Below are 57,671 nucleotides of genomic sequence, written 5' to 3'. Positions count from 1 at the left end.
GTCACCTCGGCCGCGCTGTTCGCGCCGAAGGACGACATCATCGTCTCGATCCGCACCGATGGCAGCGCCAACAACGCCAACGTGGCGGCCAAGCTGACCTTCCAGAACGGCCAGGTCGCCGGTGAGCAGAACCAGGTGGTGAACGCCACCGGTGCCGAGACCACCAACATCGCCTTCAAGAATGCCAATGGCTGGCCGGCGGGCAAGTACCGCGCGGAAGTCATGGTAGATGGTAAGGCGGCTGGATCGCCGCAGGAGTTCGAGGTCAAGTAAGCCCAGGCGCCGACTCTCTCCCGGCAACAGGCTCACGATGGACGCAGCCGCGAGGCTGCGTCTTTTTTATGGGCGCCTGCCAGACCACAGCGTTCCAGTACGTTTGCGTATGGGACGGCTTTGCTCCGGGGGGCTGAAAACGCGACAATGCGGGGGTTTCCCGCCGTGCGCGCCGTCGGTTGGCGCGGTCCCCGGGGAAAGTGCGGGCCACGCTCTGCGAGGCCCTGCACGCGACACGGTTGCACGCGGCCCGGCATTGCCGTCGGCCATCATTCACGAGATCTGCAAGAGAGCCCTGATCCCCCATGTCGAACACGCCCAAGATTCTCTACACGCTCACCGATGAAGCCCCGTTCCTGGCCACGCAGTCGCTGCTGCCGATCGTCGAGGCCTACACCGCCACCGCCGGCATTGCCGTGGAAACCCGCGACATCTCGCTGTCCGGCCGCATCCTGGCCCTGTTCCCGGATTACCTGAAGGACGACCAGAAGGAAGCCGACCACCTGGCCGAACTGGGCCAGCTGGCGACCACCCCGGACGCGAACATCATCAAGCTGCCCAACATCAGCGCCTCGGTGCCGCAGCTGAAGGCCGCGATCAAGGAACTGCAGGACCAGGGCTTCGCGCTGCCGAACTACCCGGACGTGCCGACCGACGACGTCTCGCGCGACATCAAGGCGCGCTACGACAAGGTCAAGGGCAGCGCGGTGAACCCGGTGCTGCGCGAAGGCAACTCCGACCGCCGCGCGCCGCTGTCGGTCAAGAACTACGCTCGCAAGCATCCGCATCGCATGGGCAAGTGGTCCAAGGACTGCAAGTCGCATGTCTCGCACATGGACGGCGGTGATTTCTACGGCAGCGAAAAGTCGGCCACGCTGGCCAACGCCGGCAGCCTGAAGATCGAGCTGTTCAAGGCCGATGGCAGCAGCGTCGTGCTCAAGGAAAAGACCGCGGTCAAGGCCGGTGAGATCGTCGACGCCGCGGTGATGAGCCGCACTGCGCTGGCCTCGTTCGTGCAGGCGCAGATCGCCGATGCCAAGGCGAAGGGCGTGCTGTTCTCGCTGCACCTGAAGGCCACCATGATGAAGGTCTCGGACCCGATCATGTTCGGCGTGGTCGTTGAAGAGTTCTACAAGGATGTGCTGGCCAAGCACGCCGACGTGCTCAAGCAGGCCGGTTTCGATCCGAACAACGGCATCGGCGATCTGTTCGCGCGCCTGCCGCAGCTGCCCGAAGCCACCCAGGAAGCGATCAAGGCCGACCTGGCTGCCGAGTACGGCAAGCGCCCGGGCCTGGCCATGGTCAATTCGGACAAGGGCATCACCAATCTGCACGTGCCCAGCGACGTGATTGTCGATGCGTCGATGCCGGCGATGATCCGCGACTCCGGTGGCATGTGGAATGCCGACGGCAAACTGCAGGACACCAAGGCCGTCATTCCGGACCGTTGCTACGCCGGTGTGTACCAGGCCGTGATCGACGACTGCCGCACCCACGGTGCCTTCGACCCGGCGACCATGGGCTCGGTGCCTAACGTCGGCCTGATGGCCCAGAAAGCCGAGGAATACGGTTCGCACGACAAGACCTTCCAGATTCCGGCCGACGGCACCGTGCGCGTCACCGACGACGCCGGCAAGGTGATCTTCGAGCATGCCGTGCAGACCGGCGACATCTGGCGCATGTGCCAGACCAAGGACGCCCCGATCCAGGACTGGGTGAAGCTGGCCGTCAACCGTGCCCGCCTGAGCGGCACCCCGGCGGTGTTCTGGCTGGACGCTGCCCGCGCGCACGATGCGCAGGTGATCGCCAAGGTCGAGACCTACCTGAAGGACCACGACACCAGCGGCCTGGACATCCGCATCCTGGCGCCGGTGGAGGCGACCGCGTTCTCGCTGGACCGCATCCGCAAGGGTGAGGACACCATCTCGGTCACCGGCAACGTGCTGCGCGATTACCTGACCGACCTGTTCCCGATCATGGAGCTGGGCACCAGCGCCAAGATGCTGTCGATCGTGCCGCTGATGGCCGGCGGTGGCCTGTTCGAGACCGGTGCCGGTGGTTCGGCGCCCAAGCACGTGCAGCAGTTCGTGGAAGAGGATTACCTGCGTTGGGATTCGCTGGGTGAGTTCCTGGCCCTGGCCGCGTCGCTGGAGCACCTGGGCAACCGCTACGACAACGCCGGTGCCACCGTGCTGGCCAAGACCCTGGACCAGGCCAACGGCCAGTTCCTGGACAACGACAAGTCGCCGTCGCGCAAGCTGGGCGGCATCGACAACCGTGGCAGCCACTTCTACATCGCGCTGTACTGGGCCCAGGCCCTGGCCGCGCAGGATGACGATGCCGCGCTGAAGGCCCGTTTTGCCCCGCTGGCCAAGGCACTGGCCGACAACGAGCAGGCCATCGTCGGTGAGCTGGCGGCGGTGCAGGGCAAGGCGGTCGACATCGGCGGCTACTACCGTCCGGACGTGGCCAAGGCCAGCGCCGCGATGCGTCCGAGCAGCACCTTCAACAGCGCGCTGTCTGCGCTGTAAGGCAGCGGTACCGCACCTGCGGTGATCGATGAAGAACCCGCGCTCCGGCGCGGGTTTTTTTATGGGTGCCCGCTGGGCAAGCGCCCAGTCGCTGCCGTATGGTGGCGGCAGGTCCTCTGGAAGTGGCTGCATGCGCGCCTGCTGTTCCTGCCGGTTCCATCATTGCCCCGTCCGGGGCGTCGCATGAACGCGACGCCGGACGCGCTCGCGCGGCTGATCCGCGATGGCTTCGAGGACTACCATGCGCGCTTCGCGGCGATCAGCCGGCGTGCGCGGCAGCGCTTCGAACAGCGCGACTGGGCGGGTGCGCGGCAGGACGCCGTGGAGCGCATCGCGCTGTATGACCAGTGCATCGCCGAGACCGTCGATACCCTGCGCCGCGCAGTCGGTGAACGTGTGGGCGAGCGCGCGCTGTGGCTGCAGGTTCGCGCCGCGTATGCCGCACTGCTGGCCGGATTGATCGACGCCGAACTGTACAAGACCTTCTACAACACGCTGGCACGCCGGCTGTTCGCCACCCGCGGCGTGGACGGGGCGATCGAGTTCATGGCGATGGATGTGGAGCCGTCCGACGCCATCACCCATCCCGTCGCGCGGCACAGTTATACCCTCTCACCGACGCGCCCGGCCGACGCGTTCATGCGCGTCCTCGGTGACTATCGCTTCCATGTGCCCTATGCGCACCAGCTGCGCTGCGCTGCCGCGATCGCGGTGCGGCTGCAGGATGATCTGGCGCACTGGGGCGACTACCCGGTGCGCAGCATCGAACTGCTCGACACCGTGTTCTACCGTGAGCGCCGCGCCTATCTGGTCGGGCGCGTGTTCGGCGAGCATCGCTTCTCGCCCTGCGTGATCGCGCTGGTGCATGACGAACGCGGCGTTCGCGTGGATGCGGTGCTGACCCGGCGCCGCGATGTCGCCCATCTGTTCGGCGTCTCGCGCAGCTATTTCCAGGCGGATCTGGCGACCGTGGGCGATGCGGTGGTATTCCTGCGCAGCCTGCTGCCGGGCAAGCCGGTGGATGAGATCTACACGGTGCTCGGGCGCGCCAAGCAGGGCAAGACCGAGCGCTATCGCACCTTCTTTCGCCATTTCCAGGAGCAGCCGGGGGAACAGTTGGTGCATGCCGATGGCACGCCCGGCATGGTCATGGCGGTGTTCACCCTGCCCAGCTATCCGCTGGTGTTCAAGCTGATCCGGGACCGTTTCGCCTGGCCGAAAACCATGACCCGGCACCAGGTGGAAGAGAAGTATGCGTTGGTGTTCAACCTGGACCGTGTTGGCCGACTGCTTGACGCGCAGCCCTATCGGCACCTGCGCTTCCCGCGGGCGCGCTTCTCCGCGGCGCTGCGCGACGAGCTGCTGACCCAGTGCGCCAGCAGCGTGCATGAGGACGGCGACGAACTGGTGATCGCGCTGTGCTACGTGCAGCGGCGATTCCGCCCGCTCAATCTGTATCTGCGCGAGCAGACCGTGAAGTCGCGACGCGTGGCCGCACTGGACTATGCGCAGGCGATCACCGACATGGCGCGCAACAACATCTTTCCCGGCGATATGTTGCCGAAGAACTTCGGCGTCTCGCGGCATGGGCGTGCGGTCTTCTACGACTACGATGAGCTGTGTCTGGTCACCGAGTGCAACTTCCGTGCGTGGCCGGTGCCGCGCAACGAGGAGGAAGCGCTGGCTGATGAGCCGTGGTTCCAGATCGGTCCGCGCGATGTGTTTCCGGAGCGCTTCTGGATGTTCATGGGCCTGCCCGCGGCCGAGCTGGCGGCGGTGCGCGAGCATTTCGCCCACCTGTTCGATCCGGCGTGGTGGCAGCGGCTGCAGGCGGGGTTCGCCGCCGGCGATTTCCCGGACACACCGCCCTATGCCGCGGTGCTGCGACTGGCGTGATTGGCTGCAGGAGCGCAGATGCGCTACGTCGCCCGCCATTGACGCCTTGCACCTACTGCGAAGGCGCCTTTCGTAAGACCGGGATGCATCCATCGATTCGATTGGTAACGTGGTCAGTGCTCGCTATGCTGTCGATATCGACAACGATGGATGGCACAAGGAGGAACAACGGAATGGATATCATCAAGGGACTTGCCGTGGCAGTCGCGTTGGCGGCAGCACCGGCGCATGCCGCCAAGCTGGGGGCCGATGTGCCCCTGGAAATGGGCATGCGGATCGAGGGCGCCCTCACCATTGGCGACGACGGTCGTATCAGCGCGCTGAAGATCGACAAGCAGGACAAGCTTCCCGAGGCAGTGGCCACGCTGGTGCGTGACACCGTACAGAAATGGGAGTTCGAGCCGCAGCTGCGTGACGGCGTTGCAGTGGCCACCGAGACACAGATGACCGTGCGTGTGGTGGCGCGGCCAGGTGACAACGAGACGTTCAACGTGCATCTGGTCAGCGTGCACTTCGTGTCTGCAAAGAGTGATGCCGAACGGGCCGCCGACATCCGTGGGCGCATGCCGGCGCCGCGCTATCCCGCTGACGTATTCCGGGCCGGCGGCCAGGGAACGGTCTATCTGGCGTTGAAGGTCGACCGCGACGGCCGTGTGGTCGACCAGGTCGCTGAGCAGGTCAACCTGCGCAGTACCGGTACGCCCAAGCAGTTGGAGGCGTTCCGCAGTGGCCTGGCCAAGGCCTCGCTGGATGCCGCGCGCAGGTGGCGCTTCCCGCAGAGAACCGAGGATGTCGCGCTGGATCAGCCCCACCGCACCCTGCGTGTGCCGGTCACGTTCTCCATTGGCGGCACCCCAGCCGATGATCTGCGCCATTGGCGCGCCTACGTGCCGGGGCCGCGCAGCCGGATTCCGTGGACCACCCGTGCCGACAATGCCGGTTTCTCACCCGATCTGCTGAGCGAGGGCTCGGCAACCTTGGCCGGCGACCCGGACGTGCCGCGGCTGCGCACGCCATTGGGCGGTTGAGCCACAGGATCGCGGGCGTGCTGCGCCCGCGATCGCCGCCTCAACCGTTGCCCGGGCCTTCCGGCCGCGGATGCACCACGGTGCCTCGCTCGGCTACCTGATTGGCTGCGTGGTCGCGGCTGCGCTAGGCTGTGGGGCATCCACAAGGAGATAGTGCGATGGGGTATTCCCGGATTCTGGCAGTGGCGCTGGCGTTCAGCGGGGTCGGCATGGCCTTGCCATCCGATGCGAGCGCGCAGACCAAGCGCGAGGTGCGCGAGCATGCCGAGGCCAGCATGGTGCTCACCGGCGAGATCGACATCGGGACCGATGGCCGGGTGGAAACGTTCCGCCTCGACAAGCGGGGTCAGGTCGACGAGACCATCGTGCGATTCGTCGAGGGCGCGGTGCAGACATGGCGTTTCGCACCGGTGCTGGTGGACGGCCACGCGGTCAGGGCACGTACCCCGGTGAGCCTGCGGTTGGGCGCGAAGAACCGTCCCGATGGCAGCAGCCTGGTCACGCTGCTGGCGGCCAACTTCGAGCAGTACGACGAGACGGCGACGGACAGCGTCACCCGGTTGAAGATGTCGCTCCCGGCGTATCCCGAGGACGTTTACAACGCGGGTGGGCGCGGCGACGTGCTGCTGCTGGTGCAGGTCGGGCGCGATGGCAAAGTACTGGATGTGGCTGCCGAGCAGGTCAACCTGCGCGTGATCGCCAACGAGGCGAACATGCGCAGGATGCGCGACAAACTGGCACGGGTATCGATGGGCGCTGCACGCAAATGGACGTTCAAGGTACCGAGCAGTGGCGACAGCAAGGATGACGCGAGCTGGACCGTGCGTGTGCCGGTGCGCTTCTCCTTCGGTAACGAGGTGGAGCGCTACGGCCGTTGGGATGCCTACATTCCCGGCCCGCGCCAGCCGGCGCCGTGGCGCAGCGACAAGGCGATGAGCGCCGATGTCAATGCCGATCTGCTGCCTGCCGACGGGGTCTTCATGGCGGACGCCCCCAGGAAGGGGCCAACGCTGCTGACGCCGCTCGGCGGCTGAGCCGCACAGGATCGCGGGCGTGCTGCGCCCGCGACCCTTGCCTCAACCGTTGCCCGGGCCTTCCGGCTGCGGATACACCACCGTGCGGTTGCGGCCCTGTTCCTTGGCCATGTACAGCGCCTTGTCGGCCAGCCGCAGTGCCTGCTGCGGATCGGCGTGATAGGTCGGGTAGTGGGCCACGCCCAGCGACACGGTCACCGTGCCGACCTGCTCGAACACTTCGGCGGCGACCTGCACGCGCAGGCGCTCGGCCACCTGGGCGGCGTTGGTCGCGTCGACACCCGGCAGCAGAACCAGGAATTCTTCGCCCCCGTTGCGGCAGAGCAGGTCGGTATCGCGCGCGTCATCGCGCATCAGCTGCGCGATGCGCAGGATCACCGCATCGCCGACGGCGTGGCCGAAGCGGTCGTTGATGGTCTTGAAGCGGTCGATGTCCAGCGCGATGATCCCGAACGGTTGCCCGCGCGCCTGCCAGTCTTCCAGCCCCTGCTGCAGGCCACGCCGGTTCTGCAGGCCGGTGAGCGGGTCGGTCATGCTGGCGCGGTTGAGCTTGCCGATGCGGTCCTGCAGCAGGTTGAAGCTGTAGAGCAGGGCGGTCCTGAGCTGAGCCACCTCGTAGTACCAGGCGCGGATGCCGGTGACATGGCGGATGGCGATGCCGGTGTCGCGGTTCTGCACGTTGCGCGCCAGCTGCCACAGCGGCCGCGAGATGCGCCGTGCGAACCACCAGGTGATCAACAGCGACAGGATGCCCAGCGGGATCGCGTTCCAGATCACCGAGGACATCAGTTTGGACAGCGCGGCCAGCGTGGCGGTGGTCGGGCGCTGGGCGACCACGCCCCAGCCCACGCTCGGCACCGGTGCATAGCCGGCCAGCATCAATACGCCGTGGCTGTTGCGCACCTGCTGCGCGCCGGAATGCCCCTGGGTGACCGCCTGGACGGCCGGGTTCTCCAGCGCGAACTGGCCGACCCGGTCCTGTTCGATGTGGTACAGGATGCGACCGTGGCGATCGACCACGTACAGGTAGGAGCCATCGCGGTAATAGTGTTTTCCCAGCAGGGACTGCAGGATGCTGCGCTGGCGCAGGTAGATCGTCCCGCTGACGTAGCCCTGGTACTCGCCCTGTGCCGAGAAGATCGGGTGCGAGATCGCGACCAGCAGCCGGCCTGTCGCCGACTCGTACGGGTCGCTGATGAAGGGCACGCGGCGATCGAGGGCATCGCGGTTGCCGCTGCTCTTGAGCAGCACGCCCTGCAGCGCCAGGCTCTGCGGCGAGGTGGCCAGCACGGTGCCGCCCGCATCCACGATCAGCACCGAGTTGAAGCTGTTGGTCTGCAGCTGCAGGCGCGCGGCCTCGGCTTCCAGCGCCTCGCGATCGTGACGGCGCTGGCCGAGCAGGGTGGCGCTGTAGGCGACCTGCTGCTGGGCCGACAGCACGAAGTTCTGGGTCGACTCGGCAAGCTTGCTGGCGTACACGCGGTTGGCTTCCAGCGTGTTGCCGATCAACTGCTCACGCTGCACGCGGTAGCTGGCATGCAGGGTGTTGGCCAGGGCGATGATCGCGCTGAGCAGGGCCAGGGCAAGGATCAACGTGCCGAGAGTGAGACGGGCAGACAACGGGCGCATGCGGTTCACGGGCAGCAGGGTGCAGCGCCAACCGGACAGGCGGGTGGAACGGCAACGGCGAAGCAGTCAGGAGCGCACGACATCGCCTGGAACCGGTGCGCATTCCGCGCCCGTCCGCCGACGACCCCGCCCCCGGGCGGTCAACAACACTTTCGGCGGCGATTATTGCGGATTACGCTGCCGCGTGGGTGAAGCGGTGCGTCCGCGGAGCAGCACGCTGCATCCCGCGGCGCTGGCGGCAGCCGGTGCATGTCGTGCCCGGAGCGCTGCCGTGTGTGCTGCCGACAGTGCTGGACAATCGAGGCGCAAGCGGGTTCCATGTCTGGCTGCCAATTGACCGGCACTCCCTATCTGGAAGGACACGCGATGGATACCCCCGCTGCCGTCCGCGGACAACATGTGCAAAGCAATCGCGTTGCACTGGCCGTGGTCACCGCCATTTTCTTCATGTGGGGCTTCCTCACGTGCCTCAATGACATCCTGATTCCGCATCTCAAGGCGGCGTTCGCGCTGACCTGGGTACAGGCGATGCTGGTCCAGTTCACCTTCTTCGGTGCGTACTTCCTGATGTCGCTGCCCGCCGGGCGCCTGGTCGCGGCGGTGGGCTACAAGCGTGGCATCGTCGCCGGGCTGGCCATTGCCGGCGTCGGCGCGCTGCTGTTCTGGCCGGCTGCGCAGGCGCATGTGTACGGCCTGTTCCTCGGTGCGCTGTTCGTACTGGCCACCGGCATCACGGTGCTGCAGGTGGCCGCCAATCCCTACGTCGCGCTGCTCGGGCCGGAACAGACCAGTTCCAGTCGGCTGACGCTTGCGCAGTCGATGAATGCGCTGGGCACCACCATCGCGCCGCTGTTCGGCGGGCTGCTGATCCTCTCGGCTGCGCCGCGCACCGCTGATGAGCTGGCCTTGCTGCCGCAGGCCGAGGCGCTGGCCTATCGCGCCGCCGAAGCGCAGTCGGTGCAGCTGCCGTACTTCGGTCTGGCGCTTGCACTGTTCGTGCTGGCGGTAGCGATCTGGATGTTCCGCCTGCCGACGATCCCGGGCGTGGAGGACACGGCGGCCAGCGGTCGCGGCCGGCTGCGCGATGCGCTGCGCCACCGCCACCTGCGCTACGGCGTGCTGGCGATCTTCTTCTACGTGGGCGCCGAAGTTTCGATCGGCAGCGTGCTGGTCAACTTCCTCTCGATGCCGGGCATCGGCGAGGGCCTGACCGAACAGGAAGCCACGCGCTACGTGTCGCTGTACTGGGGCGGTGCGCTGGTCGGCCGACTGCTCGGTGCGGCGTTGCTGACCCGTCTCGACCCGCGCCGCATGCTGGGTGTGTTCGCGTTGATCGTGATGGCCCTGCTCACGGTGACGATGCTGGGCAGCGGCAACCTGGCCAAGTGGAGCGTGGTCAGCATCGGCCTGTTCAACTCGATCATGTTCCCGACCATCTTCGCTCTGGCGATCGCACGGCTGGGTACGCTGACCGGGCAGGCGTCGAGCCTGCTGGTGATGGCGATTGTCGGTGGGGCGGTCATTCCCCTTGCGATGGGCTGGCTGGCCGACCACCACGGGCTGCAGCTGTCCTTCCTGCTGCCCATGCTGTGCTACGTCTTCATTGCGTTCTACGCGTGGCGTGGTTCGCGCCACGGCGGCTGAGGCAACGCGACGGCGGCTGGGTAGTCCAGCGCGCCGTTCCGTCCGGAAGATGCCGAAGTCAGGATCTCGATACGAAAAAGGCCCCGCACTGCGGGGCCTTTTCCTGTCCGGATGATGCGCCGATCAGCGCTTCATCGAACCGAAGAACTCGTCGTTGGACTTGGTGTTCTTCATCTTGTCGAGCAGGAATTCCATCGCAGCCATTTCATCCATCGGATGCAGCAGCTTGCGCAGGATCCAGATCTTCTGCAGCAGTTCCGGTTCGATCAGCAGATCTTCGCGACGGGTACCCGAGCGGTTGATGTCGATCGCCGGGAACACGCGCTTTTCGGAGATGCGACGGCTCAGGTGCACTTCGCTGTTGCCGGTGCCCTTGAACTCTTCGTAGATCACCTCGTCCATCTTGCTGCCGGTATCGACCAGCGCGGTGGCGATGATGGTCAGGCTGCCGCCTTCCTCCACGTTGCGCGCGGCGCCGAAGAAGCGCTTCGGACGGTGCAGGGCGTTGGCGTCCACACCACCGGTGAGCACCTTGCCGGAGCTGGGCACCACGTTGTTGTAGGCACGCGCCAGGCGGGTGATCGAGTCGAGCAGGATCACCACGTCCTTCTTGTGCTCGACCAGGCGCTTGGCACGCTCGATCACCATTTCGGCGACCTGCACGTGACGGGCGGCCGGCTCGTCGAAGGTGGAGCTGATGACTTCGCCGCGCACGGTGCGCTGCATTTCCGTCACTTCTTCCGGGCGCTCATCGATCAGCAGGACGATCAGGTGCACGTCCGGATGATTGGTGGTGATCGCCGTCGCCACCTGCTGCATCATCATCGTCTTGCCGGCCTTGGGCTGGGAGACGATCAGCGAACGCTGACCCTTGCCCTGCGGTGCCATCAGATCGAGGATGCGGCCGGTGATGTCTTCGGACGAACCGTTGCCACGTTCCAGGGTGAAGCGCTTGCGCGGGAACAGCGGGGTCAGGTTCTCGAACAGCACCTTGTTCTTCGACGCTTCCAGCGGCTCACCATTGATGGTGTCCACGATCGACAGCGCGAAGTAACGCTCGCCGTCCTTCGGGAAGCGGATGCGGCCGGACAGATGATCGCCGGTCCGCAGGTTGAAGCGGCGGATCTGGCTGGGCGAAATGTAGGTATCGTCCGGGCCGGCCAGGTAGCTGGCTTCGGCCGCGCGCAGGAAGCCGAAGCCGTCCGGCAGGATTTCCAGCACGCCGTCGGCGGCAACGCCGTCGCCATGGCGGGTCAGCACCTTGAGCAGGGCGAAGATCACGTCCTGCTTGCGGGCGCGGGCGACGCCTTCGGAAATCTGCAGCTGCTCGGCGATTTCCAGCAGCTTCTGCGCCGGCATGCGCTTGAGGTCGCTCAGCGAGTAGACCGGGAAGCCTTCGGGCACGTTGGCCTGCTGGCTGCGCACGAACGGCTGCTGTTCACCGTTGTCCTGCGGCATGCCGTCGTCGTTGTAGCGATCGCCACCGCGGTTGCGGTCACGGCGATTGCGGAAACGATCGCGGCGGTTGCCCTGGCCTTGACCTTGACCCTGGCCTTGGCCCTGGTTCTGGCCCTGACCCTGCTGGTACGGGTTCTGCCCGCCCTGCGGGTTCTGGTTGCGGCCGTTCTGGTTGCGCTGGCCACCGTCGCCGGTGTCCTGCTGACCACCGCCCTGCGAGGGCGATGCGTCGCCACCGGCAGAAGCCGCCGGTGCCGATGCCTGCGGAGCTGCCGAAGGAGCGGCAGCCGGCGCCGGCGCGTCAGACGCGGCAGCCAGAGGCAGAGCGGGTTGTGAGGGGGGGGAACCTGCGTCGGCACCGGTGTTGGCGGCGGCCTTGGCGACGCGCGGCTTGCGCACGCGCTTCTCGGCGGGCGCGTCGGCGCTCCCGGGTTCGGAAGTAGTGATATCGGACAAGTGCTGGATTCCTCGCTAGAAGGTGCGAGCGCCCGGCAGGGCGGCGAACGTTGGGAAAGGATCTGGAAGGAAACTGCGTCCAGAAGATGCGGCGCGCGAATGCGGCCGGATATGCCGACACTAACACCGGCTCGCGGCGGCGCGCAAGCCGGGTGGGGCAGGGTCATTCATGCGGGCGACGGGCCCGCGTGGCAGCCGGACGGGCCGGCTGCCTGCTGCGATCAGGCCAGGGCCTTGTCGAGCATGCCGGCCAGCTGGGCCTTGCCGACGGCACCGATCTGCTGGGCCTGGACTTCGCCGTCCTTGAACACCAGCAGCATCGGGATCGAGCGCACGTGGTACTTGGCGGCCAGTTCGCGCTGTTCGTCGACGTTGACCTTGGCGATCTTGGCGCGGCCGTTATAGGCGTCGGCCAGTTCGTCCAGCGCCGGGGCGATCATCTTGCAGGGACCACACCATTCGGCCCAGAAATCGACCAGCACCGGTTCCTTGGAATCCAGTACTGCGCTTTGGAAGTCAGCGGTGCTGACGTGTACAACCTTGTCGCTCATCTTGGTTTCTCGTCTGGTAATGCACCCGGCAGGGCCGGAGGAAGTTGAAGTTGGGCAACGCCACCCGGGCGTCACCCGCGTCTGGTGCCTCGTGGCCGCGGGCGGCCAGCGGTGCGTTCGGCGGATGCCTGGACGCTCACGGGGCGCAGTGTACCGCTATCGCCGTGACCGGACAGACGCTGGTTGGAAAGAAGCATCCCGTGATCGCCCACCTGCGGTGTCGCGACGATCCCCTTCGATATGCGGGGGCCTGGACCCCGGTTCCACCCCCGCCAGCGGGGCCGTTCAACCGGCGGCAGGCCCGGTGAATGCGGGGTGCAGATCACTCCCGGGGCGCTGGACCGCCCTGCAACGGCGCGCCGGGCGGGCATTCTCATCAGGTTGTGCGACGAACTATCCCGGTTTGGCGCCGACATTGCGCTAAACTGGGGCATTGTGCGGCGCCCTGGACCTGGAGTCCGGCCCCGCCAATCCCGGCGCAGGGGCCGTTTGCGACGGTGCCCCCCAAGATTGCAAGCCACCCCGCACCTCTGCCGGGATGGCCTTACCAAGACGGACTCATGAGCGACAAACCGCTGACCGATTTGACCTTCTCCACTTTCGACCTGCATCCGGCGCTCCAATCCGGGCTTGAAAGTGCTGGTTTCACCCGCTGCACCCCGATCCAGGCGCTGACCCTGCCGGTGGCACTGCCCGGTGGCGACGTCGCCGGCCAGGCCCAGACCGGTACCGGCAAGACCCTGGCGTTCCTGGTCGCGGTCGTGAACCGCCTGCTGACCCGCCCGGCGCTGGCCGACCGCAAGCCGGAAGATCCGCGCGCGCTGATCCTGGCCCCGACCCGTGAGCTGGCCATCCAGATCCACAAGGACGCGGTGAAGTTCGGTTCCGACCTCGGCCTGCGCTTCGCGCTGGTCTACGGTGGCGTGGACTACGACAAGCAGCGCGAGATCCTGCAGCAGGGCGTGGACGTGATCATCGCCACCCCGGGCCGCCTGATCGACTACGTCAAGCAGCACAAGGTGGTTTCGCTGCACGCCTGCGAAATCTGCGTGCTCGACGAAGCCGACCGCATGTTCGACCTGGGCTTCATCAAGGACATCCGCTTCCTGCTGCGCCGCATGCCCGAGCGCTCCACGCGCCAGACGCTGCTGTTCAGCGCCACGCTCAGCCATCGCGTGCTGGAGCTGGCCTATGAGCACATGAACGAGCCGCAGAAGCTGGTGGTGGAGAGCGAATCGATCACCGCCGCCCGCGTCCGCCAGCGCATCTACTTCCCGGCCGACGAAGAGAAGATTCCGCTGCTGCTGGGCCTGCTCTCGCGCAGCGAAGGCGCCCGCACCATGGTGTTCGTCAATACCAAGGTGTTCGTCGAGCGCGTCGCGCGTTCGCTGGAAAAGGCCGGCTACCGCGTCGGCGTGCTGTCCGGCGACGTGCCGCAGAAGAAGCGTGAGAGCCTGCTCAACCGCTTCCAGAAGGGCCAGCTGGAAATCCTGGTGGCCACCGATGTCGCCGCCCGCGGCCTGCACATCGATGGCATCAAGTACGTCTACAACTACGACCTGCCGTTCGATGCGGAAGACTACGTGCACCGCATCGGCCGCACCGCTCGCCTGGGCGAAGAGGGCGATGCGATCAGCTTCGCCTGCGAGCGCTATGCGATGGGCCTGCCGGACATCGAGGCCTACATCGAACAGAAGATCCCGGTCGAACCGGTCACCAGCGAAATCCTGACCCCGATCCCGCGCGCGCCGCGCGCCCCGCTGCCGGAAGGCGAGGGCGATGCCGAGGGCGACGAGAATGAGAGCGTCGGCCAGATCTTCCGCGAAGCACGCGAAGCGCGTGCCGCCGAAGAGCAGCGCCGTGGCGGTGGCAGCAGCAGCCGTGGCGGCAAGCCGTCCGGTGGACGCGGCGAGCGCCGCGCCCCGGGTGAGCGCAGTGCCGATGGCAAGCCCCGCCGCGAGCGCAAGCCGCGCGTGGAAGGCGAGCAGCCGGTCGCCGCCGTCGATGCGGTCGATGCCGAGGCCAAGCCGCAGCTCGCGCCGACCGCTGCCCCGTCTGCCGAAGGCAGCCCGGCGGTGGAAGGTGAGCGCGCGCCGCGCAAGCGTCGTCGTCGTCGCCACGGCCGTCCGGTCGAGGGTGCCGAAGGCGCGGCAGCGACCGGCCCGGTGACCCCGGTGCAGGTGACCGCCAAGCCGATGCGCGGCACGCCGGCCGCCGACCCGGGCGCCTCGTTCCTGACCCGCCTGGGCCGCAAGATCCGACGGATGCTGTCCGGTTCGTAAGACCGGACGCGCCACCCGCGATGCCTGGGGGGTATAGCCCCCTTGGTAAGGGGGCGGTCGCGAAGCGACGGGGGATCGAGTGCTGATGAGAGGGGCCCACGGTTTGCGCAGCGAACCGTGGGGCGACAGCGCGAATGCGATGGCGCTTCCCCCGGCCAGCGGCCGGCACTACGGAGCAGACCCACCCGGTTGCCGTTACCTACACGCCACCCTCGTCCTGCATAATCAGGGGATGAGCGTCCTGCGTTTTGACAATGTCAGCAAACAATATGCCGGCGGCCACCAGGCACTGGTGGACGTCAGCTTCGATGTCGCCCCCGGGGAAATGCTGTTCGTCACCGGTCACTCCGGTGCGGGCAAGAGCACCCTGCTCAAGTTGATCCATCTCGACGAGCGGCCCAGCCGCGGCGCGGTGATCTTCGATGAGCGCAACCTGCTGAAGGTGCGCGGCGGCAGCATTCCGCGGCATCGGCGCGAGGTCGGTGCGGTCTACCAGGACCACCGCCTGCTGATGGACCGCAGCATCGCCGAGAACGTCGCCCTGCCGTTGATCCTGCGCGGCACCCGCCGCAACGAGATCGGCAAGCGCGTGCGCTCGGTGCTCGAGCGCATGGGCCTGGGGCACCGCGAGAAGGCGCTGCCCTCGCAGTTGTCGGCCGGTGAGCAGCAGCGCGTCGGCATCGCCCGTGCGATTGTCGGCGAGCCCAAGCTGCTGGTCGCCGACGAACCGACCGGCAATCTGGATCCCACACTGGCGGCGGAGATCATGGCCTTGTTCGCCGAGCTGCCCGACCGTGGCACCAGCGTGCTGGTGGTCAGCCACGATCTGGCCCTGCTGCGGCGCATGCGCAAGCGCGTGCTGATCCTGGACCACGGCCGCCTGGTCGATGACATCTCGCCGCAGGACCTGGCCGAATGAACGCACCGGTGACCAAAGAAACCGCCGCGCCCTCACGCCTGGGCGTGTGGCTGCACCATCACGGCCACAGCGTGGTCTTCAGCCTCGGCCGCGCGTGGCGCAAGCCGTGGGCGACGCTGCTCACGGTGATGGTCATGGCGCTGGCGCTCGCGCTGCCGCTGGGCCTGTCGATCGCGCTGGACAACCTCAAGCACTTCGCCGGCAGCGTGCAGCAGTCGCGCGACATCAATCTCTTCCTGAAGACCGACGCCGGTGACGATGCGGCGCGCCAGGTGGCCGAGACCCTGCGCGGTCGCGCCGACGTGGCCAACGTCACCGTGCAGACGCCGGAGCAGGGGCTGGCCGAGCTGCGCGAGAGCGCCGGGCTCGGCGAAGCCATCGATGCACTGCATGACAATCCGCTGCCGACCCTGCTGATCGTGACCCCGGGCGAGGGCACCGATGACGCGCGCCTGGCGCAGTCGCTGGAGGGCCTGCCGCAGGCCGACCTGGTCCAGCACGATGCGCTGTGGCGCAAGCGCCTGGATGGCTGGCTCGGCTTCGGCACGCGCCTGGTGCAGGTGCTGTCGGTCCTGCTCGGCCTTGGTGCCGCGCTGGTGGTGGGCAATACGGTGCGGCTGGACATCCAGGCCCGCCGCGATGAGATCGGCGTGCTGCAGCTGCTCGGCGCCAGCGATGGCTTCATCCGTCGGCCCTTCCTGTATCTGGGCGCGTGGTACGGCCTGGGCGCCGGCGCGGTCGCCCTCGCGTTGATCGGTGCGGCCGGGTTGGCCCTGCGCCCGCCGCTGGCCGCGCTCTCGCAGAGTTATGGCAGTCCGTTCGTGTTGCATGGTCTGGATCTGCTGCATTCCTCGTTCGTGCTGCTCGGCACCGTGGTGCTGGGCTGGCTGGGCGCCTGGCTGGTGACGGGGCATTTCCTGCGCCAGACCCGTCCGACCGAAACCTGAGGCCCGCATGCGTCCGCAAGCCCTCAAGCACCTCGCCGACGACGCACCGCGCGTGATGGTCGTCGACGGCTCCAGGCTGGTCCGCAAGTTGATTGCCGATGTGCTGCAACGCGAACTGCCGGCGGTGGAGGTGGTGGGCTGCGCGAGCATCGCCGAGGCGCGTGCGGCGCTGGACGCCGGGCCCGTCAGTCTGGTCACCACCTCGCTCACCCTGAGTGATGGCGACGGGCTGGACCTGGCGCGCATCGTGCGTGACGCGGCGGGCCAGGCCTACGTGCCGGTGATCGTGGTGTCCGGCGACGCGCAGCAGCATCTGGAGCAGCGCCGCTTCACCGAGTACGTCACCGATTATTTCGACAAGGCGCTCGGGCACGAAGCACTGGCCACCTTCATCCGTGGCTATGTGCAGCCGGAGACGATTCCCGGCGCGACCATCCTGTACGTCGAAGACAGCCGCGTCGTCGCCGAAGCGACCAAGCGCATGCTCGAACGGCAGGGTTTGAACGTGCTGCATGTGTTGACCGCCGAAGATGCCTTCGCGCTGCTCACGGCCGAATCGCTCGGCCGCAGCAGCCACCGCATCGACCTGGTGCTCACCGATGTCACGCTCAAGGGCGAGCTCAGTGGCCGCGATGTGGTGCAGCGCGTGCGCGTGGATTTCGGCTACGGCAAGCGCCGCCTGCCGGTGCTGGTGATGACCGGTGACGGCAACCCGCACAATCAATCCGGCCTGCTCCAGGCCGGTGCCAACGATCTGGTGCAGAAACCGATCGAAGAGCGGCTGCTCATCACCAAGGTGCTGTTCCAGCTGCGCCTGTCCCGCCTCAACGACAAGCCTGTAGTGCGATGAATGACGATGTAGTGCCCAGCATCCAGCTCGAACCGAGCTGGAAGACGCGTATCGGTGATTACCTGCTGCGTCCGGACATGCGCGAACTCTCCGCGTTCCTGCGCCAGCGCAAGGCGGCCGGGGCGCAGGTGTTCCCGCCCGGCCCGCAGATCTTCGCCGCGTTCGATGCCACGCCCTTCGACCAGGTCAAGGTGGTCATCCTCGGCCAGGACCCGTATCACGGGCAGGGCCAGGCGCACGGCCTGAGTTTCTCGGTGATGCCGGGCGTACCGGTGCCGCCATCGTTGCTGAACATCTACAAGGAGATCGAGGCCGATCTGGGCATTCCGCGCCCCGACCATGGTTGCCTGCTGCCGTGGGCGCATCGTGGTGTGCTGCTGCTCAACGCGGTGCTGACCGTGGAAGCGGGCAACGCCGGCTCGCATCAGCGTCGCGGCTGGGAAGGCTTCACCGATCACGTCGTGGACACCCTGAACCGCGAGCGCGAAGGCCTGGTGTTCCTGCTGTGGGGCAGCTATGCGCAGCAGAAAGGCAAGGTCATCGATACCGGTCGGCATCGCGTGCTCAAGGCGCCGCATCCTTCGCCGCTGTCGGCGCATCGCGGTTTCCTGGGCTGCCGCCATTTCTCGATGACCAACGAGTACCTGCAGCGCCGCGGCCACGACCGCATCGACTGGTCGCTGCCGCCGCGCGCCGCGCTGGAGTCCGCGGGCTGATCACCCGCGGCCGTCCGCTACACGGCCAGCATCTCGATGATCGATTGCGCGACCTGCCGCTTGCGCGGTGGCAGCCGCCGCAGCAGCGACAGAATGTTGCCTTCCAGGTCGTCGCGCACGTAGTCCTGTGCGGGCGCGGTCATCGTGAGTTCCTCTCCGCTGGCCTTGCACACCCCGCGGCCGGTGGCCAACCACTCGAAGCGCACCCGAGTACTGATGGCGATATGTGCCAGATGCGACACACTTGGATGGGTGCCCCCACGCCGTTCCCACTGCGCCACCGCGCTGCGCTTGACCCCGGTTTCCACCGCCAACTGCGTTTGTGACATCCCTGCGCTGGTGCGTGCTGCGCGAATTCGATCCGACATCGCCAACATGGGGTTCCCCTTTATCGTTCCTTGAACGGTGGATGGTTATCGATACTTACCGGGCAGTGATTCTTTTCCCACTCTGTACAGAATGACTTGCCGCCCCTGTCGCGCCGAGCGCTCCACCGTGAAACTTCTGGCCGACAGTGAAACTTCCCCCTGCACGCACCGTGGCCGGTTTGACGGTTTCCCTGCGTGCACGTAGTTAATCCCTCAAGCCGGCCATGACGCGCCGGGATATCCAAAACATCGGAAGCAGGCCGATGCCCTGTCGATCATGGTCGGTACCCACCGGCCCGTGAAAGACCGCTTCGGCCAGGACGCAGGGGATGGCCGATGGATAAAGTTTCTGTTGTGAGGTTGGCGTTACGGCGATTCAGCTTGAGGGCTGTTTCGCTGTTATTTGTGATGTCGATCGCATTAAGTGCGGGTATTTCCACCGCCAGCGCGCAATCGGCCTGCACGGCCGGCGCGTGCGTGAGCGCGGGGCCGCGCCTGGCCTCGATCGATTCCACCCAGAGCCCCGTGCTCAATCTCCTGTTCGGCGCGCTGCTGCCCGGCACCACGGTCAACCTCAGCGTGGCCGACTGGAACAACCTGGCGGGCGCCAACATCAATCTCAACGCGCTGCTGACCCAGCTCAACGGCGGCGTGGTGGTGAGTGATCCCAGCCAGGTGCTCAACGCCAACATCACGCTGGGGCAGCTGCGTGCGGCGATGGTGCAGGTGCTGCAGGCCGACGGGCAGACCGCGGCGGCCAACGTGCTCAACGCGCTCCCGCTCGGTGCGGCCGGGCTGAGCGGCAACATCCGCCTGGCCGACATCCTGCAGATCGCACTGCCCACCGGCTCGCTGGCGACGGTGCGGCTCAACGTGCTGGACCTGCTGACCGGTGGCATCCAGCTCTACAACTTCCGCAACGTCCTCACCACGCCGGCGCCGATCACCGTGGATACCGCCGCACTCGGCCTCAACGGCGTCGCCAACGTGCGCCTGTGGCTGCAGGTGGTCGAGCCGCCGGTCTATACCTGCGGCGCGGCGGGCGCGGCATTCCACAGCGCGGCGATCCGCATCAAGCTGGATCTGGATCTGGTGCAGGGGCTCAACACCGGCACGCTCTCGGCGGCGTTGAGCGGCCTGAATCTGCTGGGTGTCACGCTCTCCAACACCAGCATCACCGCCGATGTCCTGCATCTGCAGGTGTACGCCGATGTCGCGCGTGCCGAAGGCGCGATCTCGGCGATCAACCTGGTCGGCAATGCGGTCACCCTGCAGGCGCGGCCGGGCCTGGTGAATCTCTACGTCGGCCAGATCAGCGATGCCACGTTCTTCAACCGCAGCACCGTGCTGACCGACACCGCATTGAGCGCGGCCACGCTGACCTCGCTGAGCGTGCGCGTGCGGGTCTCGGCGAACGTGTTCGGCCTGCTCACGCCGGTGGCCGACATCACCATCCCGCTGACGGTCACCATCCGCAGTTTCGCCACTGCCACGCCCGGGCTGCAGAGCGCCAGTTTCACCGGCCCATACCCACAGACACGCACGCTGAGCGCCGGCACCGTCAGTGCGGCGACGATGGTTTCCACCCTGGTCAATTCGCTCAGCATCCAGGTCACCAGCGGCAATCCCACGGTCACCCTGCTGGGCGGCATCCCGTTGCCGCTGCCGGTGGCCGACCTGGTCAACGGCATCGTCAACACGCTGCTCACGCCGATCCGCACGCAGGTCAACGCGCTGGTCACGCCGGTGTTGACCGCGCTGCTCGGCGGCGTGGTCGACAACCTGCTGGCCCTGCTCGGCATCCGCATCGGCCAGGCGGTGTTCACCGTGGAAGGCATCACCCAGGCCTGTGCGGCGACGCTGCAGCTGGTCAAGGACCTGCAGCCGACCAGCGACACCGGGCGCTTCAATCTCTCCATCACCTACAACGGCAGTACCGTCGGCTCGGCCAGCAACGTCGGCAACAACGGCGCCACCGCCGCGGTGATCACCGTCCCCGGAGGCAGCTACGCACTGGCCGAAGCCGCGGCAGCCGGCACCACGCTCGCCCGCTACGCCAGCACCTGGCAGTGCACCGACCAGAACAACACCGTGGTGTCCTCTGGCAGCGGCGGCAGCTTCACCCTGCAGGCACCGGCCATGACCGCCACTGCGGTCACCCTGGTGTGCCGGATCACGAACCGGACGCGGCAGGCGGACCTGTCGATCACCAAGACCGATGGCAGCGGCAGCTACACGCCGGGCGGCACCGCGACCTACACGTTGCTGGTCCGCAACGACGGCCCGGATGCGGTGACCAACGCCGTGGTCGCCGACAGCCTGCCCAACGGCACCACGCTGCGCGGCGCCTGGACCTGCAGCGCCACCAGCGGAAGCACCTGCGCCGCGGCGAGCGGCGGTGCCGTCGGCGGAAACGCGGTGAGCGTGGGGGTGAACCTGATCAACGGCGGGCAGGCCACGATCAGCGTACCGGTCAGCTTCAGCAGCAACCCGGGCGCGTACTAGCGCCCGGTGCAGCACGGCGTGTGGCGCGGGGTGACCTGCGCAGGGGATGGACAGGACCACTGTTTTCGAGGATGAGCGCATGGCAGCAACCGGCACATACAGCAGGGCAGGGACGGCTTCGGCCTGCATCGCGCGCGCGGTGGCCCTGCTGGCGTTGCTGTTGCCGCCGCCGCTGCTGGCGCAGAGCTATCCCAACCCGCTCAACAACACCGCCACCGTGACGGCACCGGCCGATGTCGGCGATCCCGCGCCCGGCAACAACAGCGCCATCGACAGCAATGCACTGGCCCTGCAGGCGCAGCTGAGCGTCACCAAGGCGCTGCTCAGCGCCACACCGGTCGCGGCCGGTGGAGCGGTGCAGTACCGCATCCAGGTCAACAACGCGGGCCCGTCGGCCGCCTCGGGCGTGGGCGTGGTCGATACCGTGTCCGCGCTGCTCACCAATGTCAGCTGGACCTGCCAGGCCACCACCGCCGCCTCGTCGTGCGCGCAGGCCACCGGCAGCGGCAATGCGATCAACGTGCAGGTCACTGTCGGGGTCAACGACAGCGTGGTGCTGCTGGTCACGGGCACGGCACCGACCACCACGCCGGCCACGGTGCCGGCCAACAGCGTCTCGCTGGTGCTGCCGGTGGGCACCACCGACCCGACCCCGGGGGACAACACCGCGACCACGCCGGCGGTGCCGGTGCAGGCCAACGCGCTGGTGGCGAACAACGACACCTTTGCCACGGCGATCTCTTCGACCACGGGCGGCAGCACGCCCACCGTGCTCGGCAATGACACGCTCAACGGCGCGCCGGTGAACGGGCCCGACCTGATCATCGCGCTGCAGAGCGCACCGTCCGGCTTCACGATCAACAGCGCAGGCGTGATCACCGTGCCCGCGGGTGCGGCCGCCGGGGCAACCACGCTGACCTACCAGATCTGCGAGAACGCCTCGCCGACCAACTGCGCCACCGCGACGGTGAGCCTCATCATCGGCCCGACCGCGGTGAACGACAGCTTCAACGCGACCGGTGGCGCGCCCTCGCTGACCGCTACCGTGGCCGCCAACGACAATGCACCGGCAGGCGCGGTCTTCACCGCCGTCGGCGTGCCGCCGGCCGGTCTGACGCTCAACGGCGACGGCAGCTTCACCTACGCGCCCGCCGGTGGCATCGCCGCGGCGACGTCCTTCCAGTACCAGGTCTGCCTGCCGGCACCGAACGGCACCGTCTGCAGCACGGCGACCGCCTCGATCGTGGTCAATGCGAACGCGCTGGTCGCCGTCGATGACACCTTCGCCACGCCCCTTCCGCCCGGCACCGGCGGGCTGACCCCGAGCGTGCTCGGCAACGACACCTTCAACGGCGGCACCGTGCCGCAGGCGCAGGTCACGCTGAGCCTGGTCGGTGCACCGGCCGGCTTCGCGATCAATGCCAACGGCACGATCCAGGTGCCTGCCACCGCTGCGGCCGGCCCGTTGGCGCTGACCTACCGTTTCTGCGAGAACGCCCTGCAGGCCAACTGCGCCACGGCCACGGCGAATCTGATCGTCAGCCCGGACGCGGTCAACGATACGGTCACCACGCCGGGCGGTGGACAACCCGCGACCGGCACCCTGGCCGGCAACGACACCATCGCCAGCGGTTCCGCCTACACGCTGGGGATCGCGCCGACCCGGGGCATCGCGGTGGTCAACGCCGATGGCACCTTCACCTATACGCCGACCAACGCCAACACCGGACCGGACTCGTTCACGTACCAGGTGTGCCTGCCGACGCCCAATACGACGGTGTGCGACAGCGCGACCGTCAGCGTCAACGTGCAGGGCAACCAGATCGCCGCCGTGGACGATCTGTTCGTCACACCGCTGCAGCCGGGGAGCACCACGAGCGTCAGCCTGCTCGCCAACGACACGCTCAACGGCGCGGCGGTCGCGCCGGGCACGGTTGCCCTCACGCTCAGCAATGCGCCGGCCGGCTACGCCGTCGACGCCGGTGGGCAGGTGATTGTTCCCGCCACCGCCGCCGCCGGTGCGGTGAATTTCAGCTATCAGATCTGCGAACTGGCCAGCCCGGGCAATTGCGCCACCGCCAACGTCCAGCTGGTGATCGCGCCGGATGCGGTGGACGACATCGTCACGGCCACTGCGGGCATCGCCTTGGCCGGGACGGTTGCCGGCAACGACAACGTGCCGGCCGGTGCGCAGTTCAGCGTGCTGGCGGTGGCCGCGCACGGCAGCGTCACGCTCGCCGCGGACGGCAGCTTCAGCTATACCGCCCAGGCGGCCTACACCGGGCCGGACAGTTTCCGTTACCAGGTGTGCCTGCCGGCACCGAACGGCAACGTGTGCGACAGCGCCACGGTCACGATCAACGTCAGCCCCGGTGCGATCGTCGCTACCAACGATGATTTCAGCAGCGCGCCGCTGACCAGCGCCGGTGGGCTCACCGCCAGCGTGCTGGGCAACGACACCCTCAACGGTGTTGCGATCCTTCCCGCGCAGGCCGCGCTCTCGCTGATCAACGCCCCTCCGGCCGGCTACACCCTCGATGCCGCCGGCCAGCTGCAGGTGCCTGCCGGTACCGCCGCCGGCCCGGTCACCCTGACCTATCAGCTGTGCCAGGCCGGTACCAGCAACTGCGCCACCGCCACCATCGTCGTGGTGATCGCGCCGGATGCGGTGGCGGATGCGTACACCACCCAGGTCGCCACGGCACTCAGCGGCAATGTGTCGGTGAACGACAACACCGCGGCCGGCACCACCTTCGCGGTGACGGGCGCGACTCCGCCCGGCCTGGCGTTCAACGCCGATGGCAGCTTCACCTACACCCCGCCGGCGCAGTACACCGGCACCACCACGTTCAACTACCAGGCCTGCCTGGCCGCGCCGCGGGCGGGCGTCTGCGATACCGCCACGGTCACGCTCAACGTCAATGCCGGCACCCTGGTCGCCAATGACGATGATTTCCGCAGCGCGATCATCACGCCCACCACCGGCGGCACCACCAACAGCGTGTTGGCCAACGACACCATCAACGGTGCCATTCCGCCTGCGCCGGCCCAGGTGATCCTGAGCCTGGTCGGTGCGCCGGCCGGGTATGTACTCAACAGCAACGGCACGATTTCGGTGCCGGGCGGTGCAGCGTCCGGGGCGGTCGACTTCTCCTACCAGCTGTGCGAAGCGGCGCTGCCCGGCAACTGCGCCACGGCGGCGGTGCGCCTGCTGCTGGCGCCGGTGGCGGTCAACGATACCTTCAGCACACCGGTGGGCGTGGCAGTGACCGGCAACGTGGCCGGCAATGACAACGTGCCGGCGAACGCCACCTTCAGCCTGAGTGGCACCGCGCCGGCCGGGCTGGTGTTCAATCCGGATGGCGGCTTCACCTATACCCCGCCGGCCGGCACCCAGGGCGCGATCACCTTCGCCTACCAGGCCTGCCTGCCTGCGCCGGACAACGCGGTGTGTGCGGGCGCCACGGTCACCCTCAACGTCAATGCCGGCACCCTGATCGCCAATGACGATGATTTCCGCGGCGCACCGATCGACCCCGAGCTCGGCGGCAGCACCGCTTCGGTCCTGGTCAATGACAGCCTCAACGGCACCGTGCCGCCCGCCTCCGCGGACGTGCTGCTCAGTCTGGTCGGTGCGCCGGCCGGCTATACGCTGGCTTCCGATGGCAGCGTGACGGTCGGCAGCGGCGTCCCGGCCGGTGCGGTCACGCTGACCTACCAGCTGTGCGAAGCGGCGTTGCCGGGCAACTGCGACTCGGCGCAGATCCGGCTGCTGGTGGCACCGTCCGCGCAGGCCGACGTGTTCTCCACGCCGGCCGGTCAATTGCTGGCGGGCAACGTCGGCAGCAACGACAACGCGCCGGCCGGTGCGGTGTTCTCCCTGACCACCCCGGCGCCGGCGGGACTGCAGTTCGGCCCGGACGGCACGTTCCAGTACACGCCGCCGGCCGGCTTCACCGGGCCGGTGACGTTCACCTACCAGGTCTGCCTGCCGGCGCCGGACACCGCCCAGTGCCGCACCGCCACGGCGACCATCAACGTCAACGCCGGCACGCTGCTGGCGCGCGATGACGACTTCAGTGCCGCGCCGCTCGCGCCCGGCGGCACCACCACGGTCAGCGTGCTGGCCAACGACGCGCTGGATGGCGTCACACCGCCGGCCCCTGCGAGCGTGCTGCTCAGCCTGGTCGGCGCCCCGGCCGGCTACGCGCTGGATGCCAATGGTCTGCTGCAGGTGCCGCCCACCGCGGTGGGCGGTGCTGCGGTGCTGACGTACCAGGTCTGCGAAGCGGCGCTGCCGGGCAACTGCGCCAGCGCCACGATCCGTCTGGTGGTCTCACCGTCGGCGACCAACGATGTGTTCTCCACGCCGGCCGGGCAAGCGCTCAACGGCGCCGTGGGCGACAACGACAACGTGCCACCGGGCGCGCTGTTCACCGTCACCGGCACCGCGCCGGCCGGCCTGGTGTTCAGCGGCAGCGGCAGCTTCACTTATACCCCGCCGGTCGGCACCACCAGCCCGGTCACGTTCGACTACCAGGTCTGCCTGCCGGCGCCCAACGCCACGCTGTGCGCGAATGCCAGCGCCACCATCACCGTCAACGCAGGCACGCTCGCCGCCAATCCGGATGACTTCAGCACGACCCCGATCAACCCGGTCACCGGCGGCAGCACCCTCTCGGTGCTGGCCAACGATGCGCTCAATGGCAGCACTCCGCCGGCGGCAGCCGATGTGCTGCTGTCGTTGCAGGGCGCGCCGGCCGGGCTGGCCATCACCGCCGAAGGTGCGGTGACGGTGGCACCGGGCACGCCGGCAGGCGTGAAGAATCTGACCTACCAGCTCTGTGAAGCAGCGGCGCCATCCAACTGCGCCATCGCCACCGCACGCGTGGTGGTCGCGCCGTCCGCCGTGGACGATGCGTTGTCCACGCCCTCGGGCCAGGTGCTGAACGGCTCGGTGGCCAGCAACGACAATGTGCCGGTGGGCGCCCAGTTCACCGTGCTCAACATCCCGCCGGATGGTCTGGTGCTCGCGGCCGACGGCACCTTCAGCTATACGCCCCCGGTCGGCTTCAGTGGCGCAATCCCGTTCACCTACCAGGTCTGCCTGCCGGCACCGGACGCAGGCGTCTGCGCGACGGCCAGCGTCACCCTCAACGTCAACAGCGGCACGCTGGTGGCGGTCGACGACAGCTTCGCCACGCCGCTTGCCCCCGGTACCGCCTCGCCGTCCGTGCTGGTCAACGACACACTCAATGCGGCCACGCCGCTGCCTGCCGAGGTCGTGCTGTCGCTGATCGGCGCGCCGACCGGTTTCGCCATCGCTGCCGATGGCACGGTCACGGTCGCAGCCGGGACCGCCGCCGGCGCCACGACGCTCACGTACCAGATCTGCGAAGCCGCTGCGTCGTCCAACTGTGCCACCGCCAGTATCGCGCTGGTGGTGGCGCCTGCGCCGGTCAACGATGCGTTCGCCGTGCAGGCGGGCCAGACGATCAACGACACGGTGTCGGGCAACGACAACATGCCCATCGGGTCGCTCTACAGCGTGCCGGGCGCACTGCCGGCCGGTGTGACCTTCAATGCCGACGGCAGCTTCAGCTACACGCCGCCGGCCGGCACCACCAGCCCCACCAGCTTCACCTACCAGTCCTGCCTGCCGGCGCCGAACGCGGCCGTCTGCGGCACCGCCACGGTCACGCTCAACATCAACAACGGCGCCCTGGTCGCGACCGACGACAGCTTCGGTGCGATCGCGCCGGGCGCTGCCACGCCCAGCGTGTTGAACAACGATGCGCTCAACGGCGTCAGCCCGGTACCGGCCGCCAGCGTCTCGCTGAGCCTGGTCGGCGCGCCGGTCGGATTCACGATCAACCCCAACGGCACGGTCTCGGTGGCGGGCAATGCGCCTACCGGCGCGACCACGCTGAGCTACCAGATCTGCGAAACCGCCGCGGCGAACAACTGCGCCACCGCGAGCATCGCGCTGGTGGTGCGTCCGGCACCCGTCGATGACGCGATCGCCGTGCAGGCCGGCCAGCCCAACAGCGGCAACGTGTCGGGCAATGACAACATGCCGGCCGGCTCGACCTGGAGCGTGACCGCGCCGCCCCAGGGACTGGTGTTCAACAGCAACGGCAGCTTCACCTATACGCCGCCGGCCGGCACCGTCGGCCCGGTTACGTTCGCCTACCAGGCCTGCCTGCCCGCACCGGATGCCGCCCTGTGCGGCACCGCCACGGCCACCTTGACCATCGCCGTCAACGCCGTGGTCGCCAACGACGATACCTTCGCCGTGCCGCTCACCGGTGGCTCCGCCACGCCCAGCGTGCTGGCCAACGATTCGCTCAATGGCGTGAGCCCGCCGGCCGCGGCGACGGTGCAGCTGCTGCTGGTCGGTGCACCGGCCGGCTTCGTGATCAACAACGATGGCACCGTGCAGATTCCCGTCGGCGCCACCGCCGGTACCACGACGCTGACCTATCAGCTGTGCGAAGCCGCATCGCCGACCAACTGTGCCACCGCCGCGATCCGCATCGTAGTCACGCCGGCGCCGCAGAACGATGCCTTCTCCGTGCCGGCCGGTGGCACGCTCGTCAACGGCAGCGTCGCCGCCAACGACAGCATGCCGGCCGGGTCCACCTGGACCGTGCAGGGCACGCCCCCGAACGGGCTGGTGTTCAATGGCGACGGCACCTTCAGCTACACGCCGCCGGTGGGCACCACCGGTGCGGTGACCTTCACGTATCAGACCTGCCTGCCCGCACCCAATGCCGGTGTCTGCGGCACGGCGACGGTCACGCTCAACGTCAACCTGGGCACGTTGGCGGCCGCCGACGACAGCTTCACCGACATCGCGCCGGGTACCGCCACGCCCAGCGTGCTCGGCAACGATGCGCTCAACGGCGTCAGTCCGCCGGCGCCGGCCACCGTGCAGCTGAGCCTGGTCGGTGCACCGTCCGGTTACAGCGTCGCCCCGGATGGGACGATCAACGTGCCGACCGGTGTCGTCGCCGGCGCGACCACGCTGACCTATCAGATCTGCGAAACCGCCGCGCCGTCCAATTGCGATACCGCCACGGTTGCGCTGGTGATCCGTCCGGCACCGCAGAACGATGCCTACGCGGTGCAGGCCGGTGGCACGATCAGCAACGGCAACGTCGCGGCGAACGATGGCATGCCGGCCGGGTCCACCTGGACTGTGCAGGGCACGCCGCCGAACGGGCTGGTGTTCAATGCCGATGGCACGTTCACCTATACCCCGCCGCTCGGCACCACCGGTCCGGTCACCTTCACCTACCAGGCCTGTCTGCAGGCCCCGAACGCGGCACTGTGCGCGACCGCCACGGTGACGCTCAACGTCAACACCGGCACCCTGGCCGCCGCCGATGACACGCTCACTGGCGTGCTGCCGGGCGCGACCACGGCCGGCAGCGTGCTGGCCAACGACAGCCTCGACGGCACCTCGCCGCCGACCGCGACGGATGTGCTGCTGAGCCTGGTCGGTGCACCGGCCGGCTTCACGATCAATCCGGACGGCACGATCAGCGTCGGTGGCGGGGTGACCGCCGGCCCGACCACGCTCACCTATCAGATCTGCGAAGCCGCTGCATCGAACAACTGCGATACCGCCAGCGTCACCGTGGTGGTGACGCCGCTGCCGCAGAACGATGCCTTCAGCGTGCAGCTGGGGCAGACCCTGGGCAACAGCGTGGCCAGCAACGACAACCTGCCGCCCGGCGCCAGCTGGACGCTGCAGGGCACGCCGCCGGCCGGCCTGACCTTCAATGCCGATGGCTCGTTCACCTATACCCCGCCGGGTGGCACCACCGGGCCGGTGAACTTCACCTACCAGGCCTGCCTGCCGGCGCCGAACACGACCCTGTGCGGCACCGCCACGGTTACCCTCAACATCACCACCGGTGCGCTGCTGGCCGGCAATGACACCTTCAGTGGCATCGCCCCCGGCACCACGTCGGCCGCCAGCGTGCTGGCCAATGACAGCCTCAACGGCGTCTCGCCGCCGGCCGCGGCCAGCGTCGTGCTGAGCCTGGTGGGCGCGCCCGCCGGCTTCGCGATCACGCCCGGCGGCACCATCAGCGTCGCCACCGGCACGATGGCAGGCGCGACCACGCTCACCTACCAGATCTGCGAAGCCGCCGCGCCAGGCAACTGCGCCACGGCCACGGTGACGGTGATCGTCAGTCCCACGCCGCAGAACGATGCCTTCTCGGTACAGGCCGGGCAGAGTCTGGGTAACAGTGTGGCGACCAATGACAGCCTGCCGCCGGGGTCCACCTGGGCGATCCAGGGCACGCCGCCCGCCGGGCTTGCGTTCAACGCCGATGGCAGCTTCACCTATACACCGCCGATCGGCACGCCCAGCCCGGTGACCTTCGTTTACAGCGCGTGCCTGCCAGCACCGGACAGCAGCCTGTGCGGCACGGCCACGGTCACCCTCAACGTCAACAACGGCACGCTCACCGCCGGCGATGACACGCTCACCGGCGTGCTGCCCGGTGCGACCACGGGCGGCAGCGTGCTCGCCAACGACAGCCTCAACGGTGTCTCGCCGCCGGCGCCCGCCGATGTGGTGCTGAGCCTGGTCGGCGCGCCGGGTGGCTTCACCCTCTCGCCGGACGGCACGATCAGCGTGGGCACCGGTGTGGTGTCCGGTCCGACCACGATCACCTATCAGATCTGCGAAGCGGCGGCGCCGGCCAACTGCGATACCGCCAGCGTCACCGTGGTCGTCACCCCGGCACCGCAGAACGATGCCTTCGCAGTGCAGGCCGGACAGACGTTGGGCAACACGGTCGCCGCCAACGACAACACGCCGCCGGGTGCGGTGTTCACCCTGCAGGACACTGCGCCGGCGGGTCTGACCTTCAACCCCGATGGCACGTTCACCTATACCCCGGCTGCGGGCGTGACCGGCCCGGTCAGCGTCGCCTACCAGGTATGCCTGCCCGCGCCGAACGGCAGCCTGTGCGGCCGCGCGATCCTCACCATCAACATCAACAACGGCCTGCTGTTGGCCGTCGATGACACGCTCACCGGCGTCGCGCCGGGCACCACCTCCAGTGGCAGCGTGCTGGCCAACGACAGCCTCAATGGCGTCTCGCCGCCGGCAGCGGCGGATGTACTGCTGAGCCTGGTCGGCGCACCGGCCGGTTTCAGCATCACGCCGACCGGCACGATCACGGTGGCCAGTGGTACGACCTCCGGTGCCACGACGATCACCTACCAGATCTGCGAAGCCGCCGCGCCGGGCAACTGCGATACCGCCAGCGTCACCGTGGTGGTCAGCCCCGCCCCGCAGAACGACGCGTTCTCGGTGCAGGTCGGGCAGACCCTGAGCAACAGCGTGGCCAGCAACGACGCCATGCCCGCCGGTGCGCTCTACACCGTGCAGGGCACGCCGCCGCCCGGCCTGACCCTGGCCAGCAATGGTGGCTTCACCTATACGCCGCCGGCAGGCACGCCGAGTCCGGTCAGCTTCACCTACCAGACCTGCCTGCCTGCGCCGTACGCCGCGACCTGCGGCACCGCTGCGGTGACGATCAACATCAACACCGGCACGCTGGTGGCCGGTGACGACGTGCTTACCGGCCTCGTACCGGGCACCACGTCCTCGCTCAGCGTACTGGCCAACGATCAGCTCAACGGCGTCAGCCCGCCGCCGGCGGCAGCGGTGCAGCTCAGCCTGATCGGTGCACCGGCCGGTGTCAGCATCAACCCGGACGGCACGATCAGCATCGGCAGCGGCGTCACCGGCGGCGCGACCTTGGTGACCTACCAGATCTGCGAAGCCGCCGCGCTCGCCAACTGCACCACCGCCACGGTCACCGTGGTGGTCACCCCGGTCCCGCAGAACGACAGCTTCACCGTGCCTGCCGGGCTTCCGCTCACGGCCAACGTCGGCGCCAATGACAATGTCGTCGCCGGTGCGCTCTACACCCTCACCAGCGGCGCATTGCCGGGCCTGGTGTTCAATGCCGATGGCAGCTTCAGCTACACAGCGCCGTCGGGCACGCCGGGGCCGGTGAACTTCAGCTACCGGGTCTGCCTGCCCGCGCCGTACACCGCGCAATGTGGCGACGCGACCGTGACGCTCACCCTGTCCGGCTCGGCCAACGTGGTGCTCGCGGTCAACGACGACTTCACCGGCACCCCGGTCGATCCGGCCGTGGGCGGCACCATCGCCCGCTCGGTCGTGGAGAACGACAGCTTCAACAACGTTTCGCCGCCGCCGGTGGGCAGCGTCGTGGCCAGCCTGACCGGCAGCACGCCGGGTTACACGATGAACAACCAGGGCCAGATCATGGTCGCGGCGGGTGTGCAGCCCGGCCAGGTGCAACTGGCCTACCAGCTGTGCGAGAACGGCGTGCCGACCAACTGCACCACCGCGATCGCCACGGTGCGGGTGCAGGGCCCCGTCGGTGCGCTGCTGGCGGTGGACGACAGCGGCGGCCCGATCGGTCCGTCCGGCCGCACGCGCCTGTTCAATGTGTTCACCAACGATACGTTCAACGCCGCGCCGCTGGATCCGGCCCAGGTGAGCTTCGCACCGGTCGCCACCAACGCCCTGGCCTTCAGCGCCGATGGCTGGGTGGATGTGGCTGCCGGGCTGGCGCCGGGCAGCTATGGCACCACGTACACGATCTGCCTGCTCAACCAGCCGACCGTCTGCGATACCGCAAACGTCACCGTCACCGTCATCGTCGGCGATCCAGGCGTGGATGCTGAAGACGACCGGGTGGAAATCCCGCAGGACGGCGTGATCGAGATCGACGTGCTCGGCAACGACCGCGTCAACGGCACGCCGATCGATCCGGACACCGTCACCGTGACCATCACCGCGCCGCCGCCGTATGGCACGGCCACGGTGCTGCCGCGTGCCCGCATCCGCTTCGCCGCGCTGGCCAACTTCTCCGGCGAGCAGACCTTCGACTACCAGGTCTGCGAGGTGGCGAATCCGGCGATGTGTGCCGGTGCCACGGTCACGGTCATGGTCGAGCCGAACGTGCTCACCCTGGCTGACGATGCCGTCACCGCGGAGAGCAGTGCGCCGCTGGCGATCAACGTGCTGGCCAACGACAGTGCGCGTACCGCGCCACTGGATCCGGCGTCGCTGCAGGTCGCGGTGGCGCCCACGCACGGCAGCGTGCAGTGCGCCAACGGCGTCTGCACCTATACGCCGGCGGCCAACTTCGCCGGCACCGACAGCTTCCGTTACCGGGTCTGCGATGTGTCCCTCCCGACACCGCTGTGCGCCGAAGCGAACGTCGCGGTCACCGTGGCCGGCCAGCAGGCCGTACTGCGCCTGACCAAGGTGGCCGGCAAGCGCAGCGCGCAGATCGGCGACCTGGTGCGCTACACCGTCACCATCGACAACGTCGGCGAGGTGGATGCCAACGGTGCCACCCTGCTCGATACGCTGCCGCCGGGCTTCACCTTCGTGCGCGGCGGATTCGCGGTGCTCGATGCCGACAACGACGCGCGCACCAGCGGCGTGCAGCCGCTGCGCATCGACGGCATCGACGTGGCCGCGGGCGAGCGCGCCACGGTGGTGTACTACCTGCGCGTCGGCGCCGGGACCGGCACGGGGGTGCACACCAACCGCATCACCGCCATCGACGGCGAGAACCGCACGATCGGCAACGTGGCCTCGGCCGAGGTGGAGATCACCACCGATCCGCTGCTCGATGAGAGCCTGATCGTCGGCAGCGTGTTCGACGACCGCAACGGCAACGGCATCCAGGATGACGGTGAGCGCGGCATTCCCGGCGTGCGCATCGCAGCGGTGGAAGGCCTGCTGATGGAAACCGATGCCTTCGGCCGCTATCACCTGGTCGGGATTCCGGGCGGCGAGGCGCGCGGGCGCAACTTCATCCTGAAGGTGGATCCGTCCACGTTGCCGGCCGGTGCGCGCTTCACCACGCCCAACCCGCTGGTCCGTCGCATCACCCCCGGGCTGCCGGTGCGCTTCGACTTCGGTGTGCGCATGCCCGAGGGTGCGCTGAGTACCGCACCGCCGACAGCGCCCACCGCATCGCGACCCGCGCGCATCGAGCTGGGCGAGGCGCTGTTCCCCACGGGCAGCGCGCAGCTGGGGGCCGACCGCGCACCGGTGATCGCAACGGCCGCGCAGGCCCTGGTGGCGCGTGGCGGCGGACGGCTGCAGCTCACCGCGCCTGCCGGCCAGGCCGACCTTGCACGGCAACGTGCACAGGCGTTGCGGGTGGCCCTGCGGCCGCAGCTGCCGGCGCCGGTCGCCGCAGCGACCACGATCGAGGTGCTGGACGCCGATGGGCGCGTGCTGCAGCGCCTGCGCCTGGATGATCCCCCCGAGCCTGCCAGTCCCGGTCGCGCGACCGGGGAGGGGCGCTGACATGGACATGACCCTGATTCCGAGCCCGATCTCCCGCCGCCTTATCGTCGGCCTGGCCAGCGCCGTGCTGCTGGCAGCGCCTGCCGCCGCCCAGCAGTCTCTGCCGGCTCCTTCACCCGCGCAGATCCGCTGCGAAGCCGACCGCTGCCGCAGCGATGACGGGCTGCTGCTGCGCATCGGCGATGACGACGCGCCCGCGCTGCCGCTGCCGGGCCGCACCGATCTCCCCGTGGCCGGCACGGTACCGGCGTCACCGGCAGTCACCCCGGACGTGGCGGCGCGCGGCGGCCAGTTCATGGCCGAGCTGCCCAACGGCGGCGTGGTGTGGGCGACCGAAGATCCGACCATGGTGCCGCCCAGCCTGAGCGTGCAGGCCGCCGCCACCGTGCCGTTCGAGAATGGCCGGGTGATCCGTCCGCTGCGCTTCCACAGTTACAACAACTACGCCTCCTTCATCCAGAAACTGGAGGTGACGCTGTATCGCGGTACCGATACCGATCTGGTCACGCCGCTGGCCCGCATCGAGTTGCCGGCCGACTACGTTGGCGATGCCGAGTGGAGCGGTGAGCTGCCGCCGCAGATCAAGCTGCGCACCGGTGACGATCTCATCTACGTCGCACGTGCGTACGGCGCCGGTGGGGCGTTCGATGAAACCCGTCTCCAGCGCATCCAGCTGGTGACCCCGGCCGATTTCGACCGGGGCCTGCAGATCACCCGTGAGAACGTGCAGAAAACGCTGGGCCAGGCCCTGGATGGCGACAGCGCGCAGGACCTGCAGCTCAGCAACAGCATCTACGGGCAGAGCATGCTCCGCCTGCAGAACATTCCCATCCACGGCTCGCGCGTGCGTCTGTATGGCCGCAACCTGGAACCCAACAGCCGCGTGCGCATCAACGGCCAGGACTTCCCGGTCGACCTGGAGCAGAAGTTCGCGGCCGAGTTTCTCGAGCCGGTGGGCGAGCATCGCTACGACGTCAGTGTCGAATCCCGCGATGCGCCCTCCGCGCAGCGGCAGCTGGACGTGGATGTCACCGGCCGCTACCTGTTCCTGGTCGCCATCGCCGATGTCACCGTGTCCAAGAACAGCGCCAGTGGCAACCTGCAGCCCCTGGCGGCGGATGATCGCGACGACGACAGCTTCCTCAGCGAGGGCCGGCTGGCGTTCTACCTGAAGGGCAAGTTGCGCGGCAAATACCTGGTCACTGCACAGGCCGACACCCAGGACCGCGAGCTGAAGTACCTGTTCCGCGATTTCACCCAGGCCGACGCGCAGGACGTGTTCCGCCGCCTGGATCCAGACCTGTATTACCCGGTGTATGGCGATGACTCCACCACCTACCGCGACGTGGATACGCAGGGCAGGCTGTACCTGCGCGTGGACTGGGATCAGAGCCAGGCCGTGTGGGGCAACTACGCCACTGGCATCACCGGCACCGAATATGGCCAGTACGTGCGCTCGCTGTATGGCGGTGCGTTGAACTGGCGCTCGCTGGAGGCCACGCCGCTGGGCGAGGCGCGCTCGCAGGTGAAGGTGTTCGGTTCGGAAGCGCAGTCCGCCCCGGGCCACAGTGAATTCCTCGGCACCGGCGGCAGTCTGTACTACCTGCGTCACACCGACGTGCTGCCGGGCTCGGAGCAGGTGGTGCTGGAAGTACGTGACCGCACCACCGGCCGCACCGAAACGCGCGCCAGCCTGCAGGAGGGCGTGGACTACGAGATCGACAACCTGCAGGGCCGCCTGATCCTGACCCGTCCGCTGGCTCAGCTGACCCGCGAGAACGTGCGCAGCATCACCCGCGACATGCCCCTCGACGGCTACGACCAGTTGCTGCTGGTGGACTACGAATACGTGCCGCTGGGCTTCAGCAGCGATGACGTGACCTACGGCGCGCGCGGCCGGCAATGGATCGGTGACCACGTGGCGATCGGCGGCACCTGGATCGACGAGAACCGCAGCGGCGAGAACTACAGCCTCAAGGGCGCCGACCTCACCCTGCAGGCGGGACGTGGCACATATCTGAAGATGGAGCAGACCCGCACCGAAGCGACTGCCGCCCCGGTGTTCTATTCGGACAACGGCGGCTTGAGCTTCATCCGTCGCAATCCCTACGAAGGCCGGCGCTCGGGCACCGCCAGCGCGGTGGAAGCGCGTGCCAACCTGCGTGAGCTGGGCTGGACGACGCAGGACTGGAGCCTGGGGGCGTGGTGGCGCGACGTCGATGCCGGCTTCTCGGTCGCGCGCCAGGACACCGGGCTGCCGATCCAGGAATACGGTGCCGAATTCCTCGGCTACCTCACCGACGACGTCAGTCTGTACGGCCGGTACACCCGCACCGAGCAGGGCGAACTGGCGCTGGAGCAGAGCCAGCTGACCGCGGAGTGGCGACTGGGCAACGACGGCCAGCTGACCGGTGAGCTGCGCCGCGTGCGCGAGGAACAGGAGCTGCAGAGCGTGGACGCCCTGCTGGCGGCGATCGGTTACCGCCAGCGCTTCGGCGCGTCATGGGAGCTGTACGGCACCGGCCAGGTCACGCTGGATGATGACGGTGGCGCGTACGAGAAGAACGACCTGCTCACGCTGGGCGCGCGGTATCTGTTCGGCGACCGCAGCAGTGTCGGCGCGGAAGTCAGTGGCGGCAGCCGCGGCCACGGCGCCAAGGTCGATGGCGAATACCGCATGGCACCGGACCACAGCCTGTACGGCAGTTACAGCTACAGCACCGACCGCACCGGCACCGATCCGCTGTTCGATACCGGGCTGCAGAGTGGCTGGACGCTGGGCCAGCGCTGGCGGCTGAGCAATCAGGTCAACGTTTACAACGAGAGCCAGTATCTGAAGGACCGTCGCCAGGACAGCGCAGGCATCGTGCACACCTTCGGCATGGACTTCTATCCCGCGCAGGGCTGGAACCTGGGCTTCACGATCATGGACGGTGAGCTGGATTCCACCCTGGGGCGTGTCGATCGCCGCGCCTACAGCGTGAGCGGCGGACGTACCGATGCCGTAGCGCAGTGGAACAGCAAGCTGGAGTATCGGCGCGACAGTGGAGCCGAGCAGCGCGAGCAGTGGGTGACCACCAACCGCCTGCTGTACAAGCTCAACGAAGACTGGCGCTTCGCCTTGCGCGCGAACTATGCCGATACCGAAGACCGCATCGACCGCCTGGCCGACGCCAAGCTGGTGGAGACCAACATGGGCTTTGCCTGGCGCCCGCACGACAACACGCGCTGGGCCGGCTTCGGCAAGTTCACCTATCTCTACGATGTGGCATCGCTGGGGCAGGAGGGCGGCAACCTGTACGACCAGCGTTCGCAGATCCTCTCGCTCGAAGGGATCCGTCAGCTGGGCGCGCGCTGGGAAGTGGCCGGCAAGCTGGCCTCGCGCTGGGGCGACTACCGCACCGGCCGTGGCGAGGGCGCCTGGCTGGACAGCCGCGCCGACTTCGCCGCGCTGCAGCTGCGCTATCGCCTGTTCGCGCAATGGGAAGGGTTGGCCGAGCACCGCTGGTTGAAGGTGCGCGACGGTGGCGTGCGCAAGGGCTGGCTGGTGGGCGTGGACCGCCGGGTCGGGGAGAACTTCAAGGTCGGGGTGGGCTACAACTTCACCGAGTTCAGCGATGACATGACCGAGCTGAAGTACGACCAGAAGGGGTTCTTCCTGAACATGGCGGGGTATTACTAGGCTTCGGATGGTTCGGGCCTGCCACGCATGGCGTGGCACTACCGAGCATCGCGGTGTTGGGGGGCGGGTTTGGGGGGACGATCCGGTTCGGCGCCGTGGCGCGACTGCTCCGATGGGTGATTGGGGGTAGAGCCAGGCCGTGCCTGGCTGAACTGCCGACAACCTTTCCGGCATGAATGGGCGCTTCCCGGTGGCCCGTTCAGCCAGAAAACACGCCCTGGCGCCCAATTCATCATCCTATATCATTGATTTCCTTCGACTTGATGCGTGATTTCCAGCCCCTCGCCACTGTCATCATTTCGCGGTACGTTAGCCGGGTGATCGGTGCCAGCATCCCATGAACAGAACGCTGGAACTTCTTTCCCCTTTAGCAGTCCAATTCCGGGACTGCTAAGATGAGTGCTATGAGCCAGAACACCTCTACTGCCCTTGTGGCAAACAATCTCCCGATTCCCAGTGCGCTCGGTTCGCTGGACGCCTACATCGGTGCCGTGCACCAGATCCCGGTGCTGTCGGTCGATGACGAGCAGGACCTGGCCCGCCGCTTCCGCGACGAGCTGGATCTGGACGCCGCGCGCGAGCTGGTCCATTCCCACCTGCGCTTCGTGGTGCACGTCGCCCGTGGCTACAACGGCTACGGCCTGGCGCTGGGCGACCTGATCCAGGAAGGCAACATCGGCCTGATGAAGGCGGTGAAGCGCTTCGACCCGGACATGGGCGTTCGCCTGGTGTCGTTCGCGGTGCACTGGATCCGTGCGGAAATGCACGAGTTCATCCTCAAGAACTGGCGCATCGTCAAGGTCGCCACGACCAAGGCGCAGCGCAAGCTGTTCTTCAACCTGCGCAAGTCCAAGACCCGTCTGGGCTGGATGAACGCGGCGGAAGTCAGTGCGGTGGCCAAGGACCTGAACGTGTCCGAGCGCGAAGTGCTCGAGATGGAGTCGCGCCTGTCGGGCCGCGATATCGGTTTCGATCTCTCCAGCGATGACGATGACGATCATGCGCCGCCGTCGCCGGCTGCCTACCTGCGCGCCAATGAAGAAGATCCTTCGATGGCGTATGAGCGGATGGACAGCGAAGACAATCAGCTGCAGCTGCTGCGCGAAGGAATGGCCGAGCTGGATGCGCGTTCGCGCGACATCATCCGCCGTCGCTGGCTGGACGCGGACAGCAAGGTGACGCTGCAGGAGCTGGCCGATGAGTACGGCGTGTCGGCCGAACGCATCCGCCAGGTCGAGGCGAACGCGCTGAAGAAGATGAAGGCGCTGTTTACTGCGTGATGCAGTAAGCCGCTGGAGTAAATGATAAGGCCCGGCACTGCCGGGCCTTTTCTTTTGCGGCAGCGCTATACCGGTGTCTGTCCGGTGATCTTTCCGACAGCCGGGCACGCCACTTGCTGATGTTCACGCCGTACCATTCAAGGGCGCGGTATCGACGCCGTCCTCTAGAACAAAGGCCCGGCAATGCCGGGCCTTTGCGCTGCACGGCAGCCGTGCTGCCCTTGACCTGCCTCAGCCCTGCTCGCGCGCAATCGCCCGCCAGCCGATATCGCGGCGGTGGAACTCATGGGCCCAGTGGATCGCACCGACGCCGGCGTAAGCGTTGCGCTGTGCCTCGCCTACCGTGCCACCCAATGCCGCCACGCACAGCACGCGGCCGCCGGCGCTGAGCACCTGGCCCTGCGCATCCAGCGTGGTGCCGGCATGGAACACCTTGGCCGTCGCGGCGACCGCGTCCAGGCCATGGATCACGTCGCCGGTGATCGGCGTTTCCGGATACGGCGAGGCGGCCATCACCACGCCGAGTGACGGGCGCGGATCCCACTGCGCTTCCACGGTGTCCAGACGCTCGTCGATCGCCGCTTCGACCAGGTCCACCAGGTCCGACTGCAGGCGCAGCATCACCGGCTGCGTTTCCGGGTCGCCGAAGCGCACGTTGAACTCGATCACCTTCGGCGCGCCGCTGGCATCGATCATCAAGCCGGCATAGAGGAAACCGGTGAACGGAATGCCGTCGGCGATCATGCCCTGCACGGTCGGGTTGACCACCTCGCGCATCACGCGCGCATGCACCTCATCGGTCACCACCGGGGCCGGCGAGTACGCGCCCATGCCGCCGGTGTTCGGGCCGGTGTCGCCGTCGCCAACACGCTTGTGATCCTGCGAGGTCGCCATCGGCAGCGCAGTCCTGCCGTCCACCATCGAGATGAAGCTGGCTTCTTCGCCGTCCAGGAACTCTTCGATCACCACGCGTGCGCCGGCATCGCCGAAGGCATTGCCGGAGAGCATGTCGCGCACCGCGTCCTCGGCCTCGGCCAGGGTCATCGCCACGATCACACCCTTGCCGGCGGCCAGGCCATCGGCCTTGACCACGATCGGCGCGCCTTTCTCCCGCAGGTAGGCCAGCGCCGGCTCGACCTCGGTGTGCACGGCATAGAACGCGGTGGGAATGCCGTGGCGGGCCAGGAAGTCCTTCGCATACGCCTTGCTGCCTTCCAGCTGCGCAGCGGCGGCGGTTGGCCCGAAGATGCGGTGGCCGGCGGCGCGGAAGCGGTCGACCACACCGGCCACCAGCGGCACTTCCGGACCGACCACGGTCAGGCCGATGTCTTCGGTGCCGACCAGCGCCAGCAGGCCGTCCAGGTCGGTGACCTTGACGTCCACGTTGCGGCACTTGGGTTCGGTGGCGGTGCCTGCATTGCCGGGCGCGACGATGACCTCGCGGACCTTCGCGGACTGGGCCAGCTTCCAGGCCAGGGCGTGTTCGCGGCCGCCAGCGCCGATGACCAGGATCTTCAATGCAGTTCTCGCGTAAGAGGGCAGGAACGTGATTTTACGCGGTGCGGGCGGCGGGTGCATTCGGGCGGTCGGTTGCCGGGGCAACCCACGGCCTCAGCTGTCGGCGCAGCCGTCGCGCTGGAGGTCATCCGGCACCGGATACGCGCGCTGCCGGGCATCGAAGATGAGGTGGTAGTACCCGGTCGCAGGGCCCGTGCAGTCGTGGCCGCTGGCACGCACCGTCAGCGGCCAGTAGCCATCCACGGCAGTGCTGTCGCCCACCGTCGTGCTGAAGTCGACTGCGAAGACCGTGCTTCCGCAGGCGGACGGATCACCGTCGCAGTGATGCAGGGCGAGGTTGTCGAGATGATCGCGGTACTGGGCGACATCGCGCAGGCGATGGTTGTGCTCGGCGATGTAGCTGCGCCAGATGTACCGATGGCCGCGTCGGTGTTCCCCATGGGTGATCTGGAACGCACGGCGCTGCGGGCCGAGCCGCGCGATCTGGACGGTGCCGGGTGCGCCATGGCGGCCGTACGGGCCCTGCAGGCGCTGGGCCATCACCAGCAGCGGATCATCGGCGCGCAGTGGGGCGAACACGCCGCCTCGGTTGGCCTCTTCGTTGTCCTTGCCCACGCGCAGCACATACAGATCGACCCGGCCCGGCTCGACCGTGGCTGCGTCGTCCAGCGTCTGGCACACCGCCAGCAGGGTCTGCCCATGACCGTCGGCCGTGACCGTGTCACGCGCGCACACGCTGCGGGTGACCGGGCGCAGCGCCTCGACCTCGGTGTCCTCCCAGTCGTCCTTCCATGGCGCATCCAGAACGGCCTTGTCGCCATAGCGCTCGCGAAGGAAGGCCTGCAGGCGCTGGGTCTGATCGCCCCTGACCCGGACGGTGTCTTCCGGTTGCGCCGTGGTGTCGAGCACACGGTGCGCTTTGGCGGGTCCGGAAGGCGCAGGTGTACGGTCACAGCCGGCCAGCAGCACGAGCGCCACGACTGCCAATGCGTACAAACGCATCACTCGCACTCTTCGCGCCTCAGTGCCTCGGGGAACGCATAGCTCCAGGTCGTCGGGTCCAGGGTGAAGCGGTGTTCGCGCCGCACCGGCTGCCCGCCGCAGCCCAGGCCGGTCTCCTCGATCAGCAGCGGCCACTGCCGTGCCGCCGGATCGCGGTCGTCGAAGTGCAGGGTGAAATCGAGGTTGAACAACCGCGCCTGGCAGTCCGGTTCCGCATCGGCGTCGTCGCAGTCGTAGGCGGCGGTGTTGTCGATATGGCTGCGCACGCCACCGGCCTCCACGAGCCCGTTCGGGCCGGGCAACACCAGCGTCTGGGTGATCAGCGAATAGCCTTGGCCGAACCAGCCGTGCTCGATGCGGAAGCCGTAGAAGTCGCTGCCGGCGCGGAGGATCTGCACGGTGCCGGGCTCGCCCCGGCTGCCGAAGTTCTGCCCGGTCAGCTCGGCGGCCACGGCAAAGCGGTCCGCCTCGGGGCGCAGCACGAAGAAGTCGATCGCGCCCGGGTCCGGGTGGGCACCGTCCAGCGGTGAACCGCAGACGGCCAGCAGTTGTTGCCAGCTGTCGCCGGTGACCACCGGTTGCTCGGCGCAGACATGCCAATCAGTGAGGCGGGTGTCGCCGTCCTGGGTCCAGCTCCCACGCCATTTTCCCGAGAGCTTGGCGGCCTTGCCGTAGCGCTCGGTCAGGAAGGCCCGCAGGCGTTCCGTGCGGCTGAGGTGGGCGAGCGGGGCTGCCTTCGCCACGGCCGCGTCCTGTGCGGCCTGCGGCGGCGCCGGTGCGTTGGTGGGCGCGCAGCCGGCCAGCGCTGCTGCGCTGGCGATGGCGAGTGCAGCGAAGTGTTTCAAGTGCTGCGGGGACATCCGTGTCGCTCGGGAGTTAGTGATGGGACTGACGCGCGCAAATGAGTACTTTCACTGCGTAATCCTCTGGATGAGGGCCAATGCAGGGGGACCCAGCACAGGAATAGTGCTGGCTACCGTCATTAAGTCCGCAAGGATTGATAAACCTTCCTTCAGTGATTTAGATCCTGAGACATCTTGGCCAGCTTCTTTCAGTGCCCCAAGATCAAATGCGGTTGCCTTAAGGAGATCGAAAATCGCTTCCTGCCCAAAAATTGCGTAATTTTCTATGGCAGCAATCAGGCTACGGACTCTATCCAAGAGTACCAACTTCGCCTCAGGACTGAGGCTCGATGAAGCGATCTCATCGAGTGCCATTCGAAGTGCGTCATGTGAGCTCTTAAGACGACTGTCGTCTAAAAGGACGGTTCGCCGCTCACCGTTGACGAGTTTTGCTTGCATCTTTAGATAGCTTATTGAATGTGAATCAATATATTTGAAGAATTCGTTCCACGGCGAGTGAAGAGTAGAAACCGTCAGGGCCGCAGCAATGCGGGATCTCCAATAGTTCACTCCATCGGTGCAGTCGGGGTGAAGTTCGATTACCTGCCGTGCAGCATCGCCTGCGAGCACAAGCAATGCCCCAAGTTTTTCTGGAACTTCATGGTCATGGGTGACGTTAAACAGCGTCTTCCAATTCTGCATGCCCTGAGTTGAAGCAGACAATTCCTTGGCCCGGAGCAGAAGCACCAACAATCTCGATACAGCGTTGTCCATGAATGCCCTTCCCTTGAGTTTCAGTGACGGAAGTGACGCACGCCGGTGAACACCATGGCCAGGCCATGCTCGTCGGCGGCCGCGATCACTTCGCTGTCGCGCATCGAGCCACCCGGCTGGATGACCGCCTTGATGCCGGCGGCAGCAGCGGCATCGATGCCGTCGCGGAACGGGAAGAACGCATCGGAGGCCATCACCGAGCCTTCCACCACCAGGTTCGCATCGGCCGCCTTGATGCCGGCGATGCGCGCGGAGTACACGCGGCTCATCTGGCCGGCGCCGACACCGATGGTGCGGTTGTCCTTGGCGTAGACGATGGCGTTGGATTTGACGAACTTGGCGACTTTCCAGGCGAACAACAGATCGGCGAACTGCTTCTCGGTCGGCGCCAGCTTGCTTACCACCGTCAGTTCGTCGCGCGCCATGCCGCGGTTGTCGGCGCTCTGCATCAGCAGGCCGGAACCAATCCGCTTGGTGTCGTAGTTGTTGCGGCCGTCGCCGTGCGGAATGCGCAGTACGCGCACATTCGCCTTCTTCTGCGCGTATTCCAGCGCGGCCGGTTCGAAGTCCGGGGCGATCAGCACTTCGACGAACTGCCGGTCCAGGATCGCCTGCGCGGTGGCGGCGTCCAGCGGTCGGTTGAAGGCGATGATGCCGCCGAAGGCGCTGGTCGGGTCGGTCGCATAGGCCAGCTCATAGGCATCGCCGTTGCCGGCGCCCACGGCCACGCCGCACGGGTTGGCGTGCTTGACGATGACGCAGGCCGGCACGTCGAACTGACGCACGCATTCCCACGCGGCATCGGCATCGGCCAGGTTGTTGTAGCTCAGTTCCTTGCCCTGCAGCTGCTGGAACGTGGCCAGCGTGCCCGGCACCGGGTACAGGTCGCGGTAGAACGCGCCGCTCTGGTGCGGGTTCTCGCCGTAGCGCAGGTCCATCACCTTCACGAAGCTGGAATTCATCTGCGCCGGGAACTCGCTGCGCAGCGGCACGGCGGTGTCGGTGGTGGTCACGGCGGAGAGGTAATTGCTGATCGCCGCGTCGTACTGGGCCACGCGGTTGAACGCGGCCACCGAGAAGGCGAAGCGCTTGGGCGCCGACAGCCTGCCATCGTGGGCGTCCAGCTCGGCCAGCAGCTCGGCGTACTGCGACGGGTCGGTCGCCACCGCCACGCGGGCGAAGTTCTTCGCGGCCGAGCGCAGCATGGCCGGGCCACCGATGTCGATGTTTTCCACGGCGTCTTCGAGCGTGCAGTCCGCCTTGGCGGTGACCGACTCGAACGGATACAGGTTCAGTACCAGCAGGTCGATCGCGCCAATGCCGTGTTCGGCCATGACCGCGTCATCCAGCCCGGCGCGGCCGAGCAGGCCGCCGTGCACCATCGGGTGCAGGGTCTTGACCCGGCCGTCCATCATTTCCGGGAAACCGGTGACGTCGGCAACGTCCTTCACTGCCAGGCCGGCCTCGCGGATCGCCTTGGCGGTACCGCCGGTGGAGAGCAGCTCCACGTTGCGCGCGGCAAGGGCGCGGGCCAGGTCGATCAGACCGGTTTTGTCGGAAACGGACAGCAGGGCCCGGCGCACGGGCAGCAGATCGGAACTCATGGGGGCAGGAGATCGAAGCGGAGCGGGGGCATAGTGTAGGCCAGTGACGCGGGCCTGGCCTCTTCGACGGCCATCGCGGCGCCCGGCACCCCCGTAAAAACGACAAAGGCCGGCACCGAGGGCTGCTCGATCCGGCCTTCTCCCGCTGGGCACGATGTGTGCCCGTCGGCATCAGGTGGTGATGCCGTATTCCTTCAGCTTCTTGCGCAGGGTGGCGCGGTGGATGCCCAGCATCGAGGCGGCGCGGCTCTGGTTGCCTTCGCAGTGATTGAGCACTTCCACGAACAGCGGAATCTCCATCTCGCGCAGCACGATCTCGTAGACATCGTCCGCATCGCAGCCATCCAGGTCCCGCAGATAGCGCCTGACCGATTGGGCGACGTGTTCACGCAGGGGTGGCTTGGGCGCGCCACGACTGTTGTCAGGACGAGAAAGGACAGCGTTCAAGGAGTTTCCCGGTGCAAGAGCCGGGGCGGACAACAGCCCACGGCGGAAGGGTGATGGGGTCAGTCTAGCGCGTGCGTCGGCCGCCTGCCACGCTCCGGCGGCCCCGGCGGTGGCTCAGAGGAACTCAAAGGTGAATGCGACGGTAGACGCTGCAGGCTCCCGCACGCGGAAGCTGATCTGTGCGCTTTGTCCCGGTTCCAGCGTGGCGGCGGGGTCCATCGCGCGCTCCAGATAGTCGGCCGGCGCGAACACATTGGTGCCGATCACGCGGCCATCGGCATCGGACAGCGACAGCCGCAGCGACGGCCAGGCCTGGGCCCACCGCGCGTCGTTGCGGATGCTCGCCTGCACCTGCAGCGCACCCGCCTGGCCCGGCACCGGGCGTACATCACGGCTGAGCATGCTGAAGGCCGCCGGCTCGCGCCACGCCGGCAATGAACAGCGCAGCACGCTGCACAACCCGGCGATCCACGGGCGGGTACCGGCATCGGCGGCCAGCCGTGCGCGGTCGGCCACCGCGATCTGCACCAGCAGCACGGCGGCCAGCCCGGCCACCATGCCCCACTGCCAGCGTGGCGTGCGCAGGCGTGCACCGGGCAGGCGCAGGAAACTGGGTGTGGTGACCGCTTCGGCCGGCGGCAGGGCAGCGGTGGCCGGGCCGCGCGCGTCCTCATCGTGGGCGTGCACGTCATCCGGCAGCGGGTGCGACGGCGCCCCGGTCCCGGCGGCCGGTGCAGCTTCGCCGGCGTACGCAGGTTCGACATCGGCTGCGCGTTCGTCGGCGAATCCAAATCGGGTCTGCGACACGGACGGCTGCGGCGCATGCACCGGCTGGGCGTCGATCACCTGTTCCACCGCCAGCGGTGCGATGCGATCGTCCATGGACGTTGTCGACGCCGCAGGCGTCTCCTCGTGGGAGAGGGACACCGGCTCAGCGGGATCGGCCGGCGCCTCCGCGGACGGACGCAGGAACGTGGCGATCGGGCGTCGCGGCGGCATCGGAGGCTCGGACATGGGCACGGGACCGGGCAGGAGACAGGCTATTCAAGCACGGCGGACGCCGGTGATGCGCATCCAGTCGCCATCCTGCGCCACGGCCAGCTGTTCGAAGGCCGGGGCGTAGCGCTCCAGCAGTTCCCCTTCCTGCCCGTGCAGGATGCCCGACAGCGCGATGCGACCACCCGGGGCGACGCGCGCAGCCAGCACATCGGCCAGCGCATCCAGTGCCGAGGCAAGGATGTTCGCTACCACCACCGGGTACGTCGCCTGCGGTTCGTCTTGCGGCAGATAGACCTGCACGCGGTCCTGCAGGCCGTTGCGCTCGGCGTTGTCGCCGGTGGCGAGCACCGCCTGCGGATCATTGTCCACGCCGACCGCGCGGGCCGCGCCCAGCTTCAGCGCGGCCAGGGCGAGGATGCCCGAGCCGCAGCCGAAATCGAGCACGGTGGTGTCGGCCAGCGCGCCCTCGGCGGCCAGGCCGTCCAGCCAGCGCAGGCAGAGCGCGGTGGTCGGGTGGGTGCCCGAGCCGAACGCCAGGCCCGGATCCAGGCGGACCACGGCAGCATCGTCGGCCTGTGCGGCCTCCGGCAGCTCATGGTTCCACGGCACGATCCAGGTGCGATCACCGAAGGCCATCGGCTGGAACTGGTCGATCCAGGCGCGTTCCCAGTCTTCGTCGGCCACGGCGCGGAAGCTGGCGTTGGCCCAGTCCAGGCCCGGATCGAAGGCGTCCAGCGCGGCCAGCAGGGCCAGCGCATTGGTATCGCCGGGGAACAGCGCGGTCAGTACCAGGTCGTTCCACAGCGGGGTCTCGCCCACGCCCGGTTCCAGGATCGCGCGCTCGTTGCTGGTATCGGCATCGGCATCGAGCAGGGTCACCGCCAGCGCGCCCACGTCGTCCAGCGCATTCTCATAGCGCGGCTGGGTGGCTTCGGTGCAGTGCAGGGTGAGTTCCAGGAAGGGCATGGGGGCAGGGACCGGCGGAAAACCGTGCATGTTAGACCAGTGCGGGGCGATGGTCCCGGCCGTGCCGCCGGACGCTCGTCTCGCCGGCCGGTAAGATCGGCCCGACGGCTGGTTCAGACACCGCTGCAGCCGCTTGCTAAACTTGAACTCCTGCTGTCCATCACGGACAGCGTGTGACTTCTGCCCATGGCTCTCGTGCCGACCCTGAAAACCTGGTTGCTGGTCGTACCGGCCCTGGCGTTGCTGGGGGTGGTGGGCTATCGCGCGGGCGATCGGGTGTTGCACGCCGATCCGTCTTCCTCGCATATGGATGAGCCGCAGGCCGGCAGCGCCCCCAACGCGGTCCCGGCCGAAGCCCGGCAACTGGCCCGGCGCCTGCTCGGCAGCGAGCGCGGCACGGCGGTGGCCTCCGGCCTGCCGCTGGACCTGCGGGCCGATATCGAAGGCGACACCGACCTGTTCGCCTATGCGCAGCGCCTGCAGCTGCAGGCGGCCAACGGCAACGCCGAGGCCGGATGGATGGTCAGCCGCGTCTACGACTACTGCGCGATGTATGCGATGGACCCGGGCGGCTATCAGCTCGACAACACGCTGTTGACCGGTATGGGCATGAGCGCGTCGGCGCCGATGGTCGCTGCACGCGAGCGCGTCTCGCGGCGCTGCGCGGGCTTCGTCAGCAGCGACAACCTGGGTCGGCCCTTGATCCTGGCGCAGCGGTTGCAGTCGGCCAAGGCCGGCAACCTCGCCGCCGAGGCCTCGCTGTTCGCCGAGGGCCAGCCGCTGGAAACCGGGCCGGGCTATCGCCGCGGGCTGGTCGAGCGGGTGATGGAGTCGCGTGATCCGGAAGCCTACATGGCGCTGGCGCCGGGCATGGGCCAGCGTGCCAGCGGCGACAACGCGATGAGCGGCCTGGTGGCCGGTGATCAGTTCAGCGAACTGGCCTGGCGGCTGGCCGCCTGCGAGCTGGGCATGGCCTGCGGGCCGGACAGCGTGCTGATGAATAATTTCTGCGCGAACGGAGGGATCTGTTCGCAGGACGGTGGGCAGGACTTTGCCACTTTTGTGTATGACGCTGCGGTATCGCGGCAAGGTGCGGGGAAAATGAACGTGTTGGTCGAAGAGCTGGTCAAGCAGAGGAATGGGCGATGAATTACCGTCGAATTCTGCACGGTGCCAAATTCTGGTTCTGGGTGGCGTTGTTTGTCGCGTACTCGGCCGGAGCGGTGGGCCTGGTGATGATCGATACCTATGACGATCGTTACCGAAGCCTGTCCAAAGTGCAGTTGACCTCGGTGAAGGCCGATGCCGAAGTGCGTCGCGCCGGTGCCAGCCAGGTCGCTGCGGTGTATCGCGCGCAGAGTGGCATGCCGTTCGCTTCGCTGCCCACCGGCAGCACCTTCCAGGTGGTGTGGCCGGATGGCTCCACCGAAACGATGGTGATCATGGACCCGACCTCGTCGCTGGGCGTGGAACCGGTGAAGAACTCGCAGGTCACTGCGGCGGATACCGCCAAGCCGTAAGCACGCCGCGGTAGAGCTGCGCCCTGCGTGGCCGCAGCCTGCACGCGCCATGACGCACGTCAGCCAACCATGGGTTGGCTCTACCGGGTCTGTGCCCTCCGGCAGCCCGGTTCGCGCAACAGAAAGGCGGGGAAATCCCCGCCTTTCTGCTGTCCAGCGTCCCGCGCGAGCGCGTCGATCAGGTCAACGCGATCGACTTGTTCTTGCGTTCGGCCAGGCGCTTTTCCAGGTAGTGGATGTTCTGCCCACCGGCCTGGAAGCCCTTGTCGCGCATGATGCGCTGCTGCAGCGCGACGTTGGTCTTGATGCCGTCCACGACCAGTTCGCTCAGCGCCACGCGCATGCGCGCGATCGCGGTCTCGCGATCCGGGCCGTGCACGATCAGCTTGCCGATCATCGAGTCATAGTTCGGCGGCACGCGGTAACCACTGTAGATGTGGGTATCCACGCGCACGCCGGGGCCACCCGGCGGATGGAAGGCGGTGATCTGGCCCGGGCTCGGCACGAAGGTTTCCGCGTCTTCGGCGTTGATGCGGCACTCGATCGCGTGGCCGGTCAGCACCACGTCGCTCTGCTTGATGGTCAGCTTCTGGCCGGCGGCGATGCGCAGCTGCTCGCAGACCAGGTCGATGCCGGTCACCATCTCCGTCACCGGATGTTCCACCTGCACGCGGGTGTTCATTTCGATGAAGTAGAAACGGCCGTCCTCGAACAGGAACTCGAAGGTACCCGCGCCGCGGTAGCCGATGCGGATGCAGGCTTCCACGCAGACCTTGCCGATCTCATCGCGCAGCTCGGTGGTGATGCCCGGTGCCGGCGCTTCTTCCACCACCTTCTGATGTCGGCGCTGCATCGAGCAGTCGCGTTCACCGAGGTGGATGGCGTTGCCCTGGCCGTCGGCGAGCACCTGGATCTCCACGTGGCGCGGATTCTCCAGGAACTTCTCCATGTAGACCTGATCGTTGCTGAAAGCGGCCTTGGCTTCGGACTTGGTGGTCTCGATCGCCGCCTTCAACGAGGCTTCGGCATGCACCACGCGCATGCCGCGGCCGCCACCGCCACCGGAGGCCTTGATGATGACCGGGTAGCCGATCTCACGGGCGATCTTGGTGTTGGCCACGATGTCGTCGGTCAGCGGGCCGCCCGAGCCGGGCACGCACGGCACGCCGGCGGCCTTCATCGCGCGGATCGCTTCCACCTTGTCGCCCATCAGGCGGATGGTGTCGGCCTTGGGGCCGATGAAGATGAAGCCGGATTCTTCCACGCGCTCGGCGAAGTCGGCGTTCTCCGACAGGAAGCCGTAGCCCGGGTGGATGGCCTGGGCGTCGGTGACTTCCGCCGCGGCGATCAGGGCCGGGATGTTGAGGTAGCTCTCCGAGGACGGTGCCGGACCGATGCAGACCGACTCGTCGGCCATGGCCACGTGCTTGAGGTTGCGGTCGACCGTGGAATGCACAGCCACCGTGCGGATGCCCAGGGTATGGCACGCGCGCAGGATGCGCAGCGCGATCTCCCCTCGGTTGGCAATAACGACTTTGTCGAGCATGGACTAATCCTTAGCCGATCACGAACAGCGGCTGGTCGAATTCGACCGGCTGGCCGTTTTCGCCCAGGATGGCGACGATGGTGCCGGAGACATCGGCTTCGATCGGGTTGAACATCTTCATCGCTTCGATGATCGCCAGCGTTTCACCGGCCTTGACGGCCTGGCCGACCGACACGAAGGCCGGCTTGTCCGGCGAGGACGACGAATAGAAGGTGCCGACCATCGGCGCGCGCAGCACGTGGCCATCGGGCAGGGCGTTGCCGGCCTTGGCGGTGCCGCCGGTGGAGGCTTCGGTCGGCGACTGCATCGGCATCGCCGGTGCGGCGGCCTGGGCCGGCGCCGGGGCCATCATCATCTGCGGCTGGGCCTGCACCATGCCGTAGCCGGAGACGGGCGCGCGCGACAGGCGCACGGACTCTTCGCCTTCCTTGATTTCGATTTCGGCGAGGTTCGACTCTTCCAGCAGGTCGATCAGTTTCTTGATTTTGCGGAGATCCATAGGGGCCTCTTTAGCTCGTGGTGTCAGTGTGGTGGGAAGCGCGGTGCGCTCGGGTCAAAGCAATTCGTAGAAGTCGCGCAGCTGGCGGATGCGGTCACGCGTGAGGGTGGTCAGGCAGCGCATCTGCGCGCCATTGCGGGCCGAGCCGTCGGAATTCAACAGGTACACCGCGTCGCAGTCGTGGTCGCGCAGTTCGACCCAGGCGCGCTGGGCCAGCACCAGCTGCTGCTCGGCGTTGCCGCACCAGCTGCAGGCACCGCCGTCGGCCGGGGAGCGCAGCTGCCGGCGCGCCTGCGCGTACACGGCATTGAGTTCGACGTCGGCGGCGGCCGCCACGTCCGAGGCGCACAGGTCGCTCTCCATCGTGGTGACCGGGTGCGCGCAGTCGATGCCCTCATCCTCGCGGTCGCCTGCGATGGCGGCGCCACACAGGCAGCCCCACAGCACGACGCTGGCGAGGACACGCGGCAGTGTCATCACGCGGAGGCGGCCGCCAGCCGGGTCAGCGCCGCATCCATCGCATAGCGATAGCTGTCCGCACCGAACCCACAGATCACCCCGACCGCTTTGTCGCTGAAATAGCTGTGCTGGCGGAAGGGCTCGCGTGCATGCGGGTTGGACAGATGGATCTCGATGAAGGGCACGTCCACCGCGGCCAGCGCATCGCGCAGGGCCACCGAGGTATGGGTGAACGCCGCCGGATTGATCAGGATGAAGGCCGTGCCGTCGTCACGGGCCGCCTGGACCCGGTCCACCAGCACGTGCTCGGCGTTGGACTGCAGCGCCTCCACGGCGTGGCCGGTGGCCTGCGCCTGGGCCAGCAGGGCCTGGTCGATCTGCGCCAGCGTGGTGTGCCCATACACCCCCGGCTCGCGCGTACCGAGCAGGTTGAGGTTGGGGCCATGCAGGACCAGCAGTTTCGCCATGGGTGCCGAACAACAGGAAAGGGCGGAGTCTGGCGGAACTGGTGGATCGTGTCCAGTTCGACGAAGTTACGCGTGTTTCAAGCGTTCGTTTGAAATTCGGCGCGGAGCGTTGTGGCAGCGTGGCTTGGACCGCTTGGTCAGCGGCCGCGGCTCACCGACACGCTGGTGCCCGCTGGCCGCGGAGGTATCGCCGCCGCGGTGATCCGTTCCGCGCGCATGCGCCGGAGGCGGCGTGCGGACATCGTCAGCCCATCCACCGCGCCCGACGCCGCACGCGTGAAGGTCACCGTCCATGCGCCGCTGATGAAGCGATCACCGCCGACGGCCTCGAGCACAAGCTCGGACTGTCGCGGCCAACGCATCGTCAGCTTCCCTGCCGCCATCACGACCTCATAGGTCATGTCGACCTCGTCGATGCGGTATTCCCCCGTGAACGAGGTGAGCGTTGGCCCCGCAGGCATCGGCTCGGTGACGCGGGTGAAGGTTCTCGGTGCAGGCCAGGCATCCCAGATCTGCAGTTCGCGGGCGTCCTGCCTGTCCACCGCGGCACGGAAGTGCCACTGCGCGGCCTGGCCCATGCGGAATGTCCCGTTGCCGAGGGATTCCAGCGCCGACGATGCGCCCAGCGGACGCAATGCACCGTCCTTCACCTCCACCCGCACCACTTCATCGGTCAGTGCGCTCCAATAGATACCTGCCAGCGCCGACACGTCGGCTTCGGCGACGTCCACTGCCGGGGCCGTCGCCGTCATGCGATCGCCGAGATAGACCTCGGCGACCCGCTGCGTCAGCTCGGCGGGCAGGATCGTGGCGCCATTGCACAGCGTTACGATGGCCAGCCCCTGGTCGGGGAAGGCCATGGAATCGGTCCGATAGCCGGCGTGCACACCGTCGTGTCCCACCGTGCGCAGGCCGCGATACGTGCGGATGAAAAGGCCACCGCCGTAGCCGGTCGCCACGCCATCGCGGGTCTCCGCCGACGTCTGCATGGCTGTCACCAGCGCTTGTCCTCCAACGCGCGCATGGCTGAGATGGTCGTGCCATTTCAGCAGGTCGCCCACCGTGGTGAACAAGCCGGTCGGACCGTAGTAGTCGGACGCCGGGATGCTGATCCGCCACTCTCCCTCTGCGTGCGCCTGATAGCCGGCAGCACGACGCCGCACGATCCCGGTGTGGTCGTCCTGGAAGTGCGAGTCGTTCATGCCCAGCGGCCGGAAGATCCGCTCGTCGGTGAAGGCTGCCAGCGACTTGCCCGAGACACGCTCCACTATCACGGCCAGCAGGGTGTAGCCGAGATTGTTGTAGAGCGTCTCCGTTCCCGGCGCGAAGTTCAGCCCACGCTGCTGCGTCGCGACCGACAGCATGTCGGCCTGGGTCATCATGTCGTCGCTGCGCCAGCCGGCCAGGTACAGCAGCTGCCCCTGCTCGCGCAGGCCGCTACTGTGATGGATCAGGTGCGAGAGGGTGATCGTCTGGCCTACGTCGGGCATCTCCGGGAGGTAGGTGCGGATGTCATCGTCCAGCGACACGCGCCCGTCCTGCGCGAGCAGTGCGATCGCGAAAGCAGTGAACTGCTTGGAGATGGAGCCGACCAGGAAAACCGATTGGGGGGTGATGGGAACGTCGTACTCCAGGTTCGACATCCCGTACCCGCGCGTGTAATCCACCACGCCGTCGCGCGCGATTCCCACCGCACAGCCGGGCGTGGTGGCGCCGTTCCACGGGGCGAAGATCGCATCCACCTGCGCGTGGCGCTCGGCGGGCGTGGCGCTCACGGGGTGGGCCCGGACCCCGCTGGTCTGCACGGTCAGGACGGCGACAAGGGGCCACAGGACAATGGATCGATGAACGCGCACGGGAAGCCTCCGGGATAGGGCGCACGAGATGGGTCTGCACAACGCCAGCGCCAGCACCGTATCCAATCGCTTTCCAATCAACGTGTTGCGGTGTCTTCCCGGAGTGCGGGAATCGCTTCTAGGAGTGCGCTGCGGCCGTGCGGAACGCGGCGGGCGTGATCCCTTCGCACTTCTTGAATGCGCTGTAGAAGGTCGACATGGACTGGAAGCCCGCTTCCTGGGCGACGACGTCCAACGACTTGGCCGGACTCTGTTGCAGGAGCGCCTTCGCCTCGGTCACCCGCAGCTGGGTCAGGTACTGCTTGAACGAGGTCTGGTTGTTGTCATTGAGCAGCTGCGACAGCCGGGTCTGCGGGATACCCAGCCGTCGTGCGAGGCGCGGCAGGGTCAAGCCAGCGTCAAGATGCAAACGCTCGCCCGCCATAAGGTCAGCCAGCGCCTGCAATGCCACGTTCGCTTCGGCGGCGGGAATCCGACGGTCCTGATAGGGCTCGATCGGCGCCTGCCCCGAGCGCAGGCGGAGGCAGATCAGAATGCTCACGACCAGAACGAAGGTGAAGGACAGCGCACCGACGATGTAGGACGTGTACCCAGCGGTGTAGTACGCGATCCAGATGATCCAGATCCCTGCCAGGGCGCCCAGCAGCAGGGGGCCGGACCGGGAGGTCCGAAGCCGTGCGCGGTGGCGATGGACCAGGGCAGTGGTGAGGAGCAGATAGCCCAGCCAGGCGTAGTTGATGCCGGGCGCGATGGTATGCCGCCACAGCTCGACGTTGCGGCTGTAGGGAAGCAGGACAGTGACCGCCGCGACAAGGAGGAGCAACGCGCCGAGGTGCCAGCGATCGGCCTTCCCGGGCCGGGCAGGGTCTTCCTGGCTGGAGCGCACCAGAAAATAAAGGCAGGGCCCGATCATGAAACACGCGGTCAGCCCGAGCTGGAGAACGGCGAAGGGAACCTCCGGCCAGAAATGGAAGGTCACGGACTTCCCCGTTCGCACCCCGATCATCAGGATAAGCATCGCCAGCCAGCGCTGCGTTGTTTCGCCCTTGGCCCGCCACCACAGTACCGACGCTGCCACCACGCCATTGAAGGCGCCCAGCATGGCGAAGAAGAACAGGAAGTGTTGGCTGAGCATTGCCGCAGTATTGAGAAAATCCCCTTGCCGTCAAGCGCCGCTCAGCGCACCTCGGCGAGCACCGCCCGCACCCGCAACGCCAGTTCCTCCAGCGTGAACGGCTTGCCGATCAGGTGGACATCGGGGTCGAGCACGCCATCGTTCTCCAGCGCATTGCGGCTGTAGCCGGTGGTGAACAGCACTTTCAGTGCCGGTCGCCGCCTGAGCGCCTCATCGGCCAGCTGCCGCCCGTTGACCTCCGGCATGACCACATCGGTGAACAGCAGCGCGATGTCGGGATGGCGGTCGAGCAGGGTCAGCGCCGTGGCGGCTCCCTCGGCCGCGAGCACCGGGTAGCCCAGTTCGGTCAGCGCTTCGATGGAAAACTGCCGTACGCCGGGTTCGTCTTCGACGACCAGGACGAGTTCCCGGCCACCGCTCAGGGCGCGGTTGTCCTCTCTTCCGGCCGGGGACGATGGCGCGACATCCACCCTGCGGCGCGGAAGATACAGGGTCACCGTGGTTCCCTGTCCCGGGGTCGAATCGATGTTCACGTGGCCGGCCGACTGTTTGACGAAGCCGTACACCTGGGACAGGCCCAGGCCGGTGCCTTGCCCCACCTTCTTGGTGGTGAAGAACGGATCGAAGGCCTTGGCGATGACCTCGGGCGGCATGCCGCTGCCGTTGTCCGCCACGGTGATCCGGACGTACTCGCCCTCGGGGACCTCTGCCGCTGCGGCACCGTCATCGGCGGCGATCGTGAAGTTGGCGGTCTCCACCACCAGTCGCCCGCCACCGGGCAGTGCGTCGCGCGCGTTGACCGCCAGGTTGAGGATCACGTTCTCCAGCTGGTTGGCATCGGCGAACGTGCACCAGACCTGTGCAGCCAGCACGGTTTCCAGGCGGATGCTGCTGCCCAGCGAATGCACGAGCAGGTCCGACATCCCGGCCACCAACCGGTTCACATCCAACGGCACCGGTTGCAACGGCTGCTGCCGGGAAAACGCCAGCAGGCGCTGGGTGAGCTGCGCGGCGCGGGTCGCGCCGTCGATGGCCATGTCGATGTAGCGCTTGGCGCGCGGATCGCTGTCGCCCATCCGCATCGCCAGCAGGTCCAGCGGGCCGATCACGGTGGCAAGCATGTTGTTGAAGTCGTGCGCGATGCCGCCGGTCAGCTGGCCCACCGCCTCCATCTTCTGGCTCTGGCGCAGGGCATCTTCCACGCGCGTGCGCTGTGCCACTTCTTCCAGCACCCGGCTCTCCAGGTGCTCGTTCAATTCCTGCAGCCGGGCATCGGCCAATTTGCGCGCGGTGATCTCGATCGCCACGCCCACGACCCGGACGCAGCGGTCGCCCTCGAAATGCCCGCGACCTTTCGCCGCGACCCAGCGCACCACGCCGTCTTCCTTGCCGACGGTGCGGTATTCCACGTCGTAGAGCGCGCGCCGCGCCGGGTCGGCGGCCGCCGCAAACGCGGCGACAGTGGCGGCGCGGTCGTCGGGATGCAGCCCGTCATGGAAGTCGCTCATCGACACCACCACCTCGGGCGAGATGCCGAACATCGCCTTCGTCCGCGCCGGCCAGATCAGCGCGTCGCGCACGAGGTCCACATCCCAGAAGCCCATGTCACCGGCCTCCGTGGCAAAGCGCAGGCGTTCCTCGCTCTGGGCCAGCGCGGCTTCGGCCGCCTGGCGGACGGTCAGGTCCAGCATCGCGCCGATCATCCGCAGCGGCTCGCCCACGCCGCCGCGCAGCACGGTGCCGCGGTCGAGCACGGAGGCGAAACTGCCGTCGGCGCGACGGAACCGGTACTCGCTGTTCCACGCGGTTCCACCGCCCTCGATCACGGCATGGATGTCCCTGTCCACGCGCGCCCGGTCGTCCGGATGGATGTGATCCAGCCACCACTGCGCGCTGGTCTCGCTCAGCGCATGGCCGAACAGGGTGGTCAGTGCTTCGTTCCAGATGACCTGGCCATCGGAGATGCGCCAGTCCCAGATCGCATCATTGGTTGCGTGGGCGGCCAGCCGATAACGCTCCTCTGCTTCCAGATGACGGGCCTCGGCGGCCTTGCGGTCGGTGATGTCCAGTGACGTGCCGACCAGCCCCACCACCACGCCGTCGGCGTCGCGCAGGGGTGATTTGGTCGACAGCCATTGCGCACGCCGGCCATCGGGGAAACTCACTTCTTCTTCGAGCTGCTCGGTCTGCCCGCTGGCCATGACGCGCTCGTCGGTGGCCATCACGATGGCTGCCTGGGCAGGGTCGCCGAGCAGCTCGGCGTCGGTGCGGCCGACGTAGATCTCCGGCGGCCGGCCGATCAGCTCGGTGGTGCCGCGGTTACCGATCAGCATCCGGCCCTGCCGGTCCTTGGCGTACACCACGCCGGGCGCGGCTTCGACGAAGGAGCGCAGCAGGGTCTGCGCATGGTCGCGCTCCGCTTCGACCCGGCGGCGCTCATCGATATCGATCAGTACCCCGGGGAAGCCGACGGCCTGCCCGTGCGCGTCGAGGTCCACCCGGCCGATCGCCTCGATCCAGCGATAGGCGCCGTCGGCGCCGCGGGTTCGATACTGGTGGGCATAGCGGCCACCGCGGCGGACCGCTTCGGCAATCGCCTCGGCCAGGCCGGCGCGGTCGTCGGGGTGGACGGCGGACACGACCTGCTCCAGGCGCAGTTCGGTGCGGGCCAGCGCCGGGTCGAGGCCATGTGCCAGGGCCAGGGCATCGTCGACGGTCAGGCTGTCCTGGGCAACATCCCAGAACCAGGTACCGATGATCGCACCGGCGGCCAGTGCCATCCTGACGCGCTCGGCATCACGCTCGCCGTGGGAACCGGGGGAAGGTGAAGAGCTCAAGCTGTACTCGCGGTCGGCAGGGGGTCGGATGCACCGGCCTCGGGACGGCAGGCGGCGCGGGGCGGACACCATAGGGTATCGGCGCGAGGCGAGCTGTGAAGCCGTCAGGCGGGCAGCTTGCCTGGGGACGTCGGCGCGCTGCAGCGCAGCCCGCGCAGCAGCAGCTCCAGCGCAACCCCGCTCTGTGCAAGCCGCGCATCGCCATCGTCGCCATCGGCGATCCAGAACGCCGCCTCGGCAAGGCTGCCGTACACGAGGGAGGCGAGGGCCTGCGGATGGGCCTTGGCGACCACACCCAGATCGATCAGGTGCGCCAGCAGACGCTGCATGGAATCGATGCAGTGGCGCTGCGATTCCGGCGAGGCACCGCCCAGCACGGCGCGCGCATCGCGCAGCACGATGCGCTGGATGGTGGGTTCCCGGGCCATCTCCAGGTATCCGATGCAGCGCAGCCGGAATCCCTCCCACGGATCCACGGCGGCGTCGGAGATCGCCTTCAGGCGCGCGTCCATCTCCGCGTCGAGCTCATCGACGACCGCCGCGAGCAGCCCCTGCTTGTCGCCGAAGTGGTGGTAGAGCGCGCCGCGGGTGAGGCCGGCCTGCGCGGTGAGGTCGTCCATCGAGGTATCGGCGTAGCCGCGCTCGCTGAAGACTGCGCGGGCGGTCGCCAGCAGGGTGGCGCGGGTCTGCTCCATCTCGGCGCGGGTACGACGGGCCATCGGCCTCTCCTTGCGTGCGGGGGGGGGGGGGGGGGGGG

The 57,671-nt window shown here is 67.7% G+C and carries 37 protein-coding genes (1 of these 37 running past the window's edge); 17 read left to right on the top strand and 20 right to left on the bottom strand.

The window, feature by feature from the left end:
• The 5 genes from AB9O74_RS06175 to AB9O74_RS06155 all read left to right on the top strand — a co-directional run.
• Nucleotides 1-273, top strand: the 3' portion of a protein-coding gene (locus tag AB9O74_RS06175; protein ID WP_369348773.1) for a hypothetical protein. The gene continues 231 nt to the left of window position 1, outside the view; the window shows 273 of its 504 coding nt (coding positions 232-504); its start codon lies beyond the left edge, outside the window; its stop codon occupies nucleotides 271-273.
• A 305-nt stretch (nucleotides 274-578) separates the two neighbouring features.
• Nucleotides 579-2,804 (top strand): NADP-dependent isocitrate dehydrogenase, encoded by a 2,226-nt coding sequence (locus AB9O74_RS06170; RefSeq protein ID WP_369348772.1) that lies wholly within the window; start codon nucleotides 579-581, stop codon nucleotides 2,802-2,804.
• A gap of 183 nt (nucleotides 2,805-2,987) precedes the next feature.
• Nucleotides 2,988-4,700: a bifunctional isocitrate dehydrogenase kinase/phosphatase gene (aceK, locus tag AB9O74_RS06165; RefSeq protein WP_369348771.1), complete on the top strand. Its 1,713-nt coding sequence runs from the start codon at nucleotides 2,988-2,990 to the stop codon at nucleotides 4,698-4,700.
• Nucleotides 4,701-4,873: 173 nt separating this feature from the next.
• On the top strand, nucleotides 4,874-5,728 hold the full coding sequence (locus AB9O74_RS06160; protein WP_369348770.1) for a protein tonB: 855 nt from the start codon (nucleotides 4,874-4,876) through the stop codon (nucleotides 5,726-5,728).
• Between the two features lie 158 nt (nucleotides 5,729-5,886).
• Complete coding sequence (locus tag AB9O74_RS06155; protein WP_369348769.1) at nucleotides 5,887-6,762, top strand: energy transducer TonB; 876 nt, start codon at nucleotides 5,887-5,889, stop codon at nucleotides 6,760-6,762.
• A gap of 42 nt (nucleotides 6,763-6,804) precedes the next feature.
• On the opposite strand, the gene AB9O74_RS06150 is transcribed toward AB9O74_RS06155, so the two are convergent.
• Nucleotides 6,805-8,391: a sensor domain-containing diguanylate cyclase gene (locus AB9O74_RS06150; RefSeq protein WP_354274594.1), complete on the bottom strand. Its 1,587-nt coding sequence runs from the start codon at nucleotides 8,389-8,391 to the stop codon at nucleotides 6,805-6,807.
• Nucleotides 8,392-8,838: 447 nt separating this feature from the next.
• Between AB9O74_RS06150 and AB9O74_RS06145 the strand changes: the two genes are divergently transcribed.
• A complete protein-coding gene (locus AB9O74_RS06145) occupies nucleotides 8,839-10,035 on the top strand; it encodes a sugar MFS transporter (RefSeq protein WP_369348919.1) in 1,197 nt (398 codons plus the stop codon).
• A gap of 123 nt (nucleotides 10,036-10,158) precedes the next feature.
• On the opposite strand, the gene rho is transcribed toward AB9O74_RS06145, so the two are convergent.
• Nucleotides 10,159-11,949, bottom strand: a complete 1,791-nt coding sequence (gene rho, locus AB9O74_RS06140; protein WP_369348768.1) for a transcription termination factor Rho — start codon at nucleotides 11,947-11,949, stop codon at nucleotides 10,159-10,161.
• Nucleotides 11,950-12,170: 221 nt separating this feature from the next.
• A complete protein-coding gene (gene trxA / locus AB9O74_RS06135; protein ID WP_176987992.1) occupies nucleotides 12,171-12,500 on the bottom strand; it encodes a thioredoxin in 330 nt (109 codons plus the stop codon).
• A 560-nt stretch (nucleotides 12,501-13,060) separates the two neighbouring features.
• Here trxA and rhlB point away from each other — a divergent pair.
• The 5 genes from rhlB to ung all read left to right on the top strand — a co-directional run bounded on the left by rhlB (nucleotide 13,061) and on the right by ung (nucleotide 18,214).
• Nucleotides 13,061-14,782, top strand: a complete 1,722-nt coding sequence (gene rhlB / locus AB9O74_RS06130) for an ATP-dependent RNA helicase RhlB (RefSeq protein WP_176987993.1) — start codon at nucleotides 13,061-13,063, stop codon at nucleotides 14,780-14,782.
• A 232-nt stretch (nucleotides 14,783-15,014) separates the two neighbouring features.
• Complete coding sequence (ftsE, locus tag AB9O74_RS06125; RefSeq protein WP_019183511.1) at nucleotides 15,015-15,701, top strand: cell division ATP-binding protein FtsE; 687 nt, start codon at nucleotides 15,015-15,017, stop codon at nucleotides 15,699-15,701.
• On the top strand, nucleotides 15,698-16,648 hold the full coding sequence (gene ftsX, locus AB9O74_RS06120) for a permease-like cell division protein FtsX (protein ID WP_369348767.1): 951 nt from the start codon (nucleotides 15,698-15,700) through the stop codon (nucleotides 16,646-16,648). Before ftsE ends, ftsX begins: the two co-directional genes overlap by 4 nt.
• Before the next feature lie 7 nt (nucleotides 16,649-16,655).
• Nucleotides 16,656-17,498, top strand: a complete 843-nt coding sequence (locus AB9O74_RS06115) for a response regulator (RefSeq protein ID WP_176987995.1) — start codon at nucleotides 16,656-16,658, stop codon at nucleotides 17,496-17,498.
• Nucleotides 17,495-18,214 carry a uracil-DNA glycosylase gene (ung, locus tag AB9O74_RS06110; protein WP_176987996.1) on the top strand — a complete coding sequence of 240 codons (720 nt, stop codon included), beginning with the start codon at nucleotides 17,495-17,497 and terminating at the stop codon, nucleotides 18,212-18,214. The genes AB9O74_RS06115 and ung overlap by 4 nt, the downstream gene beginning before the upstream one ends.
• Nucleotides 18,215-18,231: 17 nt before the next feature.
• Here ung and AB9O74_RS06105 read toward each other — a convergent pair whose 3' ends face one another.
• Complete coding sequence (locus tag AB9O74_RS06105) at nucleotides 18,232-18,582, bottom strand: helix-turn-helix transcriptional regulator (protein ID WP_346477845.1); 351 nt, start codon at nucleotides 18,580-18,582, stop codon at nucleotides 18,232-18,234.
• Between the two features lie 408 nt (nucleotides 18,583-18,990).
• Here AB9O74_RS06105 and AB9O74_RS06100 point away from each other — a divergent pair, with 408 nt between their 5' ends.
• The 4 genes from AB9O74_RS06100 (at nucleotide 18,991) to rpoH (ending at nucleotide 38,443) form a co-directional block, all read left to right on the top strand.
• Nucleotides 18,991-21,087, top strand: a complete 2,097-nt coding sequence (locus AB9O74_RS06100; RefSeq protein WP_369348766.1) for a hypothetical protein — start codon at nucleotides 18,991-18,993, stop codon at nucleotides 21,085-21,087.
• Nucleotides 21,088-21,166: 79 nt separating this feature from the next.
• Nucleotides 21,167-33,481 (top strand): Ig-like domain-containing protein, encoded by a 12,315-nt coding sequence (locus AB9O74_RS06095; RefSeq protein ID WP_369348765.1) that lies wholly within the window; start codon nucleotides 21,167-21,169, stop codon nucleotides 33,479-33,481.
• A 7-nt stretch (nucleotides 33,482-33,488) separates the two neighbouring features.
• The gene (locus AB9O74_RS06090; RefSeq protein ID WP_369348764.1) at nucleotides 33,489-37,163 is read left to right on the top strand and encodes a TonB-dependent receptor; all 3,675 of its coding nucleotides are present in this window, start codon (nucleotides 33,489-33,491) and stop codon (nucleotides 37,161-37,163) included.
• A gap of 404 nt (nucleotides 37,164-37,567) precedes the next feature.
• Nucleotides 37,568-38,443, top strand: a complete 876-nt coding sequence (rpoH, locus tag AB9O74_RS06085) for an RNA polymerase sigma factor RpoH (RefSeq protein ID WP_019183519.1) — start codon at nucleotides 37,568-37,570, stop codon at nucleotides 38,441-38,443.
• 231 nt (nucleotides 38,444-38,674) lie between these two features.
• On the opposite strand, the gene purD is transcribed toward rpoH, so the two are convergent.
• The 8 genes from purD to prmA form a co-directional block, all read right to left on the bottom strand.
• Nucleotides 38,675-39,961, bottom strand: coding sequence for a phosphoribosylamine--glycine ligase (gene purD / locus AB9O74_RS06080; RefSeq protein WP_369348763.1), 1,287 nt, complete (start codon nucleotides 39,959-39,961; stop codon nucleotides 38,675-38,677).
• A gap of 93 nt (nucleotides 39,962-40,054) precedes the next feature.
• A complete protein-coding gene (locus AB9O74_RS06075) occupies nucleotides 40,055-40,966 on the bottom strand; it encodes a hypothetical protein (protein WP_369348762.1) in 912 nt (303 codons plus the stop codon).
• Nucleotides 40,963-41,823, bottom strand: coding sequence for a hypothetical protein (locus AB9O74_RS06070; protein WP_369348761.1), 861 nt, complete (start codon nucleotides 41,821-41,823; stop codon nucleotides 40,963-40,965). The genes AB9O74_RS06075 and AB9O74_RS06070 overlap by 4 nt, the downstream gene beginning before the upstream one ends.
• 51 nt (nucleotides 41,824-41,874) lie before the next feature.
• Nucleotides 41,875-42,579: a hypothetical protein gene (locus tag AB9O74_RS06065; protein WP_369348760.1), complete on the bottom strand. Its 705-nt coding sequence runs from the start codon at nucleotides 42,577-42,579 to the stop codon at nucleotides 41,875-41,877.
• A gap of 20 nt (nucleotides 42,580-42,599) precedes the next feature.
• Nucleotides 42,600-44,183 carry a bifunctional phosphoribosylaminoimidazolecarboxamide formyltransferase/IMP cyclohydrolase gene (gene purH, locus AB9O74_RS06060; protein WP_369348759.1) on the bottom strand — a complete coding sequence of 528 codons (1,584 nt, stop codon included), beginning with the start codon at nucleotides 44,181-44,183 and terminating at the stop codon, nucleotides 42,600-42,602.
• A 171-nt stretch (nucleotides 44,184-44,354) separates the two neighbouring features.
• Nucleotides 44,355-44,630, bottom strand: coding sequence for a DNA-binding transcriptional regulator Fis (gene fis, locus AB9O74_RS06055; protein WP_026069829.1), 276 nt, complete (start codon nucleotides 44,628-44,630; stop codon nucleotides 44,355-44,357).
• Between the two features lie 114 nt (nucleotides 44,631-44,744).
• On the bottom strand, nucleotides 44,745-45,644 hold the full coding sequence (locus AB9O74_RS06050; RefSeq protein ID WP_369348758.1) for a DUF3426 domain-containing protein: 900 nt from the start codon (nucleotides 45,642-45,644) through the stop codon (nucleotides 44,745-44,747).
• Nucleotides 45,645-45,674: 30 nt separating this feature from the next.
• Nucleotides 45,675-46,595 (bottom strand): 50S ribosomal protein L11 methyltransferase, encoded by a 921-nt coding sequence (gene prmA / locus AB9O74_RS06045; RefSeq protein ID WP_369348757.1) that lies wholly within the window; start codon nucleotides 46,593-46,595, stop codon nucleotides 45,675-45,677.
• A gap of 186 nt (nucleotides 46,596-46,781) precedes the next feature.
• On the opposite strand from prmA, the gene AB9O74_RS06040 reads away from it, so the two are divergent.
• Together AB9O74_RS06040 and AB9O74_RS06035 are read left to right on the top strand one after the other, a co-directional pair.
• A complete protein-coding gene (locus AB9O74_RS06040; RefSeq protein WP_369348756.1) occupies nucleotides 46,782-47,744 on the top strand; it encodes a hypothetical protein in 963 nt (320 codons plus the stop codon).
• A complete protein-coding gene (locus tag AB9O74_RS06035; RefSeq protein ID WP_346490664.1) occupies nucleotides 47,741-48,115 on the top strand; it encodes a hypothetical protein in 375 nt (124 codons plus the stop codon). The genes AB9O74_RS06040 and AB9O74_RS06035 overlap by 4 nt, the downstream gene beginning before the upstream one ends.
• Nucleotides 48,116-48,293: 178 nt before the next feature.
• Here the strand turns inward: AB9O74_RS06035 and accC are convergent, their stop codons facing one another.
• From accC to AB9O74_RS05995, 8 genes are all read right to left on the bottom strand, one after another.
• Nucleotides 48,294-49,661: an acetyl-CoA carboxylase biotin carboxylase subunit gene (gene accC, locus AB9O74_RS06030; protein WP_176988012.1), complete on the bottom strand. Its 1,368-nt coding sequence runs from the start codon at nucleotides 49,659-49,661 to the stop codon at nucleotides 48,294-48,296.
• A gap of 10 nt (nucleotides 49,662-49,671) precedes the next feature.
• A complete protein-coding gene (gene accB, locus AB9O74_RS06025) occupies nucleotides 49,672-50,160 on the bottom strand; it encodes an acetyl-CoA carboxylase biotin carboxyl carrier protein (RefSeq protein WP_121040377.1) in 489 nt (162 codons plus the stop codon).
• Nucleotides 50,161-50,214: 54 nt separating this feature from the next.
• The gene (locus AB9O74_RS06020) at nucleotides 50,215-50,637 is read right to left on the bottom strand and encodes a lysozyme inhibitor LprI family protein (RefSeq protein ID WP_179459890.1); all 423 of its coding nucleotides are present in this window, start codon (nucleotides 50,635-50,637) and stop codon (nucleotides 50,215-50,217) included.
• Entirely contained in the window at nucleotides 50,637-51,086 is a 450-nt protein-coding gene (gene aroQ / locus AB9O74_RS06015) for a type II 3-dehydroquinate dehydratase (RefSeq protein WP_319210622.1), read from the bottom strand. Before aroQ ends, AB9O74_RS06020 begins: the two co-directional genes overlap by 1 nt.
• A 137-nt stretch (nucleotides 51,087-51,223) precedes the next feature.
• Nucleotides 51,224-52,861 carry a serine hydrolase domain-containing protein gene (locus AB9O74_RS06010; RefSeq protein ID WP_369348755.1) on the bottom strand — a complete coding sequence of 546 codons (1,638 nt, stop codon included), beginning with the start codon at nucleotides 52,859-52,861 and terminating at the stop codon, nucleotides 51,224-51,226.
• Between the two features lie 199 nt (nucleotides 52,862-53,060).
• On the bottom strand, nucleotides 53,061-54,077 hold the full coding sequence (locus tag AB9O74_RS06005; protein WP_369348754.1) for a helix-turn-helix domain-containing protein: 1,017 nt from the start codon (nucleotides 54,075-54,077) through the stop codon (nucleotides 53,061-53,063).
• Between the two features lie 41 nt (nucleotides 54,078-54,118).
• Nucleotides 54,119-56,914, bottom strand: coding sequence for a PAS domain-containing protein (locus tag AB9O74_RS06000; RefSeq protein WP_369348753.1), 2,796 nt, complete (start codon nucleotides 56,912-56,914; stop codon nucleotides 54,119-54,121).
• A 104-nt stretch (nucleotides 56,915-57,018) separates the two neighbouring features.
• Nucleotides 57,019-57,633 carry a TetR/AcrR family transcriptional regulator gene (locus AB9O74_RS05995; RefSeq protein ID WP_369348752.1) on the bottom strand — a complete coding sequence of 205 codons (615 nt, stop codon included), beginning with the start codon at nucleotides 57,631-57,633 and terminating at the stop codon, nucleotides 57,019-57,021.
• Nucleotides 57,634-57,671: the final 38 nt, after the last annotated feature.

The sequence above is a fragment of the Stenotrophomonas sp. JAG2 genome (assembly GCF_041080745.1).
In the GTDB taxonomy this organism is placed as follows: Bacteria; Pseudomonadota; Gammaproteobacteria; order Xanthomonadales; family Xanthomonadaceae; genus Stenotrophomonas; species Stenotrophomonas maltophilia_AA.
This window is presented reverse-complemented; position numbering and strand designations above follow the sequence as displayed.

Bases quoted from the DNA above. Each gene is read 5' to 3' on its own strand.
- AB9O74_RS06170 (WP_369348772.1), top strand. From the start codon at position 579: ATGTCGAACACGCCCAAGATTCTCTACACGCTCACCGATGAAGCCCCG.
- aceK (WP_369348771.1), top strand. From the start codon at position 2,988: ATGAACGCGACGCCGGACGCGCTCGCGCGGCTGATCCGCGATGGCTTC.
- AB9O74_RS06160 (WP_369348770.1), top strand. From the start codon at position 4,874: ATGGATATCATCAAGGGACTTGCCGTGGCAGTCGCGTTGGCGGCAGCA.
- AB9O74_RS06155 (WP_369348769.1), top strand. From the start codon at position 5,887: ATGGGGTATTCCCGGATTCTGGCAGTGGCGCTGGCGTTCAGCGGGGTC.
- AB9O74_RS06150 (WP_354274594.1), bottom strand. From the start codon at position 8,391: ATGCGCCCGTTGTCTGCCCGTCTCACTCTCGGCACGTTGATCCTTGCC.
- AB9O74_RS06145 (WP_369348919.1), top strand. From the start codon at position 8,839: ATGTGGGGCTTCCTCACGTGCCTCAATGACATCCTGATTCCGCATCTC.
- trxA (WP_176987992.1), bottom strand. From the start codon at position 12,500: ATGAGCGACAAGGTTGTACACGTCAGCACCGCTGACTTCCAAAGCGCA.
- rhlB (WP_176987993.1), top strand. From the start codon at position 13,061: ATGAGCGACAAACCGCTGACCGATTTGACCTTCTCCACTTTCGACCTG.
- ftsE (WP_019183511.1), top strand. From the start codon at position 15,015: ATGAGCGTCCTGCGTTTTGACAATGTCAGCAAACAATATGCCGGCGGC.
- ftsX (WP_369348767.1), top strand. From the start codon at position 15,698: ATGAACGCACCGGTGACCAAAGAAACCGCCGCGCCCTCACGCCTGGGC.
- AB9O74_RS06115 (WP_176987995.1), top strand. From the start codon at position 16,656: ATGCGTCCGCAAGCCCTCAAGCACCTCGCCGACGACGCACCGCGCGTG.
- ung (WP_176987996.1), top strand. From the start codon at position 17,495: ATGAATGACGATGTAGTGCCCAGCATCCAGCTCGAACCGAGCTGGAAG.
- AB9O74_RS06105 (WP_346477845.1), bottom strand. From the start codon at position 18,582: ATGTCGGATCGAATTCGCGCAGCACGCACCAGCGCAGGGATGTCACAA.
- AB9O74_RS06100 (WP_369348766.1), top strand. From the start codon at position 18,991: ATGTCGATCGCATTAAGTGCGGGTATTTCCACCGCCAGCGCGCAATCG.
- AB9O74_RS06095 (WP_369348765.1), top strand. From the start codon at position 21,167: ATGGCAGCAACCGGCACATACAGCAGGGCAGGGACGGCTTCGGCCTGC.
- AB9O74_RS06090 (WP_369348764.1), top strand. From the start codon at position 33,489: ATGACCCTGATTCCGAGCCCGATCTCCCGCCGCCTTATCGTCGGCCTG.
- rpoH (WP_019183519.1), top strand. From the start codon at position 37,568: ATGAGCCAGAACACCTCTACTGCCCTTGTGGCAAACAATCTCCCGATT.
- AB9O74_RS06070 (WP_369348761.1), bottom strand. From the start codon at position 41,823: ATGTCCCCGCAGCACTTGAAACACTTCGCTGCACTCGCCATCGCCAGC.
- AB9O74_RS06065 (WP_369348760.1), bottom strand. From the start codon at position 42,579: ATGGACAACGCTGTATCGAGATTGTTGGTGCTTCTGCTCCGGGCCAAG.
- purH (WP_369348759.1), bottom strand. From the start codon at position 44,183: ATGAGTTCCGATCTGCTGCCCGTGCGCCGGGCCCTGCTGTCCGTTTCC.
- AB9O74_RS06050 (WP_369348758.1), bottom strand. From the start codon at position 45,644: ATGTCCGAGCCTCCGATGCCGCCGCGACGCCCGATCGCCACGTTCCTG.
- prmA (WP_369348757.1), bottom strand. From the start codon at position 46,595: ATGCCCTTCCTGGAACTCACCCTGCACTGCACCGAAGCCACCCAGCCG.
- AB9O74_RS06040 (WP_369348756.1), top strand. From the start codon at position 46,782: ATGGCTCTCGTGCCGACCCTGAAAACCTGGTTGCTGGTCGTACCGGCC.
- AB9O74_RS06035 (WP_346490664.1), top strand. From the start codon at position 47,741: ATGAATTACCGTCGAATTCTGCACGGTGCCAAATTCTGGTTCTGGGTG.
- accC (WP_176988012.1), bottom strand. From the start codon at position 49,661: ATGCTCGACAAAGTCGTTATTGCCAACCGAGGGGAGATCGCGCTGCGC.
- accB (WP_121040377.1), bottom strand. From the start codon at position 50,160: ATGGATCTCCGCAAAATCAAGAAACTGATCGACCTGCTGGAAGAGTCG.
- AB9O74_RS06020 (WP_179459890.1), bottom strand. From the start codon at position 50,637: ATGACACTGCCGCGTGTCCTCGCCAGCGTCGTGCTGTGGGGCTGCCTG.
- aroQ (WP_319210622.1), bottom strand. From the start codon at position 51,086: ATGGCGAAACTGCTGGTCCTGCATGGCCCCAACCTCAACCTGCTCGGT.
- AB9O74_RS06005 (WP_369348754.1), bottom strand. From the start codon at position 54,077: ATGCTCAGCCAACACTTCCTGTTCTTCTTCGCCATGCTGGGCGCCTTC.
- AB9O74_RS05995 (WP_369348752.1), bottom strand. From the start codon at position 57,633: ATGGCCCGTCGTACCCGCGCCGAGATGGAGCAGACCCGCGCCACCCTG.